This window comes from Lelliottia sp. F153 (assembly GCF_002870005.1).
GTDB classification, from domain to species: Bacteria; Pseudomonadota; Gammaproteobacteria; order Enterobacterales; family Enterobacteriaceae; genus Enterobacter; species Enterobacter nimipressuralis.
On the sequence record NZ_PKFT01000001.1, the window covers coordinates 1,430,203 to 1,487,156 of the forward strand.

Genomic DNA, 56,954 nt, shown 5'->3' on the forward strand with positions numbered 1-56,954 from the left:
ATTTTGAGATGCAAAAAAGATTCTTTGGTCCAACTCATAGCAAAAAGGATTGTTGGGCTATATGCACCTCACTGAGCTGGGTTCGTTTTATACGCTAGCAATTCAAATTTATAATGGGGGAGAATAATGAGTTAGCATTGCTATTAAGTTAAAATCGATAAAGGATTTGTGCATGTTATGTCAGGCTAAGATCTACCCTTTAAGTGGTTTCACAAGTGTATTGATTATGACATCAATACAATAAAGGAACTATTCTATACTAGCTTAGATGAGCCAGATCCTTGCAATGTGACGCAAGAATATCTGCAATCAGCTCGCGATCGATTCGAAATTACAGGTATTGTAATTAACCCCAGGTCTAGGGTATTTATAAGACTCTATTGTAAGATCGGAGTTACAAGAAATCGCATTACGCCAGCATTTATAGCAACTAATTTACATAGCTCTACATTAGGTCACGTTTGTAGAGCTATTCTTCGCCAGTCCAGACTAACGCGGACTAAAATATAGCTAATCTTTTAGTTTCATCAATCCATGTTCTGAACTCTTCCAGTAAATTATCATATAATTTTTCGTCGCTGATAGAACCGAAATCATCCATGGCAAAGAAGTGTGTGTTATCAACCCGGCGATCTGCAAAGTCATCCAGATTTTTGAGGATTCCGTAGCTTGAACCACCCAAACCGACAAACTTCCAGAAAATGGGGTAATTGGCAGAACGCCGGATTGCATCTTTAATCGCCCGGGTCTTGCTGATCCCACCGTCGGTGATAAATACAACATATACGGGGATTTTTGAGTCCTTAAAGTAATCAACTATTTCCTCCATTACAGGAGGCTCGTTGTTTGTCCCCCCAAGACCCGGCAGGTTCTCCCATGCTGAACGCTTTCCTGACCCACGAATGGTCTGAATATAAGTGTCTAGATTGTCCAGTGTGACGTTTGGATACTTCTTATGCTTTTCTCCAAATCCCCAGAGATCCATTTCACCGTCGTCGTCGAACTGGGCGGCAAGAACGGCGATGCGGTCCAGCACAGACTGTACGTTGCCCTTACTGAACTGGCCACTCATTGAGCCGGATGCGTCAAGTACAAATGCAACCGCTGCCTCAAGGGTGTCCAGTTTATTTTTAGTGAGACTGACCGAGGCTTTTTTTGCGAGGCTTACAAGGCGCGGAGATCTGGTTTCGAGTTTCTTCTCCAGACTTATACGAGCGGGCTGTGCTGGCTGTGCGACATCAACGCCATAGCTAACGGCCAAAGGCTCCAGCCCACCGTTGAACCCCTGCCCGAGCGCACGAAGCTTCCAGGCGCTATTGTGTCGATATACTTCACCCAGGATGATTGCTTTTTCACTGCGGCCCTGAGTCTCAGCCTGAAAGTCAGCGATACCAGGAGCCTGTATGCTCAACAAACTGAGCCCATTGATGGTCTCTGCACCATCAATGACAACGGTGATCGCAATTTTACTGACGTTCACCGGAACACGATCCAGTGCTATCTCAATGCTGGACTGCTGAGAACCGGTAACGAGCTTTACTGCCCCCTCAGGAGAAGACAGATTATTATAAAAGATAAAGCCAGAATCACCCGTGACCTTTCCCTGAGCATTAAGGAGGAACAGGCAGGTATCGGGCTCGCCTTTAAAGCCGGATTTGGCAGGGTACTGAAGATTCAGCCTGATCGCAGATTGCTGAAGTGGTATGTTTTGTCCGGGTTGTAGATTCACATTAACTCTCCTGTTTTTTGATTATTTTTAAAACGCAGCGTTTATATATTATCTCAGGCTTAGTTCAGAACGCTGGATATTCGGTGAGGAGTAAATATGGTGTGACACCATATTTCGTCACGTTGAAGTTTCTATACCTGCTGATTTGGAATTTTCATTGACCGGGTAGCTTATGGTCCTGATCCCGTGACTTCATAAGTTGCAAACGTAACATATATCAGAGGCGCATGCTGTTGATATAAAGCACGGAATACCGGCTTTAACCTGCAACCAGAGATAAATCCGGGTCCTGGCTTTAAAAGGCTCACGCCAGAATTAAAATCACTCTGCTTTCTGAAAACGCCCGCCCCACTTGCCTCAACTTCCCTCCTGATAGCTGATCATAACCAAAAAAAACCCCGGCGTTTGCCGGGGTCATACTTAGTAGATTTTTTTAAACGTTAACGCCGTGCTGGGAGGCAAGCGCTGACAGGCCACCGGCAAAGCCCTGGCCGACAGCTTTAAACTTCCACTCAGCACCATGGCGATACAGTTCACCGAAGACCATAGCGGTTTCGGTTGAGGCGTCTTCAGACAGATCGAAACGGGCAATTTCCGCGCCGTTATCGTTGTTGTAAACACGCATGAAGCTGTTGCTTACCATGCCGAAGTTTTGTTTACGCGCTTCTGCATCATAGATGGTAACTGCAAACACCAGTTTTTTAATGTCCGCTGAAACTTTGGTCAGATCGATTTTGACCTGCTCATCGTCGCCGTCGCCTTCGCCGGTACGGTTGTCGCCCTGGTGCTCTACTGCGCCATCAGGGCTGGTTTTATTATTGAAGAAAATGAAATGGGCATCTGACAGCACTTTACCGTCTTCACCTACTGCGAATACGGAAGCGTCCAGGTCAAAACCCTGACCATCGGTTACACGGGCATCCCAGCCCAGGCCAACCATAGCGACATTCATGGTTGGTGCTTCTTTGGTCAGAGATACGTTGCCGCCTTTTACGAGAGAAACTGCCATTTTTAGCTCCTGCAAACAGTTGAATGAGGCTGAATTAACAGCCCCGGATATGAAAAGTTACTTTTCGATCAGGACGCGTTAATGCCGTACTGAGCACACACAGATGCCAGACCACCAGCATAACCCTGGCCTACTGCGCGGAATTTCCACTCACCATTGTGGCGATACAGCTCGCCAAACAGCATGGCGGTTTCAGTGGACGCATCTTCGGTCAGATCGTAGCGAGCAACTTCAGTCTGGTTATCGTCATTAACCAGGCGAATAAACGCACCGGATACCTGACCAAAGCTCTGGCGACGAGCCTGAGCATCGTGGATAGTCACAACGAAAATGATCTTGTCAACTTCAGACGGGACGGCGTCCAGTTTAATTTTCAGCGATTCATCATCACCATCGCCCTCACCGGTGCGGTTATCGCCGGTGTGCGTTACGGAACCGTCGGATGACGTCAGGTTGTTATAGAAGATGAAATCTGAATCGCCGCGCACTTTGCCGTTTGAGGCCAGCAGGAATGCTGAAGCATCCAGGTCAAAGTCCTGACCGTCTGTTGAACGCGCATCCCAGCCAAGGCCCACCAGGACGTTTTTCATTGACGGAGCTGCTTTACTCAGGGAGACGTTCCCGCCTTTAGAAAGAGAAACACTCATAAAATAACCTCTTCGATTAGTAATTGTTCAGGTTAACACTTAAGGGGATTAACTCCCCTTTTCCTCAGATTCAGGTTTGCCCGGGAACATGACGCTTGCGAGAATGCCCAGCGCCAGCACACCCAGTACAACATACAGGCTGGTTGTTGCCGCGATGCTGTAACCATGATGCCAGATGTGATCGGTCGCATTAAGGCCGAGTTTTGCCGCGATGAAGAACAGCAGCACGATAACGGCCTTCTCCAGATGAACCAGGTACTGTTTCAGTGCCTCAAGGACAAAATACAGAGTACGCAGGCCCAGGATAGCAAACATCATGGCACTATAGACGATAAGCGGTTCACGACTGACGGCAATGATTGCCGGTACCGAGTCAAACGCGAACATGACGTCCGAGAGTTCAACCACAGCCACACACAGGAACAGCGGGGTCGCATACAGCGCCGCCTTTTTACCACGGCCAATGGTGACATCGCTGTTTTCTGGTTTCGCCAGTTCGGCATCCACTTCCTTCTGGTTAAGCAGGAAGGCATGCCCTCTGAGCTTCGGCCAGATAGGGAAGAAACGTTTAACCATGCGGTAAGCCAGATGCTGGGAGTAATCCTCAATTTCATCATCGTCATCACCGCTTTTAAGCATCATGACCGCCGTCCAGGCAACGATAATAGCGAAGACAACTTCAACGTACGGTCCCAGACTCAGCAGGCTCGTACCGATGGCGACAAAGATGCCCCTGAAAACAATGGCACCAATGATCCCCCAGTAGAGAACGCGGTGGCGATAACGATCCGGAACGGCGAACCAGGAGAAGATGGCCATCATGACGAACAGGTTATCGACCGATAGCACTTTCTCCAGCGCATAACCCGTGACAAACAGACTGGCAACCTCAGCACCGTGGTGGATATAGAGGAAACCGGCAAATGCCATCGCAACCACAACCCAGAATACAGACCAGAGCGCCGCACTCTTCAGGGAGATTGGCTTGTCATCACGGTGCATAAACAGGTCAATAAAGATGGCACCGACTGAAAGCGCAATAAAAACAATGACCGTTTCAGTCGGGAAGCCGATGTGTGTGGAAACCATATTTTACCCTTAGGGATGTGGATCAGAGGCCAAATTCAGCCGGGTCGAAGCCCAACGCGATAGCGATCTCGCGGGAGGCCAGTTTCTCGTCCTGATCGAAGTTACCGTCACTTTTCGCAACGGCAATACCAACACGTAAGGCCAGCTGAGCAGCCTCAGGCTGATCTTTCAGCGCCAGGATGTATTTCATGGTTTCGCCCTTGCCGATTTCAACATCGAAATCGAAACTTGAAACCAGTTTATTGAAGAACTCGATCACCTCATTGGTATCGAAGACCTTCAGCTCTTCTGAAGAGCGCAGAAAGCCCATCATTTTCTGCTTTTCTTCTGAACTCACGCCGTCACTCGATACGGCAATACGGGCACATACAGCAACGGTGCCCTGCATGAATTTTTTGTTTTTGAAACGGCCAACCTGGCGGGTCAGTTCGTCACGGCCTGAGTTAATGGCACCTTTAACTTTGTCGAAAAAGCTCATACCTGTTTCCTTTGTTGCTGTGTTATTTAGAACCGGCGCTCCAGCGAAATCCCCAGCCAAATGCCCGGTCCATTTCGTCCTGGCCTTTGAAGTACTGGTTGATACGCTCGACTTTAATTGCGCCGTTTTCGTTTACGAGTCTGGCAATGGCGCACAATGTGCGACGGTTTTCACCTTCGGTCAGGCGGGTTTCAATGGGCGGTTGATCCGGCACATGAATGGTGACCACACCATCAGTTTTGTCCCAGCTGGGAACACCTTCATAAATAAAGGCGTAAATCAGCACTTCGCGGATATGCTTCCATTCACGTCCATTGATATGCAGCCACTCACCGTCTGATACATCACCCGTCCGGTCATCGCCCTTGAGCTGAACATAAGGTTCATCGCGATAATCACCGAATGCATTACCCAGCGCCTGAATGACCGATTTATACCCGTCCTGAAGCTCAACAAAGGCCCCCAGATCCAGGTCGATTCCTTTGGAGCCGAACATGCCTGCGAAGCCCGCTTTGCCGCTGCCCCGGTGCCAGTTCAGGTTGATCCGGATTTCACCGAAGTTATCCCGTTTGGTCAGGCTGATTGCAGGCTTCTCTTTTGTCAGCGATACCTTGCTCAGGCTGATTTTTGTCTCAACTGATGGAGGGGTTACAACCGGAGGAGTCGGGGCTGCGGGAGCCGGTTCGTCGGCAATATCTACGCCGAAATGCTCTGCCAGCGGTTTAAGTCCACCGTTGAACCCCTGCGCAACGAAGCGGAATTTCCAGTCATTATTACGACGGTAAAATTCACCCAGAATTAAGGCTGCTTCCTGACGGCCGCTCAGTTCGACAATGCCGCTAACCAGGCCGGTAGCCCCCTGCTCCACGTCGATGGAAAGATTACGAAGACCGGACACCGTCTGCCCACCGTCACAGGTCACGGTGAACGCAATTTTCTGGACATCAGGTTTCAGCCGGTTGAGCGCGACAGTAAAGGTTGAGTACTGGCCTTCACTGACCAGGCTGACGGTACCATCATCGTTACGTGGCTGACCATAAAACACCATGTCCGCATCACCCTGCACCTTCCCGTCGGCATACAGGCGAAACGCCGAAGCATCCACCTGGCCGCCCGAGGTGATCCGGACCCGCAACTCCTGGGCTGGAACGGGGGCATTGCCCCCCGGCGTCAGGTTCATTAGCGAATAACCGCTGAAACGATATCGGAGTGCATATCGTCAATTGTGCGGCCGCGACAGGCATGGCCAAGGGCGGTAAAGTCCCAGTTGCCGTTATTACGGCGCAGCGAAGAAATAACGATCCCGGTATGTGAGCCCTGCTCAGTCAGCTTGTAGCGAGCCAGTTCTTTGCCGGTTTGATCGACAACGCGGCAGAACGCGTTTTCGACGTCATTGAACGACTGACCACGGAAGCTGTTTACCGTAAACGCCAGGTATTCAACGTTTGCAGGCAGTCGGGGGAGGTTGACCTTAATCACTTCATCGTCACCGTCACCCTCACCGGTCAGGTTATCGCCACTGTGCACAACAGCTTTACAGGTGGATTCCAGTTTGCGGAACCAGATGGTGTCAATTGTTTTACCGGTGCTGTCCATTAATACGCAGCCAGCATCGAGATCGATTGAGTCGTTGCCTCCAAACAATCCTCCAAGAAGACCTTTTTTCTTAACCGGATCCCAACCGAGACCGAAATGAAGCTGGCTTAATGCAGATGATTCTTTGCTGAGTGATACCGTCTGGTTCTTAACTAATGAAACCATGTTTTATTCCTTAAAATGGTAATGACCGAGACAATCAAAGGTATGTTTAGTAACTGACGAAGAAAATCATATCATGATGAAGTTCTCTGACAAGGAAAATGTTGGTAGTTTTCTGTAAAAACACAAAAGGAAATCCTTTTTAGGATGTGCACACCTCTAAACTTGCATTAAATATCAGAATGTTACCGTAACACACAAAAACACTGACACACTCCATAACACCAGGGGTTATTAATCATATTATGATTGACATGTGACATAGAGACTCATAGACTCCCCTCTCAATCATAAATTTGCATGGCGTTCCGGATAATTAAAAAAAATGAATAAAAAAATTTGGTTTATGGAAGGTTTGTCCTCCCAGCGAGATATTATTCAGGGGGTAAAATCATTTGCACAAAAAAATAATTTTGCCATTACCGTTTTTGCCTCCCACCGTAACGAAAGAAATGAAATCCTTTCCGTTGCCGATTATTCTTTGACTGAACCTGAAGATCCTCAAAAACGTCTTCAGTTTATTCAGGAAACCATTCAGACCTACGGCATCCACCATATTCATACTGGCCGTAACAGCCAGTGGTTTGAAGAACACCGTTCAGGCATTGAATCGACCGGTGCCACCCTTACTACCGGTGCAACGAGCGTCGATTGGCTAACCCTGGCTGACGAAAAAGTTACTTTTGCTCAGTTTATGGAGCAAAAGGGTCTCCCGGTCGTACCATCCTGGCGGGTGAATACGCTGGCAGATTTAAAAACACACCTCGCGGCCCCGCCTTTCACTGACAGCCCGGTATGCGTGAAGCCGGTGACGGGTATCTATGGCATGGGATTCTGGCGCTTTGATGACAGTGCTTCGCCTATGGCCGTCTTTAATCATCCCGAACATCGTCTGGTCAGTCCGCAACAGTATATTGCAGCAGCATCAGCTGCTGAGTCGTTTAAACCCCTTGTTTTGATGCCGTACCTGCCAGGCCCGGAATTTTCCGTCGATATCCTCGCGGATAAGGGCGAAATACTCGCTGCCGTGGGACGCCGTAAGGAAGGGGCTATCCAGTATCTGGTAAACGAAGGAAGCGCCTGGGAACTGGCGTGTGACTGCGCCCGGGTCATGAAGGCCGACGGGCTGGTGAATGTTCAGACGCGAAACGATGTGAATGGCAACCCGGTGCTGCTTGAAACCAACATGCGTCCGTCAGGGGGGGTGGGTTATACCCTTCACAGCGGGGTGAACCTTCCTGGGTTATTTGCTGCCTTTAAGCTCGGTCTGATGTCTGAAGATATGGTGCGCCAGAGCGCTAAAAACACCTTTTCTCCGGTTGCGGTGAGATCCATTACGGATGTAATTGCATACCCGGAATCACTCTCTAACCTTCTGAATTAAGGCGTGTTTATGTCTGATATCCTCGAAGATATGATTTATCGCCGTACCCTCTCATGCGGTACGATTCAGGTAACCCGCGACCAGGGTGAAGTTTCGCTCGATGACCTGTTTGATATCGCTGAAAGACGTAACCCGAAACGCGCCTTTCTGTTTGTCAGCAAAGTACTCGGCAGGCACATTCCCGTGCCACCCTCAGTCATGCGGCAGGCCTACAGACAGCTTGCCAGCCAGTTCCCCTCAACGCTGACAGGGCCCGTACTGTTTATCGGTATGGCTGAAACCGCCGTTGGGCTTGGGGCCGGTGTGTTTGATGAAGTGCGCCACCAGCATCGTGAATCTGTCTATCTGACCTCTACCCGTCACCCGGTTGATGGCACGTTGCTTTGCGAGTTCAAGGAAGAACACAGCCACGCCACTGATCATCTGATCTATCTGCCAGATGATGAAGAGAAAAGACGTCGTGTTACCAACGCGCGAACGCTGGTTTTGATTGATGACGAGGCAACCACCGGTAATACCTTTATTAACCTGCTTTCTGCCCTGCGTAATACCGACAAGCTTCAACATATTGAACAGGTTATCGCCGTTACGCTTACCGACTGGAGTGGCAAAGCCTTGTCCGAGCGCAGCACCTTACCAGTCACTTCGGTTTCTCTTGTAAGCGGTCAGTGGGGATGGACCCCATTACCAGATGCACCTGTCCCGGACATGCCGAAGGTCAACGTCACTTCACGCGGAGAATGGGACATCCAGGGGAAACAGTCCTGGGGTCGACTGGGGATGCTCGCACCTGCGGCCGATCTCGGCCATGAGGTCTCCGTCCGCAAGGGGGAGCGTGTTCTGGTTCTCGGGACAGGGGAATTCGTCTGGGAGCCGTTCCTGCTAGCAGAACGGCTTGAAGCTGCCGGAGCACAGGCATTTTATGGTTCGACCACCCGCTCCCCTATCGCCGTTGGTTATGCCATTGAGTCCGCAATTTCCTTTACGGATAACTACGGGCTGGGCATCCCCAATTTTGTCTATAACGTCGCCCACCAGCAGTTTGACCGCGTTCTTGTGTGTACTGAGACACCCGCAGAAAGTATTGACGCGCAGCTTCTTAAAGCGCTGGCTGAGGTTGCGCCCGTCGTGGAGATTGTTACCTATGAATAAACCCGTTGTTCTGAGCGACCTTGACGACACGCTCTTTCAGACCCGTCGTAAAATGGTGGACGAGCTGGCCCTGGAGCCATTCCGTACCGGTGCCGTTGATCGCACCCTGAATCCACGAAGCTTTATGACGGAAGAACAGTCCATGTTAGTGGACTGGCTCCTGGAGCAGGCTGAACTCATTCCCGTTACTGCACGGGGAACTGAAGAAATCAGCCGCGTCCGGATCCCTTTCCACTCCTGGGCAATCACCACGCACGGGGCCGTCATTCTCACGCCTGAAGGCAAACCCGACGAGGAGTGGAAGGCCCATATGCTCCGCCAGCTGGCTCCCTACCAGGAAAAGCTGACATCGATGCAGCGTCTGATCACTGAAATGATGGACGCAAAAGGGATCAATGCCTGGGCAAGACTGAACTTCGAATACGGTGAAACGGCGGTTTATATGGTGATGAAGCACCGCGACAGCACCCGCCTTGACGAGCTCAATGCCATTGCAGATGAGATAGAAACGGTGTTTCCGACCGAGGGCTTCTACATCCACCGCAACAGTAATAACGTGGCCTGGCTTCCCACCCCGGTAGAGAAAGGGCTGGCAGTCAGCTGGCTGCTAGAAAAACTTCGGGCTGAACGCGGCGTTTTCCCCGTAATTGGTCTGGGCGACAGCCTGAGCGATCATCGTTTTATGAAATTGTGCAGCTGGTTTGGCATACCGCGTCAGAGTCAGTTTGCAGATGCCATTTCACAGCGAATTTTTGGAGAAAATTAAAATGCAGCCACATGACACATTTACCGGCTCATACCAGCCCGGTGACGTGGAATTTCTGCTAAAGCCGGTTGTCATTGAGATGACACCGGTTGAGCAAAAAGAAGAGCTGATTCAGTCAGGGAAGAAACACTATTCGGACATGCTCAGCCAGGAGCCAGCGCCAACACAATGGCATCTTGATTTGTTTCACCGGGCGCTGGATCGGGGCGCAGAGAGACTTGCAAAAGAAGTCACACAGCTCGCTGTTGCTCTGGCCGAACGCTTCGGTGATGAGCCCATTGTACTGGTCAGTCTTGTCAGAGCTGGCGTACCGCTCGGCGTTATGCTGCACCAGGCCCTGCATGACATGGGGAAAACCTCATGGCATTACGGCATCAGCATCATCCGGGATCGTGGAATTGACGGTGCAGCACTCGACATCATTGAAGAGCGGCATGGTACCAGCGGTATTGTCTTTGTTGACGGATGGACAGGTAAAGGCGCAATTACCGGAGAGCTTGTACGCGCACTGAAAGATCGCCCGGGCTATCCTGAGCAGCCGCGACTGGTTGTCCTGGCCGATCCCTGTGGCTGTTCCTGGCTTGCTGCCAGTGATGATGACTGGCTCATCCCTTTTGGCATCATGGGTGCGCCAGTGTCAGGCCTTATCTCCCGGTCAGTATGGTCCTCTGAAGGGTTACATGGGTGCATGGTTTGCGAGCATCTCAGTAAATTCGAATGCAGCCGGATGCTTGTCGATACCGTCGCTCATTTCCGTAAGAAGTTAACACCGACATCCCTCGCTGCTCTGAGCTGGAATACGGAGTCAGCCCGGGTCTTATGGCAGACAAGTCGCGACGTTATCGCGTTTCTGGCCGATGAATTTAAAGTGGACAGCGTCAATCGTATTAAACCCGGTATTGCTGAAGCAACCCGGGCTGTATTACGTCGGGTACCGGACCATGTATTTGTGCGTTCGATTGCCGACCCGGACGTTGCACTGCTTGTTGGGCTTGCTCGTGAAAAGGGAATAGTTGTTACAGAAATGGGGGGAACCCTCGGCCAGTATCGGGCTGTAACCATTATCAAGAAGGTGCTCTGATGAAAAATCGTCTTTCTCCCTGGAATCTGGGAGCCACGCTATACATGCCTGCAACACGGGAAGATATTGCTGATGCCGTCCTGAACGGAAAAATACCTGGTTTGCGCTCTCTGGTGATTTGCCTGGAGGATGCTGTCAGTGAAGCAGACATCCCTGTAGCCCTCAAAAACCTTGAGCAGCTGCTGCACGAACTCAGTAACAGCATGCTTAGCCTGGGAAAAAATGACTGGCCTCTGGTGTTCATTCGCCCCCGGCATGCCGAAATGGGCAAATGGTTAAAAGAGCATTATGATCTTTCCGCTGTCGACGGGTTTGTATTACCAAAATTTACCCTCAGTTCGTTAGCTGAATGGTGGGATATCATGGGCGAGACTCACCTGTGCATGATGCCAACGCTGGAAACAGAAGACGTCTTTGACGTGGTTCAGATGCGCGAGCTGGCCACCCGCCTGGTAGAACACCCCTGCCACGAACGCATTATTGCGCTTCGAATCGGCGGCAACGATCTTATGAACGTTGTGTCGCTTCGCCGTCCTCGGGACCTGACGCTGTATGACAGCCCGATGGGCTACGTCATCAAAATGCTCGTTTCAGTCTTCGGCCCGCGTGATTTTGCCCTGACTGCGCCCGTGTGTGAGCATATTGACGATCATGCCGTTATGGCCAGAGAGCTGGCTCTTGATATGGCACATGGGCTTGTTGGGAAAACGGCCATTCATCCGGGTCAGATAGAGGTCATTCAAAACGCGCTGATGGTCACTCAGGGTGAGCACTCCGATGCTCTGCGGATCCTGAACTCTACCCAGGCTGTGTTTAAGTCGCAGGGGGCAATGTGTGAACCCGCCACACATCGCCGGTGGGCTGCTGGGATTCTGGACAGAGCTCGTTTTTACGGATTACAGAACGACCAAAGTGCTGATGGAATCAGATTACTTACCATGACCCAGCATCATTAAGGAAATCATAATGGGGTTCAGGTTCCGAAAGTCGATCAACATTATTCCTGGCGTTCGTCTCAACCTGAGTAACGGTGCACCGAGCCTGAGTGTTGGGCCGAGAGGTGCTTCCGTTTCTTTTGGTAGCCGGGGGACCTATGCCAATCTGGGCTTGCCCGGTACCGGGCTGAGTTACCGTACCCGGCTTGACCGTGCAGCGCGTTCCGGAGGTGGAAACCGGACGGCAACCGACCCGGGGCTCAGACAGGCGCTTGAGCAGGAAGCCGCTGAACTCATGTCAGCGGTAACCGCAATCCGTAATATTCACGAGCTGACGCCGGATCCAAAAACAGGCATCAGCTGGGCAGAGCTGGAAGCAGTGTACCTGCATAACAGAACGTCGCCTTTTCAGGTTCCGGCACCGGTGCGTCCAGAAAAGCCAGACTACCTTGCATTGCCGGAAAAGCCTGCCGAGAGCGAAGGCATTAGTTTTCTGGGTAAATGGTTTGAATCGGAATCAGCTAAAGCTGAGCGCCACGCCGAAAATCTTCGCCGGTGGCAGCAGGAGCTGATTGATGTGGAGCGTGAGAATACCCTTCGACAGCATCGGTACCAGCAACAACGGACGGCCTGGGCCGAACAGTATGCAAACTGGAAGTTTGAGGCTGAAGAACATGAAAAACGGCTCGCCACGGCTCAGGCAGATGCCCGGCAGCAGTTCCGGACAGACGCCGCGTTTTTCGAATCATACCTGGCGGGTGTGCTGGCAGAAACTGAATGGCCGCGTGAAACGCTTGTTGCATTTGAAGTAAAGCCGGAGCTATCAGCAGTCCTGCTGGATGTTGATTTAGCTGAGATTGAAGATTTCCCTGATAAAATTTACGGCGTTAATGCACGGGGCACGGAGCTGACGGAAAAAGCCATGACGCAAAAAGCCGTACGCGAAAACTATGCCCGCCACGTCCATGGCTGCTTGTTCCGCCTGGTCGGTATCGTTTTACATACGCTACCTTTCGACAACGTGATTGTGTCAGGCTTTACGCAACGGGTCAGTAAGCGGACCGGCTATCTGGAGGATGAGTATATCCTGTCCTGCAAATGCACTCGCAGCCAGATGTCGTCAGTAAATTTTGCAGGCATAGAACACATTGATCCGGTTGAAGCGTTAGGCGATCACCGGGTTATTCGAAAGATGAGCAGTACCTTCATTTTTCAGCCTATTGAACCACTAACCCTTTAAGCAGGCTAAATCTTACGATGCAATTAAATACCAGACAGGCCCGGATTTTTAAGCTTGCCAACTTACTGGGCACCGGCAAGCCCGTTTCCGCTGCCGACATTATAACCAGTCTGGAATGCTCAGAGCCAACATTAACCCGGGCCCTCAAAGAGCTACGCGAGTCATATTCTGCGGAGATCAAATACAGCAAGGCTGGTCATTCCTATCATCTCGTTAATCCGGGCCAGCTGGATAAAAAGACCCTTCGCCGGATGAATGAAGCGCTCGCACAGAATGCTGAACTGAAAACCGGTGAGTCTACAGGTAAGGTCGTACTCGATAAGGATAAAAAAACAGCCGTGTCATTATCGCTACGCATGCGGATTTTAAGAAAAATTGACCGTCTGGCTGCGCTGAGTGGCTCGACCCGAAGTGAAGCGGTTGAGAAGCTGGCTCTGCACGCTGTTGACGAACTGATAAAAGAATATAACGTTAAAAAGACCTGAAGCTAAACCTCAGGCCGGGGTGAAAACCCCGATTTTGTCATATGACACATCTGTAGTGCTATGACATAGTTTTCGTCGACTATCATGTCTGTAAAGCCAACCGGCATTCTGCCTCCAAAACCTAGCGTATTGACATCGACTTGTGCGACACATCAATCTTTGCGCGATTTACACTGAATACTTGCAGTATCTGTGATGTATGATGATTTCATGCACCTGGCAAGTTTATTTTCGCCAGCGTTTTATCAGAATACTTATATTCCTGTACGCTCTGAATTATTTCTGTTGAAAGGAGGCCATTCATATGTCAGTAATTAAATGGTGGTTAGCAAGTTACTCTAAAGCGGCTTATGAGCCAGCATCTGAGTATATATACCCCTCCCAGCTGATATTATCCCGCTTTAGCAATTCAACAAACTCTGGCATCTTCCTGAAACTACTCTTCTCTTCCGATCTCTTAAGAAGGAATTACATTTGAGACGCTTACCCGTATATCTGCTACTCGACACGTCCGGCTCTATGCACGGAGAGCCTATCGAAGCGGTCAAGAATGGCGTTCAGACGCTGCTTACCACGCTGAAACAGGATCCGTATGCACTCGAAACGGCTTACGTGTCAGTGATCACCTTTGATTCTTCAGCCCGACAGGCAGTCCCCCTGACAGACCTCCTGAGTTTCCAGATGCCAGCATTAACAGCCAGCGGCACCACGTCTCTTGGCGAAGCGCTTTCCCTCACGGCCAGCTCCATTGCCAAAGAAGTACAGAAAACGACGGCTGACACTAAAGGTGACTGGCGTCCCCTTGTATTCCTGATGACGGATGGAAGTCCGAATGATGACTGGCGAAAAGGCCTAAATGACTTTAAAGCGGCCAGAACCGGCGTTGTTGTGGCATGTGCAGCCGGGCATGATGCCGATACCAGCGTCCTTAAAGAAATCACTGAAATCGTGGTTCAGCTGGATACGGCTGACAGTTCGACGATTAAAGCTTTCTTTAAATGGGTCAGTGCGAGCATTTCGGTAGGCAGTCAGAAAGTGGAGTCCAGCAAAAAAGAAGTGATCGGTCTTGAAGACCTGCCACCGCCGCCGCCAGAAGTAAATGTGGTCTTATAATTTTATTAATTAAGGGAATGTCATGTCTGTCAGTCTGAGCAAAGGCCAGGGCGTAAGCCTGAAAAAAAATGAATACGATCTCTCGTCCGTTACTATCGGCCTCGGTTGGGATATTAATGAGGAAAAGAAAGGTTTCCTCGGCGGGATCTTTGGTAAGAAAGAAGAAGAATACGACCTTGATGTGATCGCTTTCTTGTGTAATTCAGCCGGAAAGGTGACCGATCTCGGCAACGTGGAAAATGGTAAACCTACGCTGGTGAATGGCGATATAATCTTTTTCAACAGCCTTCGCCATAAGTCAGGCAATATCTGGCTGACGGGCGATAACCGAACTGGAGCCGGTGACGGCGACGATGAGCAAATTATTGTGCGCCTGAATTCCCTTGACGCTCAGTACGAGAAAATTGTGTTCATCGTTCAGATCTACAATGGTGAAAAACTACAGCAGCACTTTGGTAAAGTTCAGAATGCCTTCATCCGGGCAGTAGATGCCCGTAATATTGAAATGGCACGATTCGATCTTTCTGGCGGACCCGCCTTCGCCAGCCAGCGCTCCATGGTTTTTGCCGAGCTGATACGCGAGCCTACAGGCTGGAAACTCAGGGCTATTGGTGAGCCTTCCGAATCAGATTCGTTTGTCTCGCACCTGAGGAATTACATCTGATGCGCCGTCTGCCTGTTTACCTGGTTATTGACACATCCGGCTCGATGCGCGGTGAGTCCATCCATTCAGTTAACGTTGGAATTCAGGCGATGCTTAGCGCTCTCCGCCAGGATCCCTACGCCCTCGAAAGCGTTCATATCTCCATTATCACCTATGACAATGAGGCGCGTGAGTTCATTCCTCTCACGCCGCTGGAATACTTCCAGTTTTCTGACATTGTTGTGCCAAGCGCAGGCGGAACGTTCACCGGTGCTGCCCTTGAATGTCTAATGCAGTGTGTTGAACGGGATGTGCGCCGCTCAGATGGTGATACCAAAGGAGACTGGCGTCCTCTGGTATTCCTGATGACTGATGGAACCCCTTCTGATGCCCTGGCATACGGTGAAGCGGTAAAAGCGATTCGCGGCCGGGGATTCGGATCCATCATTGCCTGCGCCGTTGGTCCTAAAGCAGGACATGAGCACTTAAAACAGCTCACCGATAAGGTTGTGTCTCTGGAGACGCTAGATTCAACCGCGTTTGCAGGTTTCTTTAAATGGGTATCAGCCAGCGTGTCTTCGGGCAGCACAAGCGCGGGGATCAATAACGGAACAGATACCCTTCCCCCTCCTCCACCAGAAATCCAGCTGGTGCTCTGACAGACAGAAAGGTGCTGCTTTACGGGCAGCACCTTTCTGTACAGCAACGTTTTCTGCTGGCCGTACCAGCCGTACGAGGAAAATTATGAGACGCCTTCCCGTGTTTTTTGTCCTGGACTGTTCAGAGTCCATGATTGGTGAAAACCTGAGAAAAATGACTGATGGTCTGCAAATGATCGTCGGAGATTTAAGAAAGGATCCACACGCACTTGAAACAGCCTGGGTCTCGGTAATCGCATTTGCCGGTGTAGCCCGTACGATTGTACCTCTTCACGAAATTGCCTCGTTCTATCCTCCCCGCCTTCCCGTTGGCGGCGGTACGAGCCTTGGGGCCGCATTGCGTGAGCTGACCATGCAAATTGATACCCAGGTCAGAAAAACCACTCATGAGGCTAAAGGCGACTGGAAACCCGTCGTGTACCTCCTTACCGACGGACGTCCGACTGACGACACAACCGCAGAAGTGAAGCGCTGGAAGGATCACTACGCGAGTAAAGTTAATCTCATTGCCGTTGGCCTGGGGCCGTCAGCGGACCTGAATATCCTGCGGCAACTGACAGAGAATGTCATGCTGTTCACCGAGTCTCAGGAAGGGGACTTTACCCGCTTCATCAAATGGATCACGGCTTCGGTTACGGCGCACAGCCGCAGCGTCGGGGACGACAAACAACCTGAGCTCAGCCAGACTGAATACATAGTTCGGCTGGCCAAGGACGAGTCAGTAAAAGCGTATGACGAAAACTGCGTTACGCTTATCGGCCGTTGCAGCAAGACCCGTCGTCCGTACCTGATGAAGTATGAACGGCCACCAGCAAGGGTTTCCGGGCTCGATTTCAGCCTGAACCTTAACAGCTTTAATATTGCCGGATGCTATCCCATCGATGAGGACTATTTTGCGTGGTCAGATGCCACCGCTACCGGTTTGCAGGTAAACACCAGCGAACTGCATGGCGTACCGGGTTGCCCCCACTGCGGTAATGCCAGTGCGTTTGCCCTGTGCTCATGCGGAAAGTTGCTGTGTATTGACGGCCCGGATGACGTGATCTGCCCGTGGTGTGAAACAGGCCTGTCATTCAGTAATGATGGCGGAAACACTAACTTCGACGTAAACAGAGGGAGAGGTTGATGTCGCAAAATGCTTTACTTGAAGAGAAGATTATCCGCTTAGTTCTGTCTGAGCTGGGCCACCCTGTAGAAGGTGAGCGGCTTTTTCTTCTATCGCAGGACCCATCCCTTACCGAAGAGATTATGCGGCTTAAAGAGCGGATTGAGAGCCTTGCACAGGGTTTATCTGCGCGGGTTAGCGAAGGTGACAACGACGCAGATATTGCCGCCTCGTCAGCATCCAGTCTTTCCGATCAGCAACAAACGGTCGTAAGTGTTGCTGATAACCTGGGCATTGACGCTACCGATACACTATTACTGCAACCCCTGCCAGAAAATGAACCTCATCCTCCGTTCTGGAAGCTGATGCCTTATTACGAATTTGATAAACCAGCACAGAGGGAAGACGAAAACCTGTCTTCCCCGGTATTAAAACCCGGGCAGATACCAACAGGCCAGCAGCGGGCCGGATTAGCTGTGCCACCTGCCGTTCCCCCGAGAGCTAAAATAACTATACCCAACGCCCGGGCAGGCGAACGTTTCTCTTCGCCGGTTGCTATCGTTCTGGATGAAGGCCAGCAGGCTACTGTCAGGGACGTTGTCTTTCCCCGGAACATTGGCCTGTCCTTTGACAAAGAACAGGAGTTGCTGACAGGTACTCCCACCGAAAGCGGCGATATAGAGCTTTCAGTAATCTGGTCATGCGCGTCGCACGACGAATGTGAAACAAAACAGCTTTTTATAGTCAATCCCGATCCGAGAAGCCTGTGGAAGGTGGTAGAGCCACCAGCAGACGCTCCCTACCCTAAGTCCCATCTGGACACTGCTGGCCTGGTCAGGGGTGACATACGTATTGCTGCCGCCAGTCGCCGGGGACGATCTCATGAGCATGCCGGGAGCTTCAGAGATGACGACTTCTATATCAACCACTGCCAGGACACAGGATGGTCTGTCATGCTGGTCGCAGACGGGGCCGGTAGTGCAGTAAATTCCCGGGAAGGCTCCCGGATTGCAGTCAAAACGGCTGGCGATTACCTTTTCAATCAGCTCAGTGGTTTGAAAGGCGTCCATTTAAAAGAGCACATCACGGCGTGGGAAGGGAGCGATCAGCAGGCAACCATAAACGCCATGCTTCATCATTTTAAACAGGCAGCTACGCTCGCGGTCAACAGTATCCAGAATGAAGCCATTTGTGCAGAACAACCGGTGAAATCCTATTCAACAACCCTACTGGCAACTGTAGCGCTACGAACGGATAACGAGCTGTTTGCGGCAGCCTTCTGGCTTGGTGATGGTGCGATAGGTGCATACAGCCCTTCCGGTAAAGTCAGGATACTGGGAAATCCCGATAGTGGAGAATACGCAGGACAAACCCGCTTCCTTGACCAGAGCATTATCGCAGACCCGTCGTTTAGCGGCCGAATCAGCGTGGGTAAATGGAATGATGTATCTCACTTGATCCTCATGACAGACGGCGTATCAGACCCTCTGTTTGAGACGGATAACGGGCTTCGCAGTGACGAAAAATGGACCCGTCTACTTGATGAGCTCATCCCTGTCCTTACAGACGCCAGTATTGCGCCTGAGAGGTTAGGCGACTGGCTTAACTTTTTCTCCACAGGGAACCATGATGACCGCACTATTGCGGTGTTGTGGTAAGGGATACGATTTTTCGGTGATCAATATGGCAAATATCGTTACGTGCAAAACAAAGGACGGCGAAACAGTCCAATATGTTGACGAGGTAATTGGTTCGGGCTCGATGAAGGATGTTTACTTTTCGCCTGATAAAACATATGTCGTCGCTTTTTATCATAAACCGCAGAATGAGCAGGCCCGGGATCGGATTGATATGATCACCGGACGCTACAGGCAAAACATTTTTGGCCAGTCCGGAGGTGAATACTGGAAGGACCTGTTTTGCTGGCCGACCCACGTTGTTGAGCATGGGGATAAAATCGGTATCGTGGTTCCAACCTACAAAAGCTACTTTTTCTTTAAATACGGCTCTAAAAACGATGATTTTCTGGGCATAAAAGGCCGTGAAAAGGAAGGCAAATGGTTTGCCAGCGCCAGCAACCAGAATAAATTTCTCGACCCACGTGAACGAGGCAATACGCTTACCTATCTCAAGGTCTGTCTTCTGCTGACAAGAGCCGTCAGAAGGATGCATGCGGCAGGTCTCTGTCACAGCGATCTAAGCTATAAAAACGTGCTGATCGATCCAGAAATGGGCCATGCCTGCATCATTGACGTAGACGGCCTGGTTGTCCCTGGAAAGTATCCTCCCGACGTGGTGGGCACCCCGGATTTTATCGCTCCGGAAGTGGTGAAAACCAGCCATCTTTCCAAAGAAGATCCGAACCGCGTATTGCCAAGCATTACTACTGACCGTCATGCGCTGTCGGTGCTTATCTACATGTATCTTTTCTTCCGTCATCCGCTACGTGGCGGGAAAATACATGACATGTCTGATGAAGTACGTGATGAGACCTTATCTATGGGTGAAAAGGCACTCTTCATTGAACATCCGACAGACAAAAGCAATGCAGTCAAAGTGAGTCAGCTATCCTCCTTTTCGCTGCCCTGGGCTGACCCGGAGAAAATTCCTTACACCATCATGGGCCCTTATCTGACGCCTTTGTTTGAACGCGCCTTAATTGATGGCTTACACGATGCCACTAAACGCCCGACCGCCGATGAGTGGGAAAGTGCCCTGGTTAAAACAGTCGATCTGATACAGCCCTGCCAGAACAAGGCGTGTGAACAGAAATGGTACGTTTTCTCGGGTAAGACAAAGCCGGTTTGTCCCTACTGCGGTACGCCATACAAGGGTAAATTACCGGTTCTAAATTTATATTCATCCCGAAAGGAAGGCAGCTATCGTCCTGACGACCACCGGTTGATGGTGTGGAGCGGGCAGTCAATCTATGCGTGGCATGTGAATCGCCTCATTGCGCCAAATGAGCGCACAACCGATGCACAAAGGAAACGAGTTGGATATTTTGTTTTCCATAACGATCAGTGGTGGTTAGTAAATGAAGGCATAAATGGGCTTATGTCATTACCGGATAAACGACAGATTGCCATTGGGGAAAAAATTGAACTGACGAATAACGCTCAGTTTGTTCTGTCAAAGGAGGAAGGCGGCAGGCTGGTCGTCGTTCAGTTAGTAGAAAACTAACGGACGCCCATAACGACTAAAACGTTCTGGCAGCATACTGAACCTGTTTAATGACTCACTATATTAAGCTGTGTCAAATTTAAGCTATCAGAAATACTCTACCTGCCTGTTTAAAACAGGCAGGTAGAGTATTTCTGTGGCATGGGTAACATGCGCAAAGCGAACGTTTATTATAGTAATGAGTACTTTTGTGGCTCATCCCTGCCGCCCTCCATTTCGTTGTTTTTTTATAACCTGCCAGGCTGACATTGTTAAGCCGATAAAAGAATAAGGCGATGCGGGCAATCTTGTGAAGATATTTAAGTTCGTTTGGGTCAAAGACTGCCTTCCTGAATTTTTGAGATCATTTCCTGCCAGTAGGCCGTCTTTCGTAGATGACATCTTTGAATTGGCTTTTAGCGTCTCTTTTCGTTGAAGCTTGGTTGGGCGCAATTCCCGGATCTTCATTTTCCAACAAGTGGTGCCACATGAATACACCTCACGACCGCTAAACTCTCCCGCATCAATACTGAGCAATGTAAACATGCGAAAAAATAACATGTCTTAATTGCGTTACAAGATATATTGCAGGAGATGTTAAATTTAGCAAATGATCAATCCCCTCAACTTTTAAGGTGGACTATAATTTGCACAATTAGAAATATCGATATCTTCGGCCAGTTTTTTCTTGGCTTCATCACGTAGTGCCCTCGCTTGTGCAAGGGACACTGCCGGATAGACCCCAAAAGCCATACGCTTCTCTTTTCCATTGAAGCGATATTTCATTCGCCAGTATCGAGAACCAGAGGGAACGACTTCAAGATACAAACCAGCACCATCTGCCAGCTTATAGGCTTTCTCTCTGGGTTTAGCAGCGTCTACCTGTCTCGCATTAAGTTTCATTGGGGGCATCTCCCTGGACCGAACACAGAATGCCCCCACTTATGCCCCCAACTGTAACTTGATTCCGGTTGAGTCCAGTTGATAACAGGAGATAAAATACGGGCTAGAAACCGCATTACAAGGGCTTTAAGTTGATTTCGGTAGACTTGGGAAGAGTTTGAAATGGTGATAATAGGAACAAATCACAAACAACAACGCATTGTTTTTTAAATCAAAAACTAGCTTCTATTTTCATAGATACCCCCAAAAGTACCCCCGTGCGAGTTTATCGTTTATAAATTGACCATAGATACATGCGTTCATAATCGTGTTTGAATAACTTATTAGCTTAGCGACCTGCAATTTACTAAACTATATTAAAAATAGGAATAGACCTTAATGATCTACTCCTTGATATAAATATTGTTAATAATATAATAAAAATTATCTATGAACCAATACCTTGCCCTAATTTATTCAATCTTTCAACTAATGTATGTATAGTTGTATATGGATATGAATCGCACTCACACGCGCCTGGCAACATCATTTCGCCATAGAGACGTTTAGAATTTTCTATCGCACGATGCTGATTTTCCAATAATGTTTGGTACATATCTTCATCGTTCTTTTTATAAGGTTTACCTAAATGGCCAGTAAGGATTTTTATATAATCCCCCCTAGCTATTTTAGTATCTAAATAAGCATAATGTAAAACATACCATAATTCGAATGATTCATTAGAAAAGGCAATGTTTATGTTATTACGACGTGCCAGGGTGAGTGCATCTTTAACTCTTTTCTTCGGGAAAGAGTCTCTGTCAAAGACGCACCAAGCTTCTTTAAATTTCCCAGTCGCAAACATTTCCACAGCTTTTTCTACAACACTAACGGTGTTACAGCCGGCGCCAACCACTTCACATATTTTATTTACTTTAAATTTTTTAAAGTACGATGGCTCTGTTCGTGCGCCTTCACAAACTATTAGCACTTTCTTTTCAATTTCTTTGCTGCCAACTTTCCTTTGTTTTAATTTCATTTTCAACCTCAGCAAAAATATTGAAATTAATTTGAATCTGAGCCAAAAATTATATCTGGCTCACCAAGCATAGGAATAGCACCATAATCGCCTTCAAAATATCCTTTTCGATATGACGCATCATTTCTAACCTTGTATTCAACAAGTTGCTTTAAATGAGATCCCCCTAAAGAATCTTTTTCTGCAAACCATATCTGATCTCTTCGTAACTCATCTTTATCTAAAAGATTTGTGTCATGAGTTGCAACTACCAACTGAGCATTGTTTTTATTAATATCTAAGCTATTGAACATTCTGATTATTTTTTTAGTAATCAGGGGATGGAGTCTTGCGTCAAATTCGTCGATAAATAATATGTACGAGTTATCAAAAGTATCCATCAAAGGTCCTGCCAAAGCTATAAGCTTCTTAGTACCTTCAGATTCATTTTCATCTAACTCAAAATTTATAGTGTCAACAAAAACCCCATCATCATTAAAACGATTATGCGTAGTGGCCACACCTAAAGGATTATGCTGCGGCAATGAGATGTCTTTAAATCTAGTGTCTTTTTTTATCGTAGAAAAAATAGCATCTAGTAATTCATTCTGTTTTTTATCCGTTTGTTCCCCCTGACTCTTAGAAATATTCACGATATCAAGATCGAACATATCAATTATCGATTTAATTTTTTTACGCTTATTTTCATCATCCAATAGTTTTACAGTGAATGGGAGGTAACCTATATCACTCATACCTTGTATTACTCTAATTTTCCTAAACCACCTAATAACTGATTTAGATACCTCTCCATCAAAGTTTGCACAGACAGATAAAAATAATGCATTTTTCCTTGTTCTTTTTTCTAAATCTGCGCCTTCTTTAAATTTCTTATCAACAACTATTTCTTTAATATTTCGTTTAAATAAAACAACTTCTTCTTTATTTTTTTCAATAACTGACAATGTTTCTGATGTAATTCTATTACGGACTGCCGAAAACGTATATTCATAAAGTTTATTGTTTATTATGAATATCATTTCGAATGTAGAAGGCTCATTTTCAAACCTAGGATTCAACTTAAATGGAAGAACATTAATTTCTTCATCTGCTTGGGATTCTTTTGAAGAGTTGATTACCATTTTCTTCATAAAAGAAAGAGCCGAAAAAACATTACTTTTTCCACTTCCATTTGCTCCATATATAACGGCAGTCTTTAATAACTCTATATTTGGAAAAGCATCAAATACCGCTCGTTTATCTAAATTTTTATCTTTAGATTTAATTTTCGCGGCTAGCATCGAAAGTGTGGCTTCATCCTTAAACGATAAATAATTTTTAAACGAAAATTGTACAAACATCTTAACCTCCATGGACTACATAACCTGCATTAGAAGCATTCTAGTATCAGTGTGAAAAAATCACAAAACAATCTGTGCCTTTTGGGTGACAAACTACACAACGATAAATAACTTATTGAATTTTATAGCATGCGTTCCAAGTAAAGAGATAATTAAAATCATACAATACGGTCTTTTAACACGCGTAACTAACTAATTTTAATGGCTTTTTTTAAAAAACCATCCCCTCCCTACTCCAGCACAATAGATTAGTTAGAAAAAGGTTTAGACGTTGACACTGTCGCATAGTTACTTAACAGTTTGAAGCAACTGTAACTTAGAGCGTGTTCAGCCAAAAAACCTGCTGGCGGTGCTGGCAGGTGTCAGGTTTTGACAGGTTGGCTCGGCGATCTGCGCCTGAAGTTTTATGAAGCGGCACAGTTGACACTTTGCCCCTAGTTTTCCCTAGTTAGGGGCATAACAAACCATAACAGGCTGACACCTGCCCTGCTTCGCATCAGGATTAACAAAAGATAACAGCCAAGGCTCAACAAATCTCAACGCCAGCCCTTTACACTTCTGCTGTAGCTGCTGTTCGCAGGCGTCAGGATCCGTTAGGTTGGGTTGACACTTTTCTCAGTTTCTCGCGAAAAAGTGTCAAGTTTGAGGGGCTGGGGGGTTTACAGTTTTTCGCCGTCCAGCAGGCAGAGTGACATTAAACCAGTTTTGTTCCAGTCATCCAGCGTATCGGGGTGCATTGTGGCAACGTAAGCAAGCTCAGAACGAAGAAACCGTAAAGCGCCTGCTGCACGGTCTTTGCCATAGAAGCTGTGGGTTTCTTCATCCGGCCGGAAGAGAATCAGCAATTGTTCATCGGGCTCGTGCTGAACATCAAAACCCAGCTCAGCGGCTGCTACTTCTATTCGCTGGCCAGCATTAATATCAGCCGGCAGCTCTTTCCCGCCGTCATGCCCCCATACCCACGCGGCGGTCTGCGCCCACGTCATTGCAATGTGATGATCACCAGCACCAGCACCAGCACCAGCACCAGCACCAGCACCAGCACCAGCACCAGCACCAGCAGAATTTTGTTTAGCCTGCGATGCTTCGACATCCACTTTATCGCCTGAAATAACAATTTCACCGCGGGCTATCCAGCCGTAAACAGTTTGCCGGCTAACGCCCATATGCCTGGCGTAGGCTGATTTACTTAACAGCATCGTGTGTTTCCCTCCGGGCAGAAAAAAGCCGCCCTCAGGCGGCCTGCTTCTCTTGTGAATTTGTCTGCCGCTGGCTGCCTTTGAGCATCGCGGTGACATGTTCGCTTAACTGATCAAGACCGGTCATGCGTGGCTGTACATCTGATGGACCGTCGTTCTTCCCATACACGAGATTGTTATACCAGGTTCGGACGGCTGTAATTTGTGCAACATCCTTTCTTACCGCGTCGACCAAATCGGCAACCGCGCTAATCACCTGCCCGTTCTCTGATGCGATACGGGAGAAGCCGAGACGTTTTAGCTGTTCCGTATCGAGTCCCGAACACACAGCGTGCGCCCTCAGTAAGGCGTCCGCCAGCTCCTGATGCTTTCCACTGTGCATCGACAGCAGCATTTTTTCCTGGCTGCGGCGATCCAGCCTTGCGAATGCCTGACGCATTTCGCTGTCACGCATGAACCCCTGAACGTCATCAGTTGCTAGTGGATTAACCGGAGCGAGTTTGTTCTTAAGGTAATCGAGAATGTTTGCGGCCTGCTCGCTTACGGCTGCCACCCCGCGGGTAAAGTCTTTGAGCGTGTCCGGGTTCCGGGCTTCTCCTGCCCTGCGGTTTTTTGCCTGTTCGTTCAGATCCGGATCGTTGCGGATAACGTCCAGCAAATCCGCCTCAGCTTCGGCCTGCTGCGCCGTTGTCCTCAGGCTGGTGAGTTCGACCGCCATACCACGGAATAAAGCGGCCATCTGAGTATTTGGCGCAACAACCTTACCGGCATAACCTGCCAGCTCGATACTGTGTTTCCCTATTTTGATTGAGTAGCTCACTGGCCAGCCTCCATTTTTGACAGCCCTGCATCAAATACCTTACGCGCAACAGCGTGGATTGACGGCGCGATCCCCATGCCCGACTTCTGGCGCTCCCTCTCCTGGATGGTTTTCAGAGCCTGAATCTGCTCCCCGTTCAGCAGAACGGGCTTAACGTTAACCTTGCTCATGATGCCCCCTGTAATGGCAATCGTTAAAGTTCCATTAATCGCAACAATCGAATAATTAATTGCGATTTATGAAACGATGTTAATGAAATTGCAGGGGTGCACAACGCGAAAAGTGTGGATGCGTTTTAAAGAATTTGCCCTCAAGGTATACATGGTGTTCATAAAGAGAATAAATCACTTATAAAACATGATATTAACCTATGAACACCAGCCTACATTTTGGGATTTCAGGTCTACACGGTATACATCATTCTGTTTAATAAACCATCAGATGATTAATGAGAGAATGAACACCATGTACACCCTGTGTATACCTGAAAACAAGGTATACATGGTTTATTTCACTGATTTATATATAAATTATTCTCTCGATGTATACCATGTATACCTTTCTCCATATTTATCTGAACTTCATTCTTTATGACCGGCTACAGGATGCGTCTGAGGTAACCAGTCTTCCGCACTTTCTGAAAGTTCAACGTTAGTCACCATGCCACGGGCTTTCCGTTCCTTACGGTACTCGTGATTAAACTCCCTCATCGCGCTTTCCATCCCCTCTGCGAATTTATTCAGCGTCAGCGGCTTGTCGAATCCATTGGCCTCAAGGAATGCCAGATAAGCGTGATAGAGATAAATTCGCGGATAGTGAGGCGGATTGCGGTTACCTACCATCATTCCCGCACAATCAGCCAGCCGCTCAAGGTGAGCGCAGAAGGCATATAGCGGATCCGTTTTCTGCTTTACCTCCAGTGCTTCTTCGCTGTTCCGTTGCTCCAGCAGCAGCGCTCGCGCTTTTTCCGGATCCGCAAAGTTCGCCAGCAGCCGACGAACAACCACCGGAATTTCAGCGGATATCTTTTCTGCCAGGTCGGGATCCTTATCCTCTTCGCTCACGCGCCGGTTAAACTGGAAAATTACGCGGCGCCGGGAAACGCCGCCCGCACGTTCTGTGAAAATCATCGGCGTGTTGTTCGTGGCCACAACCACCGCCCGCAGAACGGCGGTGTACTGGTGCTCGTGTTTCGGGTCGATCTCCACCGCATCCCCGCCGGTAATTGCCTTTATCCCGGTGCCCTCACCTGAATATTTGGGCTGATCAGGAAGCGTTATCATGCTCTTGCCGACGAACTGCGCCCGCCCGCGCGCGCTGTCGAGCGCCGCCATATTCCCGCTGGCGGTGTTATGCGCGCCTGCCAGCATCGTGGCGATATGGGTAAAGACGCTTTTCCCGCTGCCGCCCTCCCCGGTTATCTCGAGGAACAATTGCCAGTCATACCGGTTCGCCAGCACCATAAAGAGCGCTGCAGCGATGCGCTGCATCTTAATTGCGTCTCTATCTGATGCGTAACTTAGCCACTTATGGAAGTTCGGCGCGTGGTCGCGGAGGTTTTCGCCCGGCACCGCCGGCGTGTAGGTCACGCCGTTGTGGTTGGTCAGCCAGTTATCCTGGCTGTGTTCGGAGAAAACGCCGGTTTCCATATCGTAGACGCCATTAGCAAAGGGGATCAGGCTGCGCCGCGGCTCCCCCATTACCGGGATAACGATTTTCAGGGCGTCGATAACGTTGTTGATCGCGCGCTTGCTGAAGTTGGTTTTATTCTCGTTGTAGATAGCCACCATTTCGCGGCTCAGCTCGAGCAGTGACGTTTTCTCCCAGATGCCGGCGCGGTAGACGTACACGCCTTCGCTGTTTTCATTGATCGCAATGCCGGTGTAACGCGCGGCCAGTATGAGCGCCTTTTCGTTATCAGCCAGGTCGCGGAGGTTTACATCCGTCAGCGGTTTGCCGATCACCATGCTTTTGCCGGCTTCCGCATCGGCTTTGAGGCGCGGCAGCTGTGGCGTCCAGTCCTCCAGAAGCTGATAACCTTCAGAGTAGAATTGCGCGCGCTCCACGCCGGCCACCGCCAGCTTTGTCGCGAGAATGGTTATCTGCCGTTCGGTCAGATGCCCGCCACGGCAAACCCGGGCATATAGCCGGCCATCATCCACAATGCGGATATTCTCCAGCTCTGCCAGCTGCTTTTTATCCAGCACAACCGGCGGCACCGTATCGCCAATCGGATTCATTTCCTGCCATGCTTTGGCGAACGTCCAGGCATCGGCGCCGGCAAAGATAATTGACTCCTCCATGAGATCCGCCGGCTGCTTTTTAAGGTTTGGTGCATTCTTCATTTTTTGTTCCCTCGCTCCCTGATGATTTCCCGCATAACCCGAATTCGTTCGATGCCCTGCACCCGCATAATTCGATCGATATCTTTTTCGCCGGCGACCGGCGCGGAAGATACAAATTCAAATTCCCGCACCAGTCTTTCTGGCGTGCAAAAACACGGTGAGCTGTACCCCTCGCGGCAATATGTCACTCTGTCGAATCGGTAACTTTCGATAATTACGATGTTGCCCCGACCGTCCTTCCATTTATCGCCCGGCCTGATTTCAGGGTGAGCGCGGCCACCAGCAGCTAAGCCGGAATTTTTAATCGTCATAATTTTTTACCTCACGCCGCTGGCGGGATTACCTGATAACCAATTTTCTTCAGAAAGCGCGCGGCACTCTCCACCGTGAAAATGATTTCGTCGTCCATAAGGGGGCGCATCGACTGAAGACCATTTGACGTGTCCACCAGATAGCGGCCGCCAGCCGGAAAACTGAAAACGTTTTTGCCGTCGGCCCGGCGAACCAGATCGTAAACAGGAGTCATAATTTCCCCTCCCCGTCCCTTAATGACTGGCGGGTAAAACAATATCGCGCGCTATTTAATTGCTCCGATACGTGATCGGCAAAAGCGCCGAGACGGCAAAATTGGATAACCATTTTCATACAGATACCTCCATGGCCAGACGGGATTGAATGGCGGAGGCCTTACTGCCTAACTGGAGGTAAGTTCGGGTGATTGCCGGGTTACTGTGCCCGAGCATTTCAGAGGCGACCAGCAATCCCTGTTCGCCGCCGGCGGACATGAGATTAAAGGCGGCAATCTTGCGGCTGGAATAGGCGCTCAGGCGCAGACGCGTGTTTACCACGCGGGTAAACCACAGCATTACGTTGTGCAGTTTCTTCCAGATTGTCTGGCGGCTCACGCTACCTTCCAGAGACTGGCAACGGTTACTTTCAATCTGACTGCGGGAAAATACCAGGTCGTCACCGATAAGATTGCGCTCCATGCGTTCGCGCAGTCGTTTGATGATGCCCGGCGGCAGCTGTTTGGTGTCGTGCTTCACTTCAGCCTTTGCCACCAGCTCAAACACGATCGCCTGTTCTTCTTCCGTCATGCCGGCGGCCAGTTCGTCGCAGCTCACGCTATCCCAGTGCATGTACCCAATGTGATCGCCAGCAAGCCGGGCAGCATCCTTGCGCTGCTGGCGAACAATCTCGATCCCCTTCCGGGTTGCTCGGGCTTCCGCCGCTTTGGTCTGCTTCGCTACGATGATTGTGGCAATGCCGGTTTCCCAGTTGATACAGGAGTAACGGAAGTTGCACACGTCGCTGGTACGCCAGCCGGTAACGGTCGCAATATCCCACCAGAGTAAAACCCAGTCCGGCTGGGTCTGCTGGATACGCTCACGCAGTTTGCGCTGCTCTTCCCGTTCGTAAACGGGGGTCATGGTGCGGGTGCCCTTCGTGGTAGTGGCTTTTACCACGTTGCCGCGCAGCGCGCGGGCTTTTGCTGTCAGGGTCTGGAGGTTAAACATGCTGCACCTCCTCAACGCGAAAACGACACGCCAGAATACAGACACATCCTGCCGGCGTTTTTTCGCGTGCTTCGCGCTCGGTGGAAGCAGTAACATTGACGATCTGATTTGTGAATTCGCCCAAGGTGAGAAAACGCCATGTAAATTCAAGGCGTGTTTGGGTAGACTTAGTGCAAGCCATAATGTTACCTCAACTAACGTTTTGGTTAGACGCCCTGAAAGTGTTCCCGCACTTCGGGGCGTTGTCTTTTTCATTTCCTGTGTGTAATGTGTCATTACACATAAACACATTACATCGGGTGTAATTGACGTGTCAACACACAAAAACGAGAGACGAGGCAATCCTCCATTCCAATTTCGGCTTGATCCAGAGCTTCGAGAGATGATGGAACGAGCGCAACAGCAAGATGGTGATGAGTCTCTAGCCGCATGGCTTAAGAGAATTATTCGCAAGGAACTCCAGCAGCGTGGTATCGAGCCAAAGGGCTGATTAAGCATGCTCTCTGCCGGGTAAAAATCCCGGCGTCTTTCCGCCTTTTTATTCATCGCCATTTTCCTTCAATAGCTCGGGCTGATACTTACGCCACAACTGAATCTCTTCCCGCTCAAGAGCTTCTTTTGCCCCCTTACACTGCTGCAACTTATACCCGCGTTTGCTGGCCTCCTGCTGATAAGCCGCCATGCGCCGGCTAAAGTCGTTCAGGAACGCAAACGGCACACCATAAGAGCCAGTTTTGCGGATAGAAGGGATAACCCCGCGAAATACCCAATTACTGAAACGATGGGCGAATGTGCCCGGCGTAATAGCTTTACGGCTGCGGGCGATCAGCTTGTAGAAACCAGATTCAGAGACAGCGCTATGATTTGGGTTCCCGCGAATACCGTAAGTTAAAGTTACGGTATTTCTCTCGTCATCATCCAGAGCCTGCAACGCCATGCGCGAATTGGATAGTTCCAGCGCCGCGCAAACATCTTTTGCAACGAACCACGGTTCACCGTTGATCTTAACAATACGCACTTTCGCGGCCTCAAATTTAATGACCGAAATATCATCGCTGCTGTTTTCAGGTTGAGCGAAACCCTGCCCGGCTAGGGCATTTTTGTTAGTCATAATAAATTTCCCGGGCTAAGTTACAGTTGAGGTTTTGTGGAAATTAATGCATCACGTTCTTCGATACGCTGGCTTATCCAATCATCAACTTCACTTTCAACAAATGCGATGGCTCGAGAACCAATCTTGACCGATTTAGGAAAGCGATTGTCTTTTAGAAGACGATAGATCCAAGCCTTGCTATATCCAGTGCGTTTTTGTACTTCAGCCAATCTGATTAAAGAGTGGGACATATTTACCTCGTAACGTCTATTGTGGTGTACGAGATAAATTCAACCAGATATCAGATTAGCTGTGTGGAAGTCGGTATAATTTTAATTGGAAGTGACAACTGCGTGAATGGATCGGTTTTACAGGTTTTTTTAGAACCTGTAAAACAAGGTTTGGAAGTGCGGCGTCAGTTTTGGAAGTCTTTACTTCGAAATTTTGGAAGCGTGAAGTTTAAGAGCCTCATCTATCAGCATTATCAGCGCCTTACTTGTCACTTCGATTCCCTCTCCATGGTCGTTTATCATTTTCGCAGCCGTCCTGGCCACTTCGGATTTGTTCAATTTACCGCCACGCACATACTTCCCCTGACTTTTTTCAAGCGCAATCGCCATTCCGGCTATCAACTTTAGAGCAGTGTCTTTCCCAGCAAAACTTCCCCACTGGTTTTGCTCGAGTGAATTTTCGTCCTTCGGTTCCAGCTCCAAATCTGTTGAATGGCTTTCGGATGAGCTCAAATGGTTGTCGAACTCATTAGTAATCCAACTCCAAATATCTTTAGCAAGGAACGTTGCATTAACAATTGGTGTATCTAATGTTATGGATTCAATATCCACTTTCAATCTTACTACTTCAGGGAGTCCATACTTTTGATCTGCTAACTTGAATGCTTGGAGGGGTTTTAATTCCTTTAACTGGATAGCTTGTATGATAGTTTCCCTATAAATGGATGCTTCCTGATGGCCAATATAATTCCCTTCTACGGCCTTTTGCACACTATCAACCTGCTCAGATAATCCAGCCATAACTAAAGCTGCTTGATCTAAAGAAACAATACGCAAATTTCCAATATGAACCGGCAAATTAATCATTACGTCTCCCACACCCTCATTTTTAAGAAGCTATGCCGGCCCGTAGAGATGTACGGAGTTTCGGGATTCAGCCTAGACAAAGCCTATTTATCTTAGTCTACCGAAGTCTACTACTGTCAATTAGCACTGTCTATACATACAGTTAAGCGCTTTTCCCAAACGTTCCATGCACTACATTTTCGCCGTTTTCCAACGCCTCCATATAGTCGGCATACCACTGGAGCATTTCGCGGCGGCCATCCAGATAATGGGCATGGTTGTACGTTCCTCGAATAGAGTTTTTGTCGACGTGTGCCAGCTGCGTTTCTATCCACGCGGTGTTGTACCCCTGTTCGTGCAGGATGGTACTCATGGTGTGCCGGAAACCGTGCCCGGTGACTTTTCCGTCATAGCCAATCCGCTTAAAGACTTGGTTTATGCTGGCTTCACTCATTGTTTTTCGCGGATCGTTACGGCCTGGGAACATAAGCGGGTAATTGCCTGTTAGCTCTTGGAGCTGGCCAATAAGCGTAAGGGCTTGCCTGGACAACGGCACCACGTGAGGGCGACGCATTTTCATGCGTGAGGCTGGTATTTCCCAAACCGCCTTACTGATTTTGATTTCATCCCAAAATGCCCCGCGGAGTTCGCCGGTACGCAAGCCGGTGATAATCAGCAGACGAGCGGCCAAAACTACTAACGCGCTTCCTGTATATCCTGACAACGCCTTGAAGAAATCAGGCAATTCTTTCGGTGTGAGGAAAGGATAATGATTGGACTCATGCCCTTGCATGGCGCTGGTGAGATCCGGAGCGGGGTTATACTCAGCACGGCCGGTGACTATTGCGTAACGGAAAACTTCCCCGCAGCGCTGCCTAACTTTTTTGGCCTTTTCTGTAGCGCCGCGCCCCTCAATGCGCCGCAGCACATTCAATAGTTCAAGCGGTTTGATATCGGCTATTGGTTTTTTGCCAATGTAAGGGAACACATCTTTGTTGAAAGCTTCTAGGATGTCTGAAGCATACCCTGCAGACCATTTTTTTAGTTTGCTGCTGTGCCACTCAAGGGCAATATCTTTGAAGGTATTGTTTAACTGAGTTTCACGGGCAATCTTCTCTTCCCGTTTCGCTTCCATAGGATCGATACCCCCAGCGATACCCCTTTTGGCTTCTTCACGTTTTGCCCGAGCATCGGCCAATGTGACTTCAGGATACACGCCAACCGCTAACAGCTTTTCTTTGCCGGCTACACGATACTTGAGCCGCCAGTATTTGCCGCCATTAGGTTTAATCAGGAGATACAAACCACCACCATCAGTCAGCTTGTAAGGCTTATCTTTAGGTTTGGCGGCATCCACCTGCCGGGCGTTTAGTTTCACTTGGGGGTACCTCCTCTAGACCGAACAGCATATACCCCCATAAGTACCCCCAAACGACCGTAGATTTCAGGGAACTTTAATAGACGTAGAAATACTAAAAGGGGCTGTAAAGCGCAGAGTATAAGGGGTTTCAGTGAACTTTAGTAGACTTAGGGAGACGTTAGAATGGTGCCGATAATAGGAGTCGAACCTACGACCTTCGCATTACGAATGCGCTGCTCTACCAACTGAGCTATATCGGCCCTGAGAGGCCGGTTACGAATGTAACCACGGGGCAAAAGGTTAAAACTAACGAGGTGATGCGTCAATAGCCTTGCGAATCAAAAGCCTAATTTTGCATCACCCGCGTTTATTTACGCACGAATCGTATCATTGCCAAAGCCGATCCACTTGTAGGTGGTCAGCGCTTCCAGGCCCATCGGGCCACGGGCGTGCAGTTTTTGCGTGCTCACCGCTACCTCTGCGCCCAGTCCAAACTGACCGCCGTCGGTGAAGCGCGTTGAGGCATTCACGTAGACCGCAGAAGAATCCACTTCATTGATAAAACGATCGGCGTTGCGCAGGGTGCGGGTCAGAATCGCGTCAGAGTGCTGCGTGCCGTGGGTGCGAATGTGGGCGATAGCATCGTCCAAATCGGCGACCACTTTCACATTCAGATCCAGTGACAGATATTCGTCGTCATACTGCTGTGCTTTGACCACTTCTACTTTCGCTGGGCCATCTTTCAACAACGCCAGCGCATTCTCATCTGCATGCAGCGTCACGCCGCTCTCGGCCATCTGCTTGCTCAGCGCAGGTAAGAACGTCTGCGCGATATCCTGATGCACCAGCAGCGTTTCAACGGTGTTGCAGGTACTCGGGCGCTGGGTTTTGGCATTGACGATAATCTTCAGGGCAGGCGCGATCTCTGCGCTGTCATCCACCACGATATGACACACGCCAATCCCGCCGGTGATCACCGGAATGGTCGACTGTTCGCGGCACAGCTTGTGCAGGCCCGCGCCACCGCGTGGGATCAGCATGTCGATGTATTTATCCATGCGCAGCATTTCATTTACCAGCGCACGATCCGGGCTTTCGATAGCCTGTACCGCACCGGCTGGCAGGCCGCACTCTTCCAGCGCCTGCTGGATGACGTTAACGGTGGCCGCGTTGGTTCGCCACGTCTCTTTGCCCCCGCGCAGAATGGCGGCGTTACCGGTTTTCAAACACAGGGAGGCGACGTCGACAGTCACGTTCGGGCGCGCTTCATAAATCACGCCGATCACACCGAGTGGGACGCGGCGACGCTCGATGCGCAGACCGCTGTCGAGCAGCCCGCCGTCGATCACCTGCCCCACCGGATCGGCGAGGTTGCAGACCTGGCGCACGTCATCCGCGATGCTTTTAAGACGTGCGGGCGTCAGGGCCAGGCGGTCGAGCATTGCCTCGCTCAGGCCATTGTTACGCGCGTCGGCCAAATCCTGTTCGTTGGCGAGCAGGATCTGCTGAGACTGTGCTTCCAGATAATCAGCGATTTTTTCCAGAACGCGGTTTTTCTCGCGGCTGGAAAGGAGCGCCAGTTTGTAAGAGGCGGCTTTGGCAGCGGCGCCCATTTGTTCCAGCATGATTGGCTCCTTAGCGAATGATCATATCGTCACGATGCACTGCAACCGGGCCGTATTCATAGCCCAGGATGGCGTCGATTTGCTGTGAGTGATGCCCGGCAATGCGGCGCAGCGCGTCGCTGTTGTAGCGGCTGACGCCGTGGGCAATATCGCGACCTTCAAGATTACAGATACGAATCACTTCACCACGGGAGAAGTTACCTGTCACGCTTTTAATTCCTTTTGGAAGCAATGAGCTGCCTCTTTCCAGAATCGCGGCGGTCGCCCCTTCATCGACGGTGATTTCACCGGCTGGCGGTGCGCCAAAAATCCAGCGTTTGCGGTTTTCCAGCGGAGAGGCCTGCGCGTGGAAACGGGTGCCAACGGAGATTCCTTCCATCACGTCGCCAATCACGCCCGGACGGCTGCCCGCTGCGATGATGGTATCGATACCCGCGCGGCAGGCCACGTCGGCGGCCTGCAGCTTGGTGCCCATTCCGCCGGTGCCCAGCCCGGAAACGCTGTCTCCAGCAATCGCGCGCAGCGCGTCATCAATGCCGTAAACGTCTTTAATCAGCTGCGCCTGCGGGTTATTGCGCGGGTCGGCGGTAAACAGCCCCTGCTGATCCGTGAGCAGCAGCAGCTTGTCTGCCCCGGCCAGAATCGCCGCCAGCGCAGAGAGATTATCGTTATCGCCGACTTTGATTTCAGCGGTTGCCACCGCGTCGTTCTCGTTAATTACCGGAACGATGTTGTTATCCAGCAGCGCACGCAGGGTGTCTCGCGCGTTCAGGAAGCGTTCACGATCTTCCATGTCCGCGCGGGTCAGCAGCATCTGCCCAACGTGAATACCATAGATAGAGAACAGCTGCTCCCACAGTTGAATCAGTCGGCTTTGCCCGACCGCGGCCAGCAGCTGCTTAGAGGCGATGGTGGCGGGGAGTTCGGGATAGCCCAGATGTTCACGCCCGGCGGCAATCGCCCCTGACGTAACAATCACAATACGATGACCTGCGGCATGAAGCTGTGCGCACTGGCGGACAAGTTCAACAATGTGGGCGCGATTAAGGCGGCGCGATCCGCCTGTTAAAACACTGGTACCGAGTTTTACCACCAGCGTCTGGCTGTCACTCATGATTCTCTGCCATTCAACAATAAGGGAAAATGATGTCAATCAGACGTTTTAACAGGACTCAGCGCCGTTGCCAACTGCTGGCGCACAAAGCTCGCGACTTTGTTGCGCGGGATCAGGAAGCGTAGCGGCAGATTTTGACAGTTTTATGACTGAAAAATTAAAACTGACTTTTTTAAACATATTCTTACTTTGTCATAAAACGTTCACCCGCAGACGATAAAACCCTTCCTGTTTTTCACGGGGTAATAAGCTGAATCTTATTGCTCAGCGAATATTAGCGCGTTTTATAAAACATCAGGATTGAAAATGAAAAAGAGCACTCTGGCATTAGTGGTAATGGGCGTTGTGGCTTCCGCATCTGTACACGCAGCTGAAGTTTATAATAAGAACGGAAATAAACTGGACGTGTACGGCAAAGTAAAAGCAATGCACTATCTGAGTGATGATGATACCAAAGACGGCGACCAGACGTATGTCCGTTTCGGCTTTAAAGGCGAAACACAAATTAACGATCAGCTGACCGGTTACGGTCGCTGGGAAGCTGAATTCTCCGGCAATAAAGCCGAGAGTGATTCCACGCAGAAAACCCGTCTGGCCTTTGCCGGTCTGAAGCTGAAAGATATCGGCTCCTTCGACTACGGTCGTAACCTGGGCGCGCTGTATGACGTGGAAGCCTGGACTGATATGTTCCCGGAATTCGGCGGCGACTCTTCGGCGCAAACCGATAACTTCATGACCAAACGTGCCACCGGCCTCGCCACCTACCGCAACACCGACTTCTTCGGTGCGATTGATGGCCTGGACATGACCCTGCAGTATCAGGGCAAAAACGAAGGCCGTGATGCGAAAAAACAGAACGGCGACGGCTTCGGCACCTCGTTGACCTATGATTTCGGTGGCAGCGATTTCGCCGTCAGCGGTGCGTACACCAACTCTGACCGTACCAACGCGCAGAACCTGCTGGCACGCGGTGAAGGCGAAAAAGCGGAAGCCTGGGCAACCGGTCTGAAATATGACGCCAATGATATTTACCTGGCGGCGATGTATTCTGAAACCCGTAATATGACGCCAATTTCCGGTGGTTTCGCGAATAAAGCGCAGAACTTCGAAGTCGTCGCACAATATCAATTCGATTTCGGTCTTCGTCCGTCCCTGGGCTATGTCCAGTCGAAAGGCAAGGATATTGAAGGCATCGGCGATGAAGATCTGGTGAAATATATCGACGTCGGCGCGACCTATTATTTCAACAAAAACATGTCTGCGTTTGTTGATTATAAAATCAACCAAATTGATGACGATAATAAACTGGGCGTGAGCAGCGATGATATCGTCGCTCTCGGTATGACCTACCAGTTCTGATATCGATGAATGAAAAAAAAGCCCGGCGCGAGAGCAGCCGGGTTTTTTATTGTCTGTCGCTTTTTTGCGGGTAAGGCGTTAAGCGGAGAGTTTGACCTGCTGGTTAGTAAAATTATCAGCCGGTTCGAGCTTTAAATCTAAGGTCGCCAGCAGATCGCGCGCTCGGTCGTGGAATCCACGCAGCGTTAGCTCCAGGCGGTCGATCACTTCCTGATCCTTGATAGTTGTCGCTTCCCAGTGGCCATCTTTGTTAAACAGGCCAAAGTGATAGCTATACGTAAAACGCTTCTCTTCCGCGTTCATTTCCATCCACCAGCCCCAGAACTCCCGTTTTTCGGGTGCAGGCTTCACGTTGACGCAAACAGCCAGGCAGTCGAAAAAAAAGCGATTCTCTTCACACTGCTCTTCTCGAATATACGGGCCAAGAGCCATGAACTTCTTAATCAGTCTACTTTTCGGGTGTCCACTCGGTAACGTCATTGCGATCTCCTTTTGTGAAGCCACTGTTTTACCAAACCGTCAAAATTTAGCAATCTCTTAACACAATCTCTTGGTGATCCAGCGTGTAATCTCGTTCAATGCTTTGTCAAAATTCTGATACACCGGACTGAAGGGTATCTCGAGCAGCTTGCCATCGGAAGATGACGAGGTGATTAAACGCGACTCTTCTTCTGGGCTGAAAGGATCGTTTTTCCAGAAACCTGACAGCATCGGCGTCGGACAGCGGCGTCCGAGCAGGCCCTGGGTCTTTAATGAATAACGGTTCAGTTCCACACGCAGCGCTTCGTCTGATGCATCATGCATGCCAAGGCGGCTCGCCAGCACGTCTAAATACATCTCCGGCACGCTTCCCTGACGGGTGGGATCGCTGAGCAGCGCATGAACCACCGGCCCAAGACAGGCCACCGCTTTCAGGCGCGACGATTCCAGATAGGCCAGGCGTACCGCGACGTTGGCGCCAAACCGGAAGCCAAATGCCGCCACGCGGGTGTGGTCCACCCAGGGAATATTTTCGAGCGCTTTTAACGCATGCTGGTGCAATAAGCTGGAGTCCTGCGTCAGCTTCCACTTCGAGGAAAACCCGATCGATGGCATATCGAGCGTCAGCATCGCGATCCCTTTTGGTGCAAAGTAGCGCTCAAACAGGCTGAAATAATCAATCTGCAGGGAGTCCAGCCCGCCGCACATCATCACCGTCGGGAACGGGCCGTCGCCAGGGGGCATGTGTAAAAAGCCGGTGACTGGCGCACCGCCGGGAATGGTGAACTCCAGTTCACGCACGTTGCACGGCAAACGCAGGGCTGCTTCTTCATACGCACGGTTTGCCAGCGCCTGCGCCTGTTCCGCCAGATCGTCGCCCTTCAGATGCGGATAGGCGGCGATGCTGTAAAGGTTGGCGGCGTGGAGCCAGTGTTTTCCGCTGAGGGTCTGGTCCTGCTCCTGGTTAGCCTTTTGCTGCCAGAGCATCGCCTGCGTCGCCCATTCGTAAATCCAGTTGCCACCGCGATAGCCGACGACCGTATCGTAGAGATCGCTGTCGGTGCGGTCGGCCTCGCTCATGACGATGCGCGCCTGGACGTCGAGAATTTCACGGGCATCAATGCCGCGCCAGATCCACATCAGACGGTTAATCATACGATACCAGTGCGGCACGTTTTTGCCGTCCAGAGCGGACTGCACAGCAGGCTGAGTGCCAGGGTTGAAGCGACGAACAAGAGTCGACGTTTCCGGGTGTTTGAAACGAGGTTTGAACAGGGTTTCGCTAAGATTCGCCTGGGTCATTGCGCGCTGCCTCCATGATTACGTCACATAAACGCATTGTAACGCGCTGGAGGCTAAAAAAAACAACGCCCGGCATCACCGGGCGTTAAAAATAATTTCGTTCTGTAATTAACGGCCAGAAATCGGCGGTACGAAGACCACGCCCATATCCCACGGCTGTTCAATCCAGGTATCCTGCGGGATGTCGATAACATAGTCGTTGACCAGCGGACGACCAGCTGGTTTGGCGAAGATAGTGACGAAATGCGCTTTTGGATACATTTCACGGATCGCAACGGCAGTGCCGCCGGTATCGACCAGATCGTCAATGACGATAAAGCCTTCGCCGTCGCCTTCAGCGCGTTTCAGCACGGTCAGCTCGCGCTGGTTATCGTGGTCATAGCTGGAGATGCAGACGGTATCGACATGGCGAATACCCAGTTCACGAGCCAGCAATGCGCCCGGTACCAGACCGCCACGGCTCACGGCAATAATGCCTTTCCACTGTTCAGAAGGCATCAGGCGTGCAGCCAGTTTGCGCGCGTGAATCTGCAACATGTCCCAGGTGACGACGTATTTTTCGCTCATGTGAAGTGTCCCAGCCTGTTTATATACGGCTTAAAAAGTGTTCGAGGGGGAAATAGGTTGCGCGAGATTATAGAGATCTGACGCACTAAAAACCAGTGTTTAGCGGCGCGGGGCGGAGTTTTTACGTGCTTAATGCTAGCAGCGAACGGAGAAAGTGGTATTCTCAACCTCATCTCGCAAGCCCGACTTGTGCTGACTATCACTCTGCTAACCCTGTGACCTGCAAGCTTGTTTGCAGCGCCACGACAAGGAGACTTATCGTGTCTGAACTGTCTCAATTATCGCCACAGCCGCTGTGGGATATTTTTGCCAAAATCTGTTCCATTCCTCACCCTTCCTATCACGAAGAACAGCTTGCCGAACATATTATGGGCTGGGCGAAGGAAAAAGGCCTGCACGCAGAGCGTGACCAGGTTGGCAATATTCTGATTCGTAAAGCGGCCACCGCAGGTATGGAAAACCGTAAACCGGTTGTGCTGCAGGCGCACCTGGATATGGTGCCGCAGAAAAACAACGATACCGACCACGACTTCACAAAAGATCCGATTCAGCCGTACATCGATGGCGAATGGGTTAAAGCACGCGGCACCACGCTGGGCGCCGATAACGGCATCGGTATGGCCTCCGCGCTGGCGGTGCTGGCTGACGATCGCGTTGAGCACGGCCCGCTGGAAGTGCTGCTGACCATGACCGAAGAAGCGGGTATGGACGGTGCTTTTGGTCTGCAGGCCAACTGGCTGCAGGCAGATATCCTGATCAACACCGACTCTGAAGAAGAGGGTGAGATCTACATGGGTTGCGCGGGGGGGATTGATTTCATCTCTACCTTGCCTCTGACCCGTGAAGCGGTTCCGGCTGGCTTCCAGACCTTTAAGCTGACGCTGAAAGGGCTGAAAGGCGGTCACTCAGGCGGCGATATCCATTTAGGTCTGGGCAATGCCAACAAACTGCTGGCGCGCTTCCTGGCCGGCCACTCGGCTGAGCTGGATTTACGTCTGGTGGACTTCAACGGCGGTACCCTGCGTAACGCGATTCCTCGCGAAGCCTTCGCCACCGTTGCCGTTGCAGCAAACAAAGCCGACGAGCTGAAAAACCTGGCGAACGTCTACCTGGATATCCTGAAAAACGAACTGTCAGTGAAAGAGAAAAACCTGACCGTGGTTCTGGAAGCCGTATCCAGCGATAAAGCCGCGCTGACGACCGAGTCACGCGACCGCTTTGTGCAGCTGCTGAACGCCACGCCAAACGGCGTGATCCGCAACTCTGACGTGGCGAAAGGCGTGGTGGAAACCTCTCTTAACGTCGGCGTTGTCACCATGAGCGACGACAGCGCGGAAATCATCTGCCTGATCCGTTCTCTTATCGACAGCGGTAAAGAGTATGTCGTGAGCATGCTGGAATCACTGGGCAAACTCTCTGGTGCGAAAACCTCCGCCAAGGGCAGCTACCCAGGCTGGCAGCCAGATGCGACCTCTCCGGTCATGGCGCTGGTGCGTGAAACCTATCAGCGTCTGTTCAACAGCACGCCGAACATTCAGGTGATCCACGCGGGTCTGGAGTGCGGTCTGTTCAAGAAACCGTATCCGGATATGGATATGGTCTCCATTGGGCCGACCATTACCGGGCCACACTCTCCGGACGAGCAGGTGCATATCGAAAGCGTGGGCCACTACTGGACGCTGCTGACAGAACTGCTGAAAGCGATTCCGGCTAAGTAAGACGCTGTACATGCCCGGCGGCAGTGCGTTGTCGGGCCAGCAGAATCAGTGCCATAGCGATATGTAGACATAGGCCCGGTAAGCGAAGCGCTACCGGGCTTTTTTATACGTTTTATAGCCCCAGCACCAGCTGGCGCTCCAGTTGCGGGTCCAGCAGCGTGACGTGTAAACCCACCAGCCTCACCCCCCTTCCCCCACGGCGCTCCTGCCAGGCTTTTTTCGCCGTTGCGATCAGGTCGTCTTTATTGAGTCGCGGCCAGACATGCTCCTGGGTTGTTTGCTGGAAGTCGTTAAACTTGAGTTTCACCCCCTGCCGGGCAATCAGCAGATCGGGTTTCACCTTCGCCAGACGCCGCTCCAGCTCGGGATAGAGCTGCTCGTTAATAATGGTTTCGCAGTCACTCCACTCGTGGATATCTTCCGCCAGCGTGCGCTCGACCCCCACCGATTTACGCAGGCGCTCGCTGTTAATGCTGCGCTCATCAATCCCCTGACTGCGCTCCCACAGCACCCGGCCAAATTTACCAAAGCGTTTGAGCAGCATCGCCAGATCGCTGTTCTGCACGTCTTCGCAGGTGCGCAGACCCAGCGTTTCCAGCTTTGCGGCCGAGACTTTGCCGACACCAGGAATTTTGCCGAGCGGCAGAGTCTTCAAAAAGGCCGGGACCTCATCAGGCGTGATGACATATTGCCCATCCGGTTTATTCAGATCCGAGGCGATTTTGGCGAGGAATTTGACCGGCGCAATCCCGGCGGAGGCCGTTAAATTTAGCTCTTTAAAAATGGTCTGGCGGATCTCCTGCGCCATCAGCGTGGCGGAGCCGTGGCAGTGCAGACTGTCCGTGACGTCGAGATAGGCTTCGTCGAGAGAAAGGGGTTCGATGAGCGACGTGTAGCGGGAGAAGATTTCCCGGATATGGGCCGAGGCCTCTTTGTAAGCATCAAAGCGGCCGGGCAACAGAATGAGATGAGGACAGAGTTTGAGTGCCATCGCCGTGGGCATGGCGCTGCGCACGCCAAATTTGCGCGCCGGATAGTTGGCAGTGCTGATCACACCACGCTTAACGCGGCTGCCGCCAATGGCGATGGGGACATCCCGCAGCGCCGGATTATCACGCATCTCCACGGCGGCAAAAAAGCAGTCCATATCGACATGGATTATTTTGCGCATACTTAACCCTCACCCTTTTACTGGATAAGTATACAGTGAAAAATTCAGAATTGAAAAGTATCAGCGTCTTCACATCCTCCACAATTACGCAAAGTTCCTGGTTTCAAACGCGGCCTGATAAGCTATAAATGCCAACTAATTTGTAAACTCATTAGTTCACTCTTGCGAAAAAATGCAGCGATGCTAATGTGAGCGCTCCTAATCCAGAAAATTCTGATTTCGGGTCTCTTTTGCCGTCCTGGCAAGTTGGTTTGGCTTTATCAAGGAACTTGTAGTATGCGTAAAATCGCATTGTTCATTGCGATGCTTCTGATCTCGTGTGTCTCGTTCGCAGGGCTGCTTGGCAGCAACAGCTCAACCACACCGGTCAGCAAAGAATATAAACAACAATTAATGGGATCACCGGTTTATATTCAGATCTTCAAGGAAGAACGCACGCTCGATCTATTTGTGAAAATGGGCGAGACATATCAACTGCTTGATAGCTACAAAATCTGTAACTATTCCGGCGGATTAGGTCCGAAACAACGTCAGGGTGATTTCAAAAGTCCTGAAGGGTTTTATACCGTTCAGCGCAATCAGCTCAAACCCGACAGCCGCTTCTATAAAGCCATCAATATCGGCTTCCCGAACGCCTACGATCGTGCCCATGGTTACGAAGGTAAATACCTGATGATTCACGGTGCCTGCGTGTCTATCGGCTGCTACGCTATGACAGACAGCGGTATTGATGAGATTTTCCAGTTTGTGACCGGCGCGTTAGTCTTCGGCCAGGCGGGCGTGCAGGTGAGCATCTATCCGTTCCGCATGACCGATGCCAACATGCAGCGCCACAAGTATTCGACCTACGCGGATTTCTGGAAACAGCTGAAACCGGGTTACGACTACTTCCAGCAGACGCACAAGCCACCGACCGTCTCGGTCGCGGATGGTCGATACATTGTCAGCAAACCGCTGAGTCATGAAGTCGTTCACCCGCAGCTGGCGTCAAACTACACGGTTCCCGAGACAAAATAGTGCCCACTCGCCTGGCATAATCTTTTGCCAGGTTTCATTGCCCGTCAGGGGCTGAGTGGCAATCACCGTGACCACATCGTTGGGTGTGGTCTCGGTTTGAAAATCAATTTCCACATCCTGATCCAGCAGTTTTGCCACGCCAAAGGGCGCACGACGTGTGATCCAGAAAAGATTGGTCGAGCAGAACGCCATCACATAGCGCCCATCTGACAGCAGCATGTTAAACACACCCTTCTCACGCAGCTCACAGGCCAGCGTGCCGATGTATTTAAACACTGCTTCCATATTTCCCGGTGTGCGCGGATAGCGCTCTGTCAGCTTGTGCAGTAACCAGCAAAACGCTTTCTCACTGTCGGTTTCACCCACCGGACGGAAATTGCCCGTTTCCAGCGATTTATAGCCGGTCAGTTGCCCGTTATGGGCGTAAGTCCAGTTGCGGCCCCACAGTTCACGGGTAAACGGATGGGTATTTTCCAGCGCCACTTCGCCCCGATTCGCCTGACGAATATGGGCAATGACCGAGCAGGATTTTATCGGGTAATCCTGGACCAGTCGGGCAATAGGAGAGTTGAAGCTGGGTTGCGGATCTTTGAACGTGCGACAGCCTTTGCCTTCGTAGAAGGTAATGCCCCAGCCGTCTTTATGCGGCCCGGTTCCTCCACCGCGCTGCACCAGCCCGGTGAAACTAAAGCAGATATCGGTTGGCACATTGGCGCTCATCCCGAGCAATTCGCACATACATCACCTCCACAACAGCGGGGGGCAAAAGTGCCCCCAGCGAAGTCTTACTTAACCATCTCTTTTTCGATCAGCTGGATCAGGATATGAATCACTTTGATGTGAATTTCCTGAATACGGTCAGCATAACCAAAATGCGGCACGCGGATTTCGATATCCGACGAGCCCGCCATTTTACCGCCATCTTTGCCGGTCAGAGTGATGACTTTCATCCCCTTCTCACGCGCCGCGTCAATGGCTTTGATGACGTTGCCGGAATTACCCGACGTGGAGATCCCCAGCAGCACATCGCCTTCACGCCCTACCGCTTCAACATAGCGCGAGAAAATATGATCGTAACCGAAGTCGTTACCCACGCAGGAGATGTGGCTAACGTCAGAAATCGCGATCGCCGGGTAGCCCGGACGGTTTTCACGGTAGCGACCGGTCAGCTCTTCAGCGAAGTGCATCGCATCGCAATGTGAACCGCCGTTACCGCAGGAGAGCACTTTGCCGCCGGCTTTGAAACTGTCTGCCAGCAGAACCGCCGCGCGCTGAATCGCGTGAATATTGGCTTCATCTTTCAGAAAGTTGGCCAGCGTTTCCGCCGCTTCGTTCAGTTCGTTACGAATAAGATCCTGGTACATGAGGATAATCCTTCAGTATTGATGAAATAACACAGGGAGTGTACCGGATCGCGAGAAAAGCGAGAAGCTATACCCGTCATACTTGACGTGGTATGTGCGCTGGCAGTGCCTGCTCTCCCCCTCTCACTGACTTAACTCTGCTCCTGGTCATGGCGATGCAGATCCCTCGGCGTTTTGATTATTCGTGCCTGTCAAAACCTGAACAATGTGAACCAGGTTGTAATTATTTTGTGAATGCATTGCTAAAAGAAATAACATCCACTACAACCATATCATCACAAGTGGTCAGACCTCCTACAAGCAAGGGAGCTTTTCTTTATGATGATTTTGAGCATTATCGCAACCGTTGTTCTGCTCGGTGTGTTGTTCTATCACCGTGTCAGTTTATTACTGAGTAGCCTGATTCTGTTGGCCTGGACGGCTGCGCTTGGCCTGTCTGGTCTGTGGAATATCTGGGTTGTGCTGCCGCTGGCAATTATCCTGCTGCCGCTCAACGTACCTTCGATGCGTAAGTCGATGATTTCCGCCCCGGTGTTCCGCGGCTTCCGTAAAGTGATGCCACCGATGTCACGCACGGAGAAAGAAGCCATCGACGCGGGCACCACCTGGTGGGAAGGCGATCTGTTCCAGGGCAACCCGGACTGGAAAAAGCTGCACAACTACCCGCAGCCACGGCTGACAGCAGAAGAACAAGCCTTTATTGATGGTCCGGTAGAAGAAGCGTGCCGCATGGCGAACGACTTCCAGATCACCCATGAAATGGCCGATCTGCCTCCGGAACTGTGGGCCTATCTGAAAGAGCATCGCTTCTTCGCGATGATCATCAAGAAAGAGTACGGCGGCCTGGAATTCTCCGCTTACGCTCAGGCTCGCGTGCTGCAAAAACTGGCGGGTGTGTCAGGTATCCTGGCGATCACCGTTGGCGTACCAAACTCTTTAGGCCCGGGCGAACTGCTGCAGCATTACGGCACCGAAGAGCAAAAAGATCACTATCTGCCGCGTCTGGCGCGTGGTCAGGAAATTCCTTGCTTCGCGCTGACCAGCCCGGAAGCTGGCTCTGATGCGGGTGCTATCCCGGATACCGGCGTAGTCTGCATGGGCGAGTGGCAGGGCCAGCAGGTGCTGGGTATGCGCCTGACCTGGAACAAGCGTTACATTACGCTGGCACCGATTGCCACCGTACTGGGCCTGGCGTTCAAACTCTCAGACCCGGACAGACTGTTGGGCGACGAGGAAGATCTGGGCATCACCTGTGCGCTGATCCCAACCTCTACGCCTGGCGTCGAAATTGGTCGTCGTCACTTCCCGCTTAACGTACCGTTCCAGAACGGTCCGACCCGTGGTGAAGATATCTTTGTACCGATTGATTACATCATCGGCGGCCCGAAAATGGCCGGACAGGGCTGGCGTATGCTGGTGGAATGTCTGTCAGTCGGTCGCGGTATTACCCTGCCGTCGAACTCTACCGGTGGCCTGAAATCGGTCGCGATGGGGATTGGTGCTTACGCCCATATCCGCCGTCAGTTCAAAATCTCCATCGGTAAGATGGAAGGTATCGAAGAGCCACTGGCGCGTATCGCGGGCAACGCTTACGTGATGGATGCGGCGGCGTCGCTGATCACCTACGGCATCATGCTGGGCGAAAAACCGGCTGTGCTGTCGGCTATCGTGAAGTATCACTGTACCCATCGTGCGCAGCAGTCAATTATTGATGCGATGGATATTGCTGGCGGTAAAGGCATTATGCTCGGCGAAGGCAACTTCCTGGCGCGCGGCTATCAGGGCGCACCGATTGCCATCACCGTGGAAGGCGCCAACATCCTCACCCGCAGCATGATGATCTTCGGTCAGGGCGCGATTCGCTGCCATCCGTATGTACTGGAAGAGATGGCTGCGGCGCAAAACAACGACGTGAATGCGTTCGACAAGCTGCTGTTTAAACACATCGGCCATGTCGGCAGCAACAAAATGCGCAGCTTCTGGCTGGGCCTGACGCGCGGTCTCACCAGCGCCACACCAACGGGTGATGCGACCAAACGTTACTACCAGCATCTCAACCGCCTGAGCGCGAACCTGGCGCTGCTGTCAGACGTGTCGATGGCAGTCCTCGGCGGCAACCTGAAGCGTCGCGAGCGTATCTCTGCGCGTCTGGGCGATGTCCTGAGCCAGGTGTTCCTTGCCTCTGCGGTCCTGAAACGTTACGACGATGAAGGCCGTCATGAAGCGGATCTGCCATTAGTCCACTGGGGCGTGCAGGATGCGCTCTATCAGGCAGAGCAGGCGATTGACGATCTGCTGGCGAACTTCCCGAACCGCTTTGTGGCAGGCGCACTGCGCGTGGTGATCTTCCCAACCGGTCGTCATCATCTGGCTCCGTCCGATATCCTGGATCACAAAGTGGCGAAGATCCTGCAGGTTCCAAGTGCAACCCGCTCCCGTATCGGTCGCGGTCAGTACCTGAAGCCTACCGAGCATAACCCGGTTGGTCTGCTGGAAGAGGCGCTGCTGGATGTGATGGCGGCCGATCCTGTTCACCAGAAAATCTGTAAACAGCTGGGCAAAAACTTGCCGTTTACTCGCCTGGATGAACTGGCCAAACAGGCGCTGGCGGGTGGCATCATCGATCAGAATGAAGCTGCGGTACTGGTGAAAGCGGAAGAGAGCCGTCTGCGCAGCATTAACGTGGATGATTTCGAGCACGACGAGCTGGCGACCCGGCCGGTAAAGCTGCCGGAGAAAGTCCGCAAACCTGAAGCGGCCTAACCCGCATCGCTTCCACAAACCCCGCCGCGTGCGGGGTTTTTTATTGCCACATTTTCTCTTTTTCCCGTGCTACAGTGTCAAAAAGCCGTCTTTCGAGGAGTCATGATTGTGCCTGGTTTGAAGATTACCCTTTTACAACAGCCCCTGGTGTGGATGGACGGTCCCGCCAACCTGCGCCATTTTGATCGTCAGCTCGAAGAGATCACCGGACGCGATGTGATTGTGCTGCCGGAGATGTTCACTACCGGGTTCGCCATGGAGGCAGCAAAGCAGTCTCTGGCGCAGGATGACGTCGTCGCGTGGATGCACAGCAAGGCCCGGCAGACGAACGCTCTCGTCGCGGGGAGCGCCGCGCTGCAGACCGAGCGCGGGCCGGTGAACCGCTTCCTGCTGGTGGAACCGGACGGCACGCTGCATTTTTACGATAAACGCCACCTGTTCCGCATGGCCGATGAGCATCATCACTACGAGGCGGGTAACGAGCGGGTGGTGTTTGAGTGGCGCGGCTGGCGCATTCTGCCGCTGGTCTGTTACGACCTGCGCTTCCCGGTCTGGTCACGCAACTGTAATGATTACGATCTGGCGCTGTACGTCGCCAACTGGCCTGCGCCGCGCTCGCTGCACTGGCAAGCGCTGTTGGTGGCGCGCGCCATTGAGAATCAGGCGTATGTGGTGGGCTGTAACCGCGTAGGCACCGATGGCAACGGGCATCACTACCGCGGCGATAGCCGGGTGGTGAATCCGCAGGGGGAAATTATTGCCACCGCCGAACCGCATCAGGCGACGCGTATCGACGCCGAGCTTTCGCTGACGGCACTGAAAGAGTACCGGGAGAAGTTTCCGGCATGGCAGGACGCGGATCCCTTTAGTATTGGATGAAAAAAAACCGGGTGCGGCAGCGCCTCACCCGGCTTACACATGCTGATGGCGGCTTGTTAACTCACTAAAGCCTGCCCGTCTTTGCGGCTTTCGGTTGCGGCGACGTAGTGCCCTTCCGGCATGCGGTAAATCACCTGCGCGCCGCCAAAGTTATAATCCTGTAGCGGATCTTCCACCGTAATTTGATGCCCGCGTTCGCGCAGCGCCGCAATGGTATTGCGGTCGAAGCTCGATTCAACGATCACTTCCCGGCCCTTCACCACGCGCCAGCGCGGCGCATCGATCGCCGCCTGGGGGTTTTGCCCGTGCAGCATAATACGCAGCGCCATCTGCATGTGCCCCTGCGCCTGCATTGGCCCGCCCATCACGCCAAACGACATCAGCGGTTTACCCTGCCCGTCCATCGCGAAGCCTGGAATAATGGTATGGAACGGACGCTTACTGCCCGCCAGGGCATTAGGATGTTTAGGATCCAGCACAAAGCCACAGCCGCGGTTTTGCAGGCTGATGCCCGTGTCCGGCACCACGACGCCTGAACCAAAGCCCATAAAGTTGGACTGGATAAAGGAGATCATCATCCCGCTGGAATCGGCGGCAGAGAGGTAAACCGTACCGCTTTGCGTCGGCGCGCCGTAGGTGAAATCAGAGGCGTTATCCTGATCAATCAGCGCCGCGCGCGATTTCAGATAGTGGTCGCTTAACAGCTCTTTCGCGGCAAACTCCATGTGCTCTTCGTCGGCCACGTAGCGATCGAGATCCGCCAGCGCCAGTTTCATCGCCTCGATCGACAGATGCAGAGATTGCACAGAGTCCGGATGATGTTTTTCGATCCCGCACTGCTCCAGAATCCCCAGCGCGATAAGCGTGGCGATCCCCTGACCGTTTGGCGGCAGCTCCTGCACCGATCCACCGGCGAAATCGCGCGACAGCAGTTCCACCCAGTCGACGCGATGATTCGCCAGATCGTCTGCCGTCAGATGCGCGCCGTGCTCTTTGGCGAAGGCAGCGATTTTCTGCGCCAGCTCACCGCGATAGAAGGCTTCGCCGTTAGTTTTGGCAATCAGCTCAAGAGAGTTCGCCTGCGCCGGGTTGCGGAAAATCTCACCGATGCGCGGCGCGCGGCCCTCTGGCGCAAAGCAGGCGCTAAAGCCCGGCTGATCTTTCAGTTTGTTAAAGCCGCGCTGCCACAGATGACCAATCAGCGGCGACACCGGGAAACCGTTACGCGCGTACTCAATGGCCGGTTGCGCCAGGGTCGTCAGCGGCAGCGTGCCAAAACGCTCGGCCAGTGCCACCCAGCCGGAGACGGCGCCCGGCACCGTCACCGCGTCCCAGCCAAGCTCTGGCACATCGGTTTTGCCGGCGTACAGATCCGCATGCCAGCTGGCAGGCGAACGGCCTGATGCGTTCAGACCGTGCAGCTTTTCGCCGTCCCAGACGATGGCAAAGGCGTCGCTGCCGATGCCGCAGCCCGTCGGTTCAACCACCGTCAGGGCCATTGCCGTGGCAATGGCGGCATCAACGGCGTTACCGCCAAGCTGTAACATCCGCATCCCGGCCTGCGCCGCCAGCGGCTGCGAAGTGGCGACCGCGTTGTGCCCCATCATTGGCGGGCGTCGTGAATCGTAACCGGTCGTAAAATCAAGCGCTTTGGTCATCATGACTCCTTAGTCGTGGCGCGGATCGAGCGCATCGCGCAGCCCGTCACCGAGTAAATTAAAGCCCTGTACCGCAAGGAAAATGGCGATACCAGGGAAAACAGACATCCATGGCGCCTGTTCCAGAAAACCTTTTGCCGTGTTGAGCATTGAGCCCCATGACGGATTCGGCGGCTGCTGACCAAGGCCGAGAAACGACAGGCTGGCCTCGGCGATAATGGCGGAGGCAATCGCCAGCGTGGCCTGCACCAGAATTGGTGACATCACATTGGGCAGCACATATTTCACGATGATCCAGCGATCCGGCAGGCCAATCGCCTTCGCGCCGTCGATGTACTCTTCGTTGCGAATGGCGATCACCTGGCCGCGCGTCAGACGAGCAAAGATCGGCATGGCCGACAGCCCGATGGCGATCATCGCGTTAGTCAGGCTTGGACCTAAAAACGCCCCCAGGGCGATCGCCATGATCAGGAACGGGCATGCCAGCAGCGCTTCGATAAAGCGTGAGATCACGCCGTCCCAGATCCCCTGGAAGTAACCGGCCACCAGCCCGAGCGGTACCCCGATCACCACGGCAATGACCACCGACATGCAGCCCGCCATCAGGGACGTTCGCGCGCCCCAGACGATGCGCGAGAGAATGTCGCGGCCCAGCTCGTCGGTGCCAAACCAATACAGCTCTGACGGCGGCTTACGCACCGCCAGGAAGTTAGCTTTGACCGGATCAAAAGGCGCAAGCCAGGGGGCAATCAGGGCGATGAGCACAAAAATGCCGACAATCACCGCGCCAATCACGGCGCTTTTATTGGCGAGGAATTTCTTCAGCACCCGATTCTGCGCGCGCGGCAACGCAGGTACTACGGTTTGAGTCGTCAGTTCAGCCACGATTAACCTCGCATTTTCGGGTTGATGAGGACGTAGAGCACGTCAGCCAGCAGGTTCAGCATCAGGAAGCCAATCGCCACGATCAGCACCACGCCCTGCACCACCGCGTAATCACGGTTAAACACCGAATCGACGATCATTTTGCCAAAGCCTGGAATTGTGAAGACCTGCTCGGTCAGCACCGCGCCGCCCAGCAGTTCACCAAACAGCAGCGTGGTAAGCGTGATCACCGGCACCAGCGCGTTGCGAAACGCGTGCTTGAGGATCACCGCTTTCGGCAGCAGCCCCTTTGCCCGCGCGGTACGGATGTAATCGGCCTTCAGCACGGCGATCATCGAGGCGCGCGTATGGCGCATCAGCGTCGCCGCCAGGCCGGTGCCGAGCACCGACGCAGGCAGCAGCAGCGTGCGCAGGTTTTGCAGCGGATCTTCGCTGAACGGCACATAGCCGGAGGCGGGCAGCCACTGCAAATTGACCGAGAAGACCAGAATCAACAGGATCCCCAGCCAAAAGTGCGGTATCGAGATCCCCGAGATCGCCACAAAGTTGGCGCCATGATCGATCCAGCTGTTTTTGTTAACCGCCGCGAGGATCCCCATGCTGATGCCGAACACCAGCGCAATGATCATCGCCAGCAGCGACAGCTCCATCGTGACCGGCAGTTTGCTGGCAATCAGCGACGTCACGGGCTCGTGAGTGCGTAAAGAGACCCCAAGATCGCCCTGCAGCGCACGCGTCAGCCAGTCAAAATATTGCACCGGCAGCGGCGCATCGAGATTCAGTTCTGCGCGCAGCTGAGCAATCACCGCCGGATCGCGCTCTTCGCCCGCCATCGCAATCAGCGGGTCGCCGGGCAGCAGTTTTTGCAGCCCGAAGACCATCATGCTCACCAGCAGTAAGGTCGGGATCGCCAGCAGCAGGCGTTTGCAAATCAGTTCCAGCATGGTTTCTCCTCACGCCCTCAATTACTTAGCAAGCGACAAGCCCGCCAGACGCACGATGCCGTCCGGGTACGGTTTGAAGCCCTGCACGCTCTTGTTCAGGCCAAAAATGCGTGGCTCAAAGTAGAGATAAGCAATCGGCATGTCCGTTTGCAGCTGTTTTACGACCTTGTCGTACAGCGGCTGGCGGGCGGCGGGATCGGTGCTCAGACGCGCCTGGGTCAGCCACTCGTCGACCTGCGCGTTGCTGTAACGGCCGTCGTTGAGGTTGCCTTTGCTGTTGATGAAACCAAAGATGCTGCCGTCTGGATCCGGACGACCGGACCAGCCGGAGAAGCTCAGCTGATAGTCACCGCTCTGCTGACGATCGAGCAGCGTGGCGAATTCCGTCATTTGCAGATTCAGGTTAAAGCCCGCTTCCGCCGTCATCGCCTGCAGAACCTGGCCCACCTGCTGTGACGTTGGGTTGTTCGGCACTAGCAGATTGACGTTCAGCGGCCCGTTGATGCCCGCCGCTTTTAGCAGGGCTTTCGCTTTTTCCACATCGCGGGCCGGAACCGGCACCTTGACGTGGTAAGGGCTGACCGGCGAAAACGCCTGGTTTGCCGGGGTATACAAACCTTCAAATACCACCTGGTTCAGCGCATCGCGGTCGATGGCCAGTGAGAACGCTTCGCGCACACGCGCATCTTTGAACGGATCGTTGGCCGGGACTTTGCCGTTATTGATGTTGAAAGTGATCCCCTGATAACCGAGACCAGTCACTTTCGCCAACGCCAGTTTGCTGTCGGCTTCGACGGTTTTTACGTCGCTGGCGGCGATACCTTCTGTCAGATCGAGGTCACCCGCGCGCAGGTTTGCCAGACGCACCGAGGCATCCGGGATCGGCAGATAGATGATTTTGTCGAAGTGATAGGCGTCTTTGTTCCAGTAGTTGTCGAAACGGCTCAGAACGATGCGGTCCTGAGAGACGCGGCTGTCAAATTTGTACGGGCCAGAGCAGACAGGATGGGCGGCAAAATCCGGCTTTTTGGCCGCTTCCGGCGCCATCATCGCCCCTGCGCGGTCGGTCAACTGCATCAGCAGCGCGGCATCCGGCGTTTTCAGGTGAATGGCAATTTGAGTTGGGCTTTTCACTTCCACCGATTCGACAGAAGAGATTTCACTTTTACGCAGCGAGCCTTTTAAGGTCAGGGCGCGTTCGAGGTTATATTTCGCCGCTTCAGCGTCAAATTTTTCGCCATCGTGAAAGGTCACCCCCTCACGCAGATTCATGGTCAGGGTTTTGTTGTCGTCGCTCCAGGACCAGTCTTTTGCCAGGCCCGGCACGACCTTCAGATTTTCATCCACGTCCACCAGCCTGTCGCACAGAGAGGCGAAGACGAAGCGGCCATAGTAGGTGCGCGCCAGATGAGGATCGAGCATATCCGGGTCTGCGCCCAGACCAATTCGCAGAACGCTTTCCGAGTGCGCAGGAAGTGCTGCGCCCAACAACATAACACTTCCCAGTACGGTCAAAAGAGAATTACGCATTGTCATTATCATGAGTTCCTTGCTGGAAGAGACGAGAGTGATGCCGCATGTTCAAACAGCGCGCGGCGGCGCAAAAAGGCAGCAGATGGCGGTGCTATCTGGATAACACTGCGATCGCGGTTAATTTCCTGCCAGCGATGGCAGGCCACCTGACGCCCGCCCTCCAGAACCTGTGCGATGGGTTCGACCTGGCGGCATTCATCCGTGACATACGGGCAGCGGGTGTGGAACCGACACCCGGAAGGGGGATTCGCCGGATTCGGTAAGTCGCCCTGCAACAGCGGCGCGTCACGTTCCATGCCCGGCTGCATCTGGGGCGCAGAGGTAATCAGCGCCTGCGTGTACGGGTGCAGCGGCGCGTCAAAGATTTCATCGACGGTAGCCAGCTCAACAATCTGGCCGAGATACATCACCGCCACGCGGTCGCTCATGTGGCGAATGACCGCAAGGCCGTGAGCGACAATCACCATTGTCAGCCCCAGCTGGTGTTTCAGGCTTTCGAGCAGGTTCACTACCTGCGCCTGCACGGAGACATCCAGCGCGGAAACCGGCTCATCGCCCAGCAGCAGTTTTGGCCCGGAGGCTAGCGCGCGCGCAATGCCGATACGTTGACGCTGTCCGCCGGAAAACTCGTGTGGATAGCGTCCGGCCCAGGCGGCAGGCAGCCCGACGGTTTTCAGCAGCTCCGCGACGCGATACTGGCGGTCGGCTTTTTTCATATTCTGGTGCAGCCACAGGGGTTCACCGACGATCTGCTCTACCGTCATGCGCGGATTGAGCGAGGCGAACGGGTCCTGAAAGATGATTTGCAGTTCACGACGAAGCTGGTTGAGGCGCGAACCCGACGCGTGGGTAATCTCTTCGCCCTGATAGAACACGCGCCCTTCGCTGGCCGCCAGCAGGCGAAGCAGCAATCGACCGAGGGTGGATTTCCCGGAACCGGACTCACCGACAATGGCCAGCGTTTCGCCCGGCATCACGGCGAGTGAAACCCGGTCAACGGCAGTGACAAAACGGGCCGGCGCAAAGAGTTTTTTCGGGCCGGGGAAGAGTTTGCTCAGATCGCGAGCTTCGAGGATCGGGGTGGTCATGCGATTTCTCCCAGCGCAATGTGTTGCTCAAGGGGCACACGGAAACAGGCCACCTGATGGCCCGCTCCAAGGGTGTGAAGCTGCGGTTTTTCATCGTGGCAGCGCGTCTGGGCGAAGGGACAACGGGTGGCGAAACGGCAGCCCTTCGGCATCGATTCGGGCAACGGCACGCTGCCCGGAATGGTCGAAAGCTGGCCTTTACGCGCACCGAGAGACGGAATCGACCCCATCAGACCGATGGTGTAGGGGTGCTGCGGATCGGCAAAAATACTCTCGACGCTGCCCTGCTCCACGACCTGTCCGGCATACATCACCGCCACCTGCTGCGCGACTTCCGCCACCACACCCAGATCGTGGGTGATCATCAGCACGGCGGTGCCGGTTTCGGCTTTTAAGGTATTCAGCAACGTCAGAATTTGCGCCTGGATTGTCACGTCCAGCGCGGTGGTCGGTTCGTCGGCAATCAGCAGGCGCGGATGGTTAATGAGCGCCATCGCAATCATCACACGCTGGCGCATCCCGCCGGAAAGCTGATGGGGATAAGATTTAAGACGCATTTCCGGCGCCGGGATCTGCACCTTTTCCAGAATTTGCAGCGCCACTTTCATGGCGTCGGATTTCGACATTTTCTGGTGGCGGATCACCGCTTCGCTAAGCTGATCGCCGAGAGTAAAAGCCGGGTTGAGGGAGGTCATCGGCTCCTGAAAGATCATCGCCAGTTCACTGCCGCGCAGATCGGCGTATTCACGCGGGGAGAGCTTGCGCAGATCGTGGCGACGGAACTGCATTTCACCGCTGACAATTTGCGCACTGGCAGGCAGCAGCCCCATCAGCGCCAGCGACGTGATACTTTTTCCGCAGCCGGACTCCCCCACCAGCGCCAGCGTTTCACCGGATTTCACGGTCAGGGAGATGCCGTCGAGCACGCTGACCGGCGATCCAGCGAATTTCACATTGAGATTGTGCAGGCGAAGGACCGGCGCTGCCTCCTTAAAAGGGATCGTCGTCATAACAGGGAATCATCCTCAAGGTTGATGGCCTGAATCAGGGCAGTTTGCAGGGTGAGCAGGTGTTCGCGCATCGCGGCGGCTGCTTCATTGGGCTGGCGGTGGATAATCGCCGTCATGATTTTGTGGTGGTGATCGTTGTAGCTGTCGACGCGCTCCGGCGTACGCGCCAGCTCACGCAGGTGCTGCCAGCTAGGCTCGCGCCGGACTGCATCAATAGCATCGAATAACCCCAGCATCAGGCGATTACCCGCAGCCTCAGCAATGGCGCGGTGAAAGGCGCTGTCCCACAGTTCGTTAAGATCGCGGTCATCCGGGCTGACCTTGTCGATGCGTTCCAGCATGCGCTGCATCAGCGCGAGGTTTTCCCTGGTGGCACGCAGTGCCGCAAGACGGGCTAAGCCGGGTTCGAGCTGCAGGCGGGCTTCCATCACTTCCAGCAGATTGGTTTGCTGCACCAGCCCCTGAAGCGCAAGAGGTTCAACCGGTGCGGCAGGGCCAATGAAAGTGCCTTTGCCCTGCTTGCGCCAGATGCGTCCCTCTTCTTCCAGCACGTCCAGCGCACGACGAACTTCGCGTCGCCCTACGCCGAGTGTTTCCGACAGCTCACGTTCGGTGGGCAGCGGAATGCCTGGTGTTGACTCGTGCTGGTTGATCAGACCGCGCAACTGCTCAAGTGCGGTGCTGGAATTTGCCAGAAACCGTGACGATTTTTCCATATTGGTTCGCCTGCTCTCATCATTGCTTTATTTTTATTAACAATAAGTTATTGATATAGATAACGTCTTATTGCACATAGAGTTAAGCAATTTATGAACCAATAAATCATTGGTTCAGGAACTTTCTGGAAAACCGTAAGTAAGCTAATGATTATTTGAGACTTATTTTTACAGGATTGTTACAAGAGGAAACGTTTGGAGCGAAGGGATGAGACGGAATTGCACACTAAAAGTGCAGCCATCGCACCAATATCGAACAATTGTTAATAAATTGCACTGCTAATATTAACTTTTTGTTAACTAACATCAGAGGGGAGATAAGAGATAAAAGAGATGAGGCGCTGAAATGACGAAAGCCTGAATCATTTCTGATTCAGGCTTTCTAATGTGGCGGAACGGACGGGACTCGAACCCGCGACCCCCTGCGTGACAGGCAGGTATTCTAACCGACTGAACTACCGCTCCGCATTGTTCCCTTGGGAACGAGGCGAATATTACGGTTTGGTTCCGATCCCGTCAACGCTTTTTCTCAACTTTTGAATCAGTTGCTGCAAAATTCGCCCACACGGTGCTTTTTACAGCATAACGGCATCTGTTATGCGCGCCAGAGGCAGCTGCCGCCCTTCTTTTGCACGATATCGAGACGCGATTCATG

Annotated in this window: 58 protein-coding genes, 2 tRNA genes and 1 pseudogene (1 of these 61 running past the window's edge); 19 read left to right on the plus strand and 42 right to left on the minus strand. The window is 52.0% G+C overall.

The features are described from left to right. Window positions 1-499: 499 nt before the first annotated feature. The 7 genes from F153LOC_RS06800 to F153LOC_RS06830 form a co-directional block, all read right to left on the minus strand. Entirely contained in the window at window positions 500-1,729 is a 1,230-nt protein-coding gene (locus F153LOC_RS06800; RefSeq protein WP_102104363.1) for a VWA domain-containing protein, read from the minus strand. A gap of 433 nt (window positions 1,730-2,162) precedes the next feature. Next, window positions 2,163-2,738, minus strand: a complete 576-nt coding sequence (locus F153LOC_RS06805; protein ID WP_102104364.1) for a TerD family protein — start codon at window positions 2,736-2,738, stop codon at window positions 2,163-2,165. 68 nt (window positions 2,739-2,806) lie between these two features. Then, window positions 2,807-3,385, minus strand: coding sequence for a tellurium resistance membrane protein TerD (terD, locus tag F153LOC_RS06810; protein WP_000116680.1), 579 nt, complete (start codon window positions 3,383-3,385; stop codon window positions 2,807-2,809). 48 nt (window positions 3,386-3,433) lie between these two features. After that, a complete protein-coding gene (gene terC, locus F153LOC_RS06815) occupies window positions 3,434-4,474 on the minus strand; it encodes a tellurium resistance membrane protein TerC (RefSeq protein ID WP_000255079.1) in 1,041 nt (346 codons plus the stop codon). A gap of 22 nt (window positions 4,475-4,496) precedes the next feature. After that, the gene (locus F153LOC_RS06820; protein WP_000007449.1) at window positions 4,497-4,952 is read right to left on the minus strand and encodes a tellurite resistance TerB family protein; all 456 of its coding nucleotides are present in this window, start codon (window positions 4,950-4,952) and stop codon (window positions 4,497-4,499) included. 22 nt (window positions 4,953-4,974) lie between these two features. After that, complete coding sequence (locus tag F153LOC_RS06825) at window positions 4,975-6,132, minus strand: TerD family protein (RefSeq protein WP_102104365.1); 1,158 nt, start codon at window positions 6,130-6,132, stop codon at window positions 4,975-4,977. Then, window positions 6,132-6,713, minus strand: coding sequence for a TerD family protein (locus F153LOC_RS06830; RefSeq protein WP_102104366.1), 582 nt, complete (start codon window positions 6,711-6,713; stop codon window positions 6,132-6,134). Before F153LOC_RS06830 ends, F153LOC_RS06825 begins: the two co-directional genes overlap by 1 nt. A gap of 322 nt (window positions 6,714-7,035) precedes the next feature. Between F153LOC_RS06830 and F153LOC_RS06835 the strand changes: the two genes are divergently transcribed. From F153LOC_RS06835 to F153LOC_RS06895, 13 genes are all read left to right on the plus strand, one after another. Continuing rightward, window positions 7,036-8,094, plus strand: coding sequence for an ATP-grasp domain-containing protein (locus tag F153LOC_RS06835; protein ID WP_102104367.1), 1,059 nt, complete (start codon window positions 7,036-7,038; stop codon window positions 8,092-8,094). Between the two features lie 9 nt (window positions 8,095-8,103). Then, on the plus strand, window positions 8,104-9,246 hold the full coding sequence (locus F153LOC_RS06840; protein ID WP_102104368.1) for a phosphoribosyltransferase domain-containing protein: 1,143 nt from the start codon (window positions 8,104-8,106) through the stop codon (window positions 9,244-9,246). Then, window positions 9,239-10,012: a hypothetical protein gene (locus F153LOC_RS06845; RefSeq protein ID WP_102104369.1), complete on the plus strand. Its 774-nt coding sequence runs from the start codon at window positions 9,239-9,241 to the stop codon at window positions 10,010-10,012. The genes F153LOC_RS06840 and F153LOC_RS06845 overlap by 8 nt, the downstream gene beginning before the upstream one ends. Window position 10,013: 1 nt before the next feature. Then, the gene (locus tag F153LOC_RS06850; RefSeq protein WP_102104370.1) at window positions 10,014-11,093 is read left to right on the plus strand and encodes a cysteine protease StiP family protein; all 1,080 of its coding nucleotides are present in this window, start codon (window positions 10,014-10,016) and stop codon (window positions 11,091-11,093) included. Then, a complete protein-coding gene (locus F153LOC_RS06855) occupies window positions 11,093-12,049 on the plus strand; it encodes an HpcH/HpaI aldolase/citrate lyase family protein (RefSeq protein WP_102104371.1) in 957 nt (318 codons plus the stop codon). Before F153LOC_RS06850 ends, F153LOC_RS06855 begins: the two co-directional genes overlap by 1 nt. A 10-nt stretch (window positions 12,050-12,059) precedes the next feature. After that, window positions 12,060-13,268: a DUF4236 domain-containing protein gene (locus F153LOC_RS06860; protein WP_102104372.1), complete on the plus strand. Its 1,209-nt coding sequence runs from the start codon at window positions 12,060-12,062 to the stop codon at window positions 13,266-13,268. Between the two features lie 17 nt (window positions 13,269-13,285). Further along, window positions 13,286-13,753 carry a tellurium resistance protein TerW gene (gene terW / locus F153LOC_RS06865; protein ID WP_102104373.1) on the plus strand — a complete coding sequence of 156 codons (468 nt, stop codon included), beginning with the start codon at window positions 13,286-13,288 and terminating at the stop codon, window positions 13,751-13,753. Between the two features lie 474 nt (window positions 13,754-14,227). Next, window positions 14,228-14,866 carry a VWA domain-containing protein gene (locus F153LOC_RS06870; protein WP_024179285.1) on the plus strand — a complete coding sequence of 213 codons (639 nt, stop codon included), beginning with the start codon at window positions 14,228-14,230 and terminating at the stop codon, window positions 14,864-14,866. Between the two features lie 22 nt (window positions 14,867-14,888). After that, a complete protein-coding gene (locus F153LOC_RS06875) occupies window positions 14,889-15,530 on the plus strand; it encodes a TerD family protein (RefSeq protein ID WP_075849286.1) in 642 nt (213 codons plus the stop codon). Then, window positions 15,530-16,168: a VWA domain-containing protein gene (locus tag F153LOC_RS06880; protein ID WP_102104374.1), complete on the plus strand. Its 639-nt coding sequence runs from the start codon at window positions 15,530-15,532 to the stop codon at window positions 16,166-16,168. Before F153LOC_RS06875 ends, F153LOC_RS06880 begins: the two co-directional genes overlap by 1 nt. 85 nt (window positions 16,169-16,253) lie before the next feature. Beyond that, window positions 16,254-17,294, plus strand: coding sequence for a TerY-C metal binding domain-containing protein (locus tag F153LOC_RS06885; protein ID WP_102104375.1), 1,041 nt, complete (start codon window positions 16,254-16,256; stop codon window positions 17,292-17,294). Continuing rightward, window positions 17,294-18,931 (plus strand): PP2C family serine/threonine-protein phosphatase, encoded by a 1,638-nt coding sequence (locus F153LOC_RS06890; protein WP_102104376.1) that lies wholly within the window; start codon window positions 17,294-17,296, stop codon window positions 18,929-18,931. Before F153LOC_RS06885 ends, F153LOC_RS06890 begins: the two co-directional genes overlap by 1 nt. 25 nt (window positions 18,932-18,956) lie before the next feature. Beyond that, entirely contained in the window at window positions 18,957-20,456 is a 1,500-nt protein-coding gene (locus tag F153LOC_RS06895; RefSeq protein ID WP_102104418.1) for a helix-hairpin-helix domain-containing protein, read from the plus strand. A gap of 195 nt (window positions 20,457-20,651) precedes the next feature. On the opposite strand, the gene F153LOC_RS21600 is transcribed toward F153LOC_RS06895, so the two are convergent. The 13 genes and pseudogenes from F153LOC_RS21600 to F153LOC_RS06950 form a co-directional block, all read right to left on the minus strand. Beyond that, the gene (locus F153LOC_RS21600) at window positions 20,652-20,981 is read right to left on the minus strand and encodes a hypothetical protein (protein ID WP_146003484.1); all 330 of its coding nucleotides are present in this window, start codon (window positions 20,979-20,981) and stop codon (window positions 20,652-20,654) included. 111 nt (window positions 20,982-21,092) lie between these two features. Further along, window positions 21,093-21,338: pseudogene (locus F153LOC_RS06900) on the minus strand (Arm DNA-binding domain-containing protein); the annotation flags it as partial. Window positions 21,339-21,765: 427 nt separating this feature from the next. Then, the gene (locus F153LOC_RS06905) at window positions 21,766-22,356 is read right to left on the minus strand and encodes an RloB family protein (RefSeq protein WP_102104377.1); all 591 of its coding nucleotides are present in this window, start codon (window positions 22,354-22,356) and stop codon (window positions 21,766-21,768) included. A gap of 26 nt (window positions 22,357-22,382) precedes the next feature. Continuing rightward, window positions 22,383-23,696, minus strand: coding sequence for an ATP/GTP-binding protein (locus F153LOC_RS06910; protein WP_158238459.1), 1,314 nt, complete (start codon window positions 23,694-23,696; stop codon window positions 22,383-22,385). Between the two features lie 659 nt (window positions 23,697-24,355). After that, the gene (locus F153LOC_RS21740) at window positions 24,356-24,682 is read right to left on the minus strand and encodes a hypothetical protein (RefSeq protein WP_233093197.1); all 327 of its coding nucleotides are present in this window, start codon (window positions 24,680-24,682) and stop codon (window positions 24,356-24,358) included. Continuing rightward, complete coding sequence (locus tag F153LOC_RS21745; protein ID WP_233210357.1) at window positions 24,679-24,819, minus strand: hypothetical protein; 141 nt, start codon at window positions 24,817-24,819, stop codon at window positions 24,679-24,681. Before F153LOC_RS21745 ends, F153LOC_RS21740 begins: the two co-directional genes overlap by 4 nt. 110 nt (window positions 24,820-24,929) lie before the next feature. Further along, window positions 24,930-25,715 carry a hypothetical protein gene (locus tag F153LOC_RS06920; protein ID WP_102104379.1) on the minus strand — a complete coding sequence of 262 codons (786 nt, stop codon included), beginning with the start codon at window positions 25,713-25,715 and terminating at the stop codon, window positions 24,930-24,932. Beyond that, on the minus strand, window positions 25,712-25,885 hold the full coding sequence (locus tag F153LOC_RS21680) for a hypothetical protein (RefSeq protein WP_014830800.1): 174 nt from the start codon (window positions 25,883-25,885) through the stop codon (window positions 25,712-25,714). The genes F153LOC_RS06920 and F153LOC_RS21680 overlap by 4 nt, the downstream gene beginning before the upstream one ends. 411 nt (window positions 25,886-26,296) lie before the next feature. Further along, window positions 26,297-28,060 carry a primase-like DNA-binding domain-containing protein gene (locus F153LOC_RS06930; protein WP_102104380.1) on the minus strand — a complete coding sequence of 588 codons (1,764 nt, stop codon included), beginning with the start codon at window positions 28,058-28,060 and terminating at the stop codon, window positions 26,297-26,299. Continuing rightward, a complete protein-coding gene (locus tag F153LOC_RS06935) occupies window positions 28,057-28,371 on the minus strand; it encodes a DUF4222 domain-containing protein (protein ID WP_102104381.1) in 315 nt (104 codons plus the stop codon). The genes F153LOC_RS06930 and F153LOC_RS06935 overlap by 4 nt, the downstream gene beginning before the upstream one ends. Before the next feature lie 11 nt (window positions 28,372-28,382). Beyond that, entirely contained in the window at window positions 28,383-28,586 is a 204-nt protein-coding gene (locus F153LOC_RS06940; RefSeq protein WP_014830796.1) for a hypothetical protein, read from the minus strand. Window positions 28,587-28,701: 115 nt separating this feature from the next. Next, the gene (locus F153LOC_RS06945; RefSeq protein ID WP_102104382.1) at window positions 28,702-29,577 is read right to left on the minus strand and encodes a tyrosine-type recombinase/integrase; all 876 of its coding nucleotides are present in this window, start codon (window positions 29,575-29,577) and stop codon (window positions 28,702-28,704) included. Further along, complete coding sequence (locus F153LOC_RS06950) at window positions 29,570-29,758, minus strand: host cell division inhibitor Icd-like protein (RefSeq protein ID WP_102104383.1); 189 nt, start codon at window positions 29,756-29,758, stop codon at window positions 29,570-29,572. Before F153LOC_RS06950 ends, F153LOC_RS06945 begins: the two co-directional genes overlap by 8 nt. A 129-nt stretch (window positions 29,759-29,887) precedes the next feature. Between F153LOC_RS06950 and F153LOC_RS21750 the strand changes: the two genes are divergently transcribed. Continuing rightward, window positions 29,888-30,067, plus strand: a complete 180-nt coding sequence (locus F153LOC_RS21750; protein ID WP_086519776.1) for a hypothetical protein — start codon at window positions 29,888-29,890, stop codon at window positions 30,065-30,067. Between the two features lie 48 nt (window positions 30,068-30,115). Here F153LOC_RS21750 and F153LOC_RS06960 read toward each other — a convergent pair whose 3' ends face one another. From F153LOC_RS06960 to proB, 7 genes are all read right to left on the minus strand, one after another. Continuing rightward, a complete protein-coding gene (locus F153LOC_RS06960; RefSeq protein WP_102128624.1) occupies window positions 30,116-30,688 on the minus strand; it encodes a BRO family protein in 573 nt (190 codons plus the stop codon). Between the two features lie 20 nt (window positions 30,689-30,708). Further along, window positions 30,709-30,921, minus strand: coding sequence for an AlpA family transcriptional regulator (locus F153LOC_RS06965; RefSeq protein ID WP_071891605.1), 213 nt, complete (start codon window positions 30,919-30,921; stop codon window positions 30,709-30,711). A 180-nt stretch (window positions 30,922-31,101) separates the two neighbouring features. Continuing rightward, entirely contained in the window at window positions 31,102-31,767 is a 666-nt protein-coding gene (locus F153LOC_RS06970) for a hypothetical protein (RefSeq protein ID WP_233210358.1), read from the minus strand. A gap of 142 nt (window positions 31,768-31,909) precedes the next feature. Further along, window positions 31,910-33,124, minus strand: coding sequence for an integrase arm-type DNA-binding domain-containing protein (locus F153LOC_RS06975; protein ID WP_102104385.1), 1,215 nt, complete (start codon window positions 33,122-33,124; stop codon window positions 31,910-31,912). Between the two features lie 166 nt (window positions 33,125-33,290). Then, window positions 33,291-33,366, minus strand: a tRNA-Thr gene (locus F153LOC_RS06980). Between the two features lie 111 nt (window positions 33,367-33,477). After that, a complete protein-coding gene (gene proA, locus F153LOC_RS06985; RefSeq protein ID WP_102104386.1) occupies window positions 33,478-34,731 on the minus strand; it encodes a glutamate-5-semialdehyde dehydrogenase in 1,254 nt (417 codons plus the stop codon). 10 nt (window positions 34,732-34,741) lie between these two features. Continuing rightward, window positions 34,742-35,845: a glutamate 5-kinase gene (gene proB, locus F153LOC_RS06990; RefSeq protein ID WP_100777506.1), complete on the minus strand. Its 1,104-nt coding sequence runs from the start codon at window positions 35,843-35,845 to the stop codon at window positions 34,742-34,744. 306 nt (window positions 35,846-36,151) lie between these two features. On the opposite strand from proB, the gene phoE reads away from it, so the two are divergent. After that, on the plus strand, window positions 36,152-37,204 hold the full coding sequence (gene phoE / locus F153LOC_RS06995; RefSeq protein ID WP_102104387.1) for a phosphoporin PhoE: 1,053 nt from the start codon (window positions 36,152-36,154) through the stop codon (window positions 37,202-37,204). Between the two features lie 78 nt (window positions 37,205-37,282). Here phoE and crl read toward each other — a convergent pair whose 3' ends face one another. From crl to gpt, 3 genes are all read right to left on the minus strand, one after another. Next, on the minus strand, window positions 37,283-37,684 hold the full coding sequence (crl, locus tag F153LOC_RS07000; protein WP_100777508.1) for a sigma factor-binding protein Crl: 402 nt from the start codon (window positions 37,682-37,684) through the stop codon (window positions 37,283-37,285). A 57-nt stretch (window positions 37,685-37,741) separates the two neighbouring features. Further along, window positions 37,742-38,986: an esterase FrsA gene (gene frsA / locus F153LOC_RS07005; protein ID WP_102104388.1), complete on the minus strand. Its 1,245-nt coding sequence runs from the start codon at window positions 38,984-38,986 to the stop codon at window positions 37,742-37,744. A gap of 108 nt (window positions 38,987-39,094) precedes the next feature. Continuing rightward, window positions 39,095-39,553, minus strand: coding sequence for a xanthine phosphoribosyltransferase (gene gpt / locus F153LOC_RS07010; RefSeq protein ID WP_047174674.1), 459 nt, complete (start codon window positions 39,551-39,553; stop codon window positions 39,095-39,097). 260 nt (window positions 39,554-39,813) lie between these two features. Between gpt and pepD the strand changes: the two genes are divergently transcribed. Next, window positions 39,814-41,271, plus strand: a complete 1,458-nt coding sequence (pepD, locus tag F153LOC_RS07015; RefSeq protein WP_102104389.1) for a cytosol nonspecific dipeptidase — start codon at window positions 39,814-39,816, stop codon at window positions 41,269-41,271. A 112-nt stretch (window positions 41,272-41,383) separates the two neighbouring features. Here the strand turns inward: pepD and dinB are convergent, their stop codons facing one another. After that, window positions 41,384-42,442, minus strand: coding sequence for a DNA polymerase IV (dinB, locus tag F153LOC_RS07020; RefSeq protein ID WP_102104390.1), 1,059 nt, complete (start codon window positions 42,440-42,442; stop codon window positions 41,384-41,386). Window positions 42,443-42,718: 276 nt separating this feature from the next. Here dinB and dpaA point away from each other — a divergent pair, with 276 nt between their 5' ends. Next, window positions 42,719-43,459, plus strand: a complete 741-nt coding sequence (gene dpaA, locus F153LOC_RS07025) for a peptidoglycan meso-diaminopimelic acid protein amidase (protein ID WP_102104391.1) — start codon at window positions 42,719-42,721, stop codon at window positions 43,457-43,459. Here the strand turns inward: dpaA and F153LOC_RS07030 are convergent. Both F153LOC_RS07030 and lpcA read right to left on the minus strand, forming a co-directional pair. After that, complete coding sequence (locus F153LOC_RS07030) at window positions 43,430-44,197, minus strand: class II glutamine amidotransferase (RefSeq protein ID WP_100777513.1); 768 nt, start codon at window positions 44,195-44,197, stop codon at window positions 43,430-43,432. The two genes, dpaA and F153LOC_RS07030, sit on opposite strands and share 30 nt — an antisense overlap. Window positions 44,198-44,244: 47 nt before the next feature. After that, window positions 44,245-44,823: a D-sedoheptulose 7-phosphate isomerase gene (gene lpcA / locus F153LOC_RS07035; protein WP_100777514.1), complete on the minus strand. Its 579-nt coding sequence runs from the start codon at window positions 44,821-44,823 to the stop codon at window positions 44,245-44,247. A gap of 318 nt (window positions 44,824-45,141) precedes the next feature. Here lpcA and fadE point away from each other — a divergent pair, with 318 nt between their 5' ends. Continuing rightward, window positions 45,142-47,586 (plus strand): acyl-CoA dehydrogenase FadE, encoded by a 2,445-nt coding sequence (gene fadE / locus F153LOC_RS07040; protein WP_102104392.1) that lies wholly within the window; start codon window positions 45,142-45,144, stop codon window positions 47,584-47,586. Between the two features lie 108 nt (window positions 47,587-47,694). Next, window positions 47,695-48,465 (plus strand): amidohydrolase, encoded by a 771-nt coding sequence (locus F153LOC_RS07045; RefSeq protein WP_102104420.1) that lies wholly within the window; start codon window positions 47,695-47,697, stop codon window positions 48,463-48,465. Window positions 48,466-48,521: 56 nt separating this feature from the next. Here F153LOC_RS07045 and F153LOC_RS07050 read toward each other — a convergent pair whose 3' ends face one another. The 9 genes from F153LOC_RS07050 to dnaQ all read right to left on the minus strand — a co-directional run. Further along, window positions 48,522-50,123 carry a gamma-glutamyltransferase family protein gene (locus F153LOC_RS07050; protein ID WP_100777516.1) on the minus strand — a complete coding sequence of 534 codons (1,602 nt, stop codon included), beginning with the start codon at window positions 50,121-50,123 and terminating at the stop codon, window positions 48,522-48,524. Window positions 50,124-50,132: 9 nt separating this feature from the next. Continuing rightward, window positions 50,133-51,008, minus strand: coding sequence for an ABC transporter permease (locus F153LOC_RS07055; RefSeq protein WP_100777517.1), 876 nt, complete (start codon window positions 51,006-51,008; stop codon window positions 50,133-50,135). A gap of 2 nt (window positions 51,009-51,010) precedes the next feature. Continuing rightward, a complete protein-coding gene (locus F153LOC_RS07060; protein WP_102104393.1) occupies window positions 51,011-51,952 on the minus strand; it encodes an ABC transporter permease in 942 nt (313 codons plus the stop codon). Window positions 51,953-51,973: 21 nt separating this feature from the next. Then, window positions 51,974-53,488 carry an ABC transporter substrate-binding protein gene (locus F153LOC_RS07065; RefSeq protein ID WP_181827370.1) on the minus strand — a complete coding sequence of 505 codons (1,515 nt, stop codon included), beginning with the start codon at window positions 53,486-53,488 and terminating at the stop codon, window positions 51,974-51,976. Window positions 53,489-53,490: 2 nt separating this feature from the next. Continuing rightward, complete coding sequence (locus F153LOC_RS07070; RefSeq protein ID WP_102104394.1) at window positions 53,491-54,573, minus strand: ABC transporter ATP-binding protein; 1,083 nt, start codon at window positions 54,571-54,573, stop codon at window positions 53,491-53,493. Then, window positions 54,570-55,583 (minus strand): ABC transporter ATP-binding protein, encoded by a 1,014-nt coding sequence (locus F153LOC_RS07075; protein ID WP_102104395.1) that lies wholly within the window; start codon window positions 55,581-55,583, stop codon window positions 54,570-54,572. Before F153LOC_RS07075 ends, F153LOC_RS07070 begins: the two co-directional genes overlap by 4 nt. Next, window positions 55,580-56,299 (minus strand): FadR/GntR family transcriptional regulator, encoded by a 720-nt coding sequence (locus tag F153LOC_RS07080; RefSeq protein WP_100777521.1) that lies wholly within the window; start codon window positions 56,297-56,299, stop codon window positions 55,580-55,582. Before F153LOC_RS07080 ends, F153LOC_RS07075 begins: the two co-directional genes overlap by 4 nt. Before the next feature lie 388 nt (window positions 56,300-56,687). Beyond that, window positions 56,688-56,764: transfer RNA gene (locus F153LOC_RS07085), tRNA-Asp, on the minus strand. Window positions 56,765-56,894: 130 nt separating this feature from the next. Beyond that, window positions 56,895-56,954: the final stretch of a DNA polymerase III subunit epsilon gene (gene dnaQ / locus F153LOC_RS07095; RefSeq protein WP_164971798.1), read on the minus strand. The gene runs 669 nt beyond the window's last position; 60 of the gene's 729 nt are visible here — the last part of the coding sequence; the start codon falls outside the window, past its right edge; the stop codon is at window positions 56,895-56,897.

What these genes read in the sequence shown, in the direction of transcription:
- F153LOC_RS06835 (WP_102104367.1), top strand. Translation starts at nt 7,036, where the DNA reads ATGAATAAAAAAATTTGGTTTATGGAAGGTTTGTCCTCCCAGCGAGAT.
- fadE (WP_102104392.1), top strand. Translation starts at nt 45,142, where the DNA reads ATGATGATTTTGAGCATTATCGCAACCGTTGTTCTGCTCGGTGTGTTG.
- dinB (WP_102104390.1), bottom strand. Translation starts at nt 42,442, where the DNA reads ATGCGCAAAATAATCCATGTCGATATGGACTGCTTTTTTGCCGCCGTG.
- phoE (WP_102104387.1), top strand. Translation starts at nt 36,152, where the DNA reads ATGAAAAAGAGCACTCTGGCATTAGTGGTAATGGGCGTTGTGGCTTCC.
- F153LOC_RS06820 (WP_000007449.1), bottom strand. Translation starts at nt 4,952, where the DNA reads ATGAGCTTTTTCGACAAAGTTAAAGGTGCCATTAACTCAGGCCGTGAC.
- F153LOC_RS07050 (WP_100777516.1), bottom strand. Translation starts at nt 50,123, where the DNA reads ATGACCAAAGCGCTTGATTTTACGACCGGTTACGATTCACGACGCCCG.
- F153LOC_RS06890 (WP_102104376.1), top strand. Translation starts at nt 17,294, where the DNA reads ATGTCGCAAAATGCTTTACTTGAAGAGAAGATTATCCGCTTAGTTCTG.
- F153LOC_RS07070 (WP_102104394.1), bottom strand. Translation starts at nt 54,573, where the DNA reads ATGACCACCCCGATCCTCGAAGCTCGCGATCTGAGCAAACTCTTCCCC.
- F153LOC_RS06830 (WP_102104366.1), bottom strand. Translation starts at nt 6,713, where the DNA reads ATGGTTTCATTAGTTAAGAACCAGACGGTATCACTCAGCAAAGAATCA.
- F153LOC_RS06965 (WP_071891605.1), bottom strand. Translation starts at nt 30,921, where the DNA reads ATGTCCCACTCTTTAATCAGATTGGCTGAAGTACAAAAACGCACTGGA.
- F153LOC_RS06850 (WP_102104370.1), top strand. Translation starts at nt 10,014, where the DNA reads ATGCAGCCACATGACACATTTACCGGCTCATACCAGCCCGGTGACGTG.
- dpaA (WP_102104391.1), top strand. Translation starts at nt 42,719, where the DNA reads ATGCGTAAAATCGCATTGTTCATTGCGATGCTTCTGATCTCGTGTGTC.
- F153LOC_RS06905 (WP_102104377.1), bottom strand. Translation starts at nt 22,356, where the DNA reads ATGAAATTAAAACAAAGGAAAGTTGGCAGCAAAGAAATTGAAAAGAAA.
- F153LOC_RS21600 (WP_146003484.1), bottom strand. Translation starts at nt 20,981, where the DNA reads ATGTTTACATTGCTCAGTATTGATGCGGGAGAGTTTAGCGGTCGTGAG.
- F153LOC_RS06880 (WP_102104374.1), top strand. Translation starts at nt 15,530, where the DNA reads ATGCGCCGTCTGCCTGTTTACCTGGTTATTGACACATCCGGCTCGATG.
- terW (WP_102104373.1), top strand. Translation starts at nt 13,286, where the DNA reads ATGCAATTAAATACCAGACAGGCCCGGATTTTTAAGCTTGCCAACTTA.
- F153LOC_RS06825 (WP_102104365.1), bottom strand. Translation starts at nt 6,132, where the DNA reads ATGAACCTGACGCCGGGGGGCAATGCCCCCGTTCCAGCCCAGGAGTTG.
- F153LOC_RS07065 (WP_181827370.1), bottom strand. Translation starts at nt 53,488, where the DNA reads ATGACAATGCGTAATTCTCTTTTGACCGTACTGGGAAGTGTTATGTTG.
- F153LOC_RS06960 (WP_102128624.1), bottom strand. Translation starts at nt 30,688, where the DNA reads ATGACTAACAAAAATGCCCTAGCCGGGCAGGGTTTCGCTCAACCTGAA.
- gpt (WP_047174674.1), bottom strand. Translation starts at nt 39,553, where the DNA reads ATGAGCGAAAAATACGTCGTCACCTGGGACATGTTGCAGATTCACGCG.
- F153LOC_RS06895 (WP_102104418.1), top strand. Translation starts at nt 18,957, where the DNA reads ATGGCAAATATCGTTACGTGCAAAACAAAGGACGGCGAAACAGTCCAA.
- F153LOC_RS06875 (WP_075849286.1), top strand. Translation starts at nt 14,889, where the DNA reads ATGTCTGTCAGTCTGAGCAAAGGCCAGGGCGTAAGCCTGAAAAAAAAT.
- F153LOC_RS07060 (WP_102104393.1), bottom strand. Translation starts at nt 51,952, where the DNA reads ATGCTGGAACTGATTTGCAAACGCCTGCTGCTGGCGATCCCGACCTTA.
- terC (WP_000255079.1), bottom strand. Translation starts at nt 4,474, where the DNA reads ATGGTTTCCACACACATCGGCTTCCCGACTGAAACGGTCATTGTTTTT.
- lpcA (WP_100777514.1), bottom strand. Translation starts at nt 44,823, where the DNA reads ATGTACCAGGATCTTATTCGTAACGAACTGAACGAAGCGGCGGAAACG.
- proA (WP_102104386.1), bottom strand. Translation starts at nt 34,731, where the DNA reads ATGCTGGAACAAATGGGCGCCGCTGCCAAAGCCGCCTCTTACAAACTG.
- F153LOC_RS07080 (WP_100777521.1), bottom strand. Translation starts at nt 56,299, where the DNA reads ATGGAAAAATCGTCACGGTTTCTGGCAAATTCCAGCACCGCACTTGAG.
- F153LOC_RS06885 (WP_102104375.1), top strand. Translation starts at nt 16,254, where the DNA reads ATGAGACGCCTTCCCGTGTTTTTTGTCCTGGACTGTTCAGAGTCCATG.
- proB (WP_100777506.1), bottom strand. Translation starts at nt 35,845, where the DNA reads ATGAGTGACAGCCAGACGCTGGTGGTAAAACTCGGTACCAGTGTTTTA.
- F153LOC_RS21680 (WP_014830800.1), bottom strand. Translation starts at nt 25,885, where the DNA reads ATGAGCAAGGTTAACGTTAAGCCCGTTCTGCTGAACGGGGAGCAGATT.
- frsA (WP_102104388.1), bottom strand. Translation starts at nt 38,986, where the DNA reads ATGACCCAGGCGAATCTTAGCGAAACCCTGTTCAAACCTCGTTTCAAA.
- F153LOC_RS06970 (WP_233210358.1), bottom strand. Translation starts at nt 31,767, where the DNA reads ATGATTAATTTGCCGGTTCATATTGGAAATTTGCGTATTGTTTCTTTA.
- F153LOC_RS06845 (WP_102104369.1), top strand. Translation starts at nt 9,239, where the DNA reads ATGAATAAACCCGTTGTTCTGAGCGACCTTGACGACACGCTCTTTCAG.
- F153LOC_RS06950 (WP_102104383.1), bottom strand. Translation starts at nt 29,758, where the DNA reads ATGGCTTGCACTAAGTCTACCCAAACACGCCTTGAATTTACATGGCGT.
- F153LOC_RS21740 (WP_233093197.1), bottom strand. Translation starts at nt 24,682, where the DNA reads ATGACGTGGGCGCAGACCGCCGCGTGGGTATGGGGGCATGACGGCGGG.
- F153LOC_RS06860 (WP_102104372.1), top strand. Translation starts at nt 12,060, where the DNA reads ATGGGGTTCAGGTTCCGAAAGTCGATCAACATTATTCCTGGCGTTCGT.
- F153LOC_RS06945 (WP_102104382.1), bottom strand. Translation starts at nt 29,577, where the DNA reads ATGTTTAACCTCCAGACCCTGACAGCAAAAGCCCGCGCGCTGCGCGGC.
- F153LOC_RS06935 (WP_102104381.1), bottom strand. Translation starts at nt 28,371, where the DNA reads ATGACGATTAAAAATTCCGGCTTAGCTGCTGGTGGCCGCGCTCACCCT.
- F153LOC_RS07030 (WP_100777513.1), bottom strand. Translation starts at nt 44,197, where the DNA reads ATGTGCGAATTGCTCGGGATGAGCGCCAATGTGCCAACCGATATCTGC.
- terD (WP_000116680.1), bottom strand. Translation starts at nt 3,385, where the DNA reads ATGAGTGTTTCTCTTTCTAAAGGCGGGAACGTCTCCCTGAGTAAAGCA.
- F153LOC_RS06855 (WP_102104371.1), top strand. Translation starts at nt 11,093, where the DNA reads ATGAAAAATCGTCTTTCTCCCTGGAATCTGGGAGCCACGCTATACATG.
- crl (WP_100777508.1), bottom strand. Translation starts at nt 37,684, where the DNA reads ATGACGTTACCGAGTGGACACCCGAAAAGTAGACTGATTAAGAAGTTC.
- F153LOC_RS06840 (WP_102104368.1), top strand. Translation starts at nt 8,104, where the DNA reads ATGTCTGATATCCTCGAAGATATGATTTATCGCCGTACCCTCTCATGC.
- F153LOC_RS06910 (WP_158238459.1), bottom strand. Translation starts at nt 23,696, where the DNA reads ATGTTTGTACAATTTTCGTTTAAAAATTATTTATCGTTTAAGGATGAA.
- F153LOC_RS06940 (WP_014830796.1), bottom strand. Translation starts at nt 28,586, where the DNA reads ATGACTCCTGTTTACGATCTGGTTCGCCGGGCCGACGGCAAAAACGTT.
- F153LOC_RS07075 (WP_102104395.1), bottom strand. Translation starts at nt 55,583, where the DNA reads ATGACGACGATCCCTTTTAAGGAGGCAGCGCCGGTCCTTCGCCTGCAC.
- F153LOC_RS06805 (WP_102104364.1), bottom strand. Translation starts at nt 2,738, where the DNA reads ATGGCAGTTTCTCTCGTAAAAGGCGGCAACGTATCTCTGACCAAAGAA.
- F153LOC_RS06930 (WP_102104380.1), bottom strand. Translation starts at nt 28,060, where the DNA reads ATGAAGAATGCACCAAACCTTAAAAAGCAGCCGGCGGATCTCATGGAG.